Genomic DNA, 57671 nt, shown 5'->3' on the forward strand with positions numbered 1-57671 from the left:
AGGAAGGTGTCCTTGATGGAACGCTCCACCAGCAGGCGCGAGCCGGCGGTGCAGACTTCGCCCTGGTTGAAGGCAATGGCACTGGCGGCGGATTCGGCGGCGGCTTGTAGGTCCGGGGCATCGGCAAACACGATGTTCGGGCTCTTGCCGCCGGCTTCCAGCCAGACGCGCTTCATGTTGGACTCTCCGGAATAGACCATCAGTTGCTTGGCGATCCGGGTCGAGCCGGTGAATACCAGCGTATCGACATCCATGTGCAAGGCCAGCGCCTTGCCAACGGTATGGCCGTAGCCCGGCAGAACGTTCAGCACACCTTTGGGAATACCCGCCTCAATTGCCAGGGCGGCGATACGGATCGCGGTCAGCGGGGATTTTTCCGATGGTTTCAGCACCACGGAGTTACCGGTGGACAACGCAGGGCCGAGCTTCCAGCAAGCCATCATCAGCGGGAAGTTCCACGGCACGATGGCGCCGACCACGCCGACGGGTTCGCGGGTCACCAGGCCTAACTGATCGTGGGGCGTCGCGGCCACTTCGTCGTAGATCTTGTCGATGGCTTCACCGCTCCAGCTCAGCGCCTGGGCGGCCCCGGGCACGTCGATATTCAGCGAATCGCTGATCGGCTTGCCCATGTCCAGGGTTTCCAGCAGGGCCAGCTCCTCGGCGTTCTGCTTGAGCAGCCCGGCGAAGCGAATCATGGCGGCTTTGCGCTTGCTCGGCGCCAGGCGCGACCAGACGCCGGAATCGAACGTGGCGCGAGCATTTTCGACGGCGCGCTGGGCATCGGCCACGTCACAGCTGGCGACCTTGCCCAGCAGGCGGCCATCGACCGGGCTGAGGCAATCGAAGGTTTCGCCGGACACCGCATCGGTGTATTCGCCGTTGATGAAAGCGCGGCCTTCGATCTTCAGGTCGCGGGCACGCTGTTCCCAGTCGGCACGAGTCAGGGTGGTCATGCGAGTGTCCTCCTCTTATTGGGTAGGAACGCCGCGGCACCCGCAGCGCTCAAGAATTCTGCCCGGCCAGCCCGTTTTCGGCGCTGTTATCGGCACGGAACATCCGCCACCCTAAACCAGCCGCCGCTAATGTTTCAATATATTTGACATAACGCTGGCAAACGGCCTTGCGATGTTCGTTTTAATAAACATAGACTCGAGGCCTTCCACGCTATCTCCGGGGATCACTTGCATGCATATCCAGGACATCGTCGATTTCAGCCAGGCCAATACTACCCCCGAACGCTATCGCCCGGACCCCACCAAAATACTCAAGGGTGATCCTGAACAGGCGGTGTTCAATCATTACAACAGCCCATGCGGCCAGATGAATGCCGGGGTCTGGGAAGGTGCGGTCGGCCAGTGGACGGTCAACTATACGGAACACGAATACTGCGAAATCGTTCAGGGCGTATCGGTGCTGCGGGATGCCGAAGGCAATGCCAAGACACTTCGGGCGGGCGATCGCTTCGTGATTCCGGCCGGGTTCAAGGGCACCTGGGAAGTGCTAGAGCCTTGCCGCAAGATTTATGTGGTGTTCGAGCAGAAGGTCTGAGGGTTTTGTGCTGTCTGGGCTTGCTCGCGAGGGCGCCCTGACAGACAAGACACCGTTAACAAAAAAGGCCCGTATCTCGCGATACGGGCCTTTTTCGTAAAGAAGGAAAAATCAATTACTTGATTTTGCCTTCCTTGTAGATCACGTGCTTGCGAACAACCGGATCATATTTCTTGATCTCGATTTTGTCCGGGGTAGTACGCTTGTTCTTGTCGGTAGTGTAGAAGTGACCAGTACCGGCGCTCGAGATCAAACGAATCAATTCACGCATGATTAGCTCCCTTAAACCTTGCCATCGCGACGAAGTTCGGCCAGCACGACACTGATGCCACGCTTGTCGATGATGCGCATGCCCTTGGCAGATACGCGCAGACGTACAAAACGTTTCTCTTCTTCAACCCAGAAGCGGTGATGCTGCAGGTTCGGCAGGAAACGACGACGGGTTTTGTTGTTTGCGTGGGAAATGTTATTCCCAGTCACCGGACCCTTACCGGTAACTTGACAGACTCTCGACATGCCTCAGCCCTCTAAAACCACATGCCCAACCCGGCATGGGTTGGCCGCTTAATCTCTCAGTCATTTGGCGCCAGGCGCCGCGTTTCTTTAAGGGTCTTACCGGCTACACCTACAGTGAAGGAACCGGGCCCCTAGAAAAGAGCGCTGCTTTATACCAGAAAGACCCCAGCACAACAACAGCCGGAGTGATTTGTCTTCGTTGGAAATCATCAATCGGCAGCCCCGGGCGGCTGGGGCAAGGGCCGGCGATGGCCTTACCGCTCGTCGCGGCGCGCAGGTTTTTTTCAATCGATGCCGGGTTCCAACCCAGGGCACCTCCTGCGAAGCGCAGGAAAGAGTGCCGGAAAATGCAAAATGGGGATAGTCATTTGCAGGCGAGCCCACTAGGGTAGACCTTTTCCAGACTGCACTCGCAGATGGGCCTCCGACCTGCACAGGAAATCAAATCATGCGCCTCGCTGCCCTACCACTGATGCTCGCCCCTCTGCTGATCAGCCCGCTGGCCCAGGCCGCCGCCCTGAGCGTATGTACCGAGGCCAGCCCGGAAGGGTTCGATGTCGTTCAATACAACTCGTTGACCACCACCAATGCTTCGGCCGACGTGCTGATGAACCGCCTGGTGGACTTCGATACGGCCAGCGGGAAAGTGGTCCCGAGCCTGGCCGACAGCTGGGAAGTGTCGCCCGATGGACTCACCTATGTGTTCAAGCTGCGTCCACGGGTCAAGTTCCACCACACCGACTATTTCACACCGCACCGCGACTTGACCGCCGAAGACGTCAAGTTCAGCTTCGACCGCATGCTGGATCCCGCCAACCCTTGGCATAAAGTGGCGCAGAGTGGCTTCCCACACGCTCAATCCATGCAATTGCCGTCGCTGATCACAAAAATCGACGCCCTGGACCCGCTAACGGTGCGATTCACACTGGACCATGCCGATTCGACCTTCCTGGCGACGCTGAGCATGGGCTTTGCGTCAATCTATTCAGCCGAATACGCAGACCAGTTGCTGAAGGCCGGCAAGCCGGAACAACTCAACAGCCAGCCCATTGGCACCGGCCCGTTCATTTTCAGCCGTTTCCAGAAAGACGCCTCGATCCGCTACAAGGCCAACAGCGAATACTTTGGCGGCAAGCCTCAGGTCGACCCCCTGATTTTCGCCATCACCCCGGACGCCAATGTTCGCCTGCAGAAACTGCGGCGCAATGAATGCCAGATCGCGTTGTCGCCCAAGCCGTTGGACGTACAGGCCGCCAAGCAAGAGCCTACGTTGAAAGTGGAACAGACTGACGCCTTCATGACCGCCTTCCTGGCGATTAATAGCCAGCATCCCCCCTTGGACAAACCTGAAGTCCGTCAGGCTATCAATCTCGCGTTTGACAAGCCCAGCTACCTCAAGACCGTTTTCGAAGGCACCGCCGAAGCGGCCAACGGTCCTTACCCCCCAAACACCTGGAGCTACGCCAAAAACCTGCCCGGCTATGCCCATGATCCGGCCAAAGCTCGGGACCTGCTGGCCAAGGCCGGGTTGAAAGAGGGCTTCAAGACCACCATCTGGACTCGCCCTTCCGGCAGTCTGCTCAACCCCAACCCGAGCCTTGGCGCCCAACTGCTGCAATCGGACCTGGCGGAAATCGGCATCCAGGCGGAAATCCGCGTGATCGAATGGGGCGAGCTGATCCGCCGCGCCAAGGCTGGCGAGCATGACCTGCTGTTCATGGGCTGGGCCGGTGATAACGGCGATCCGGACAATTTCCTCACGCCGCAATTTTCCTGCGCGGCGGTCAAGTCCGGCACCAACTTTGCCCGTTATTGCAACCCGGACCTGGACAAGCTGATCAGTGCCGGCAAGACCACTGGCGAGCAAGGTGTCCGCACCAAGCTCTACGAACAGGCACAGGCTCAGATCCAGCAGCAGGCCCTTTGGCTGCCGTTGGCGCACCCGACCGCCTTCGCATTGACCCGCAAGGATGTGCAGGGGTATGCGGTGAGCCCGTTTGGGCGCCAGGACTATTCCAAGGTCAGTCTCAAGTAACCCCGCCCACCCCTTGTGGGAGCGAGCCTGCTCGCGAAATCGGTTCGTCAGTCAACTTTGAGTCAACTGAGACACCGCCTTCGCGAGCAGGCTCGCTCCCACAAAAGCTCCATTCAGCCGCTGCCTACATCCACCCATACTCCGCCATGGACAGTGGCTCCCCATCGCCAACGATGAAATGATCGAGCACCCGCACATCGATCAGCTCCAGCGCCTCCTGAAGCCGCTCGGTGAGCATTCGGTCGGCCTGGCTGGGCTCGGTGTTGCCGGAGGGGTGGTTGTGGCACAGGATCACGGCAGCGCAATTGTGGGCCAGGGCCCGCTTGACCACTTGCCGAGGGTGAACGGTGGCCGTGGCGATCGAGCCGCGAAACAGTGCTTCAAACGCCAGCACCTGGTGCCGTGAATCAAGGAACAGACAACCAAAAACCTCATGAGGCTCGTGGCGCAGCATTGACTTCAGATAGTCACGAACGGCCTGCGGATCCTCAAGCATTGATTTTTGCCGCATCCGCTCTGCCAGATGTCGCCGGCCCATTTCAAGAACGGCCCGCAATTGTGCGAATTTCGCCGGGCCCAGGCCCATCTGACCGCTGAACGTAACCTGGTCCGCTTCAAGCAGCGCGCGCAGGCAGCCAAATTGACTCAATAGGTGTCGCGCCAGATCCACCGCGCTTCTGCCCGCCACTCCCGTGCGCAAGAAAATCGCCAGCAACTCGGCGTCCGAAAGACTCTCCGCTCCCGACGCCAGTAACCTTTCCCGCGGCCGCTCGGCCACGGGCCAATCCCGAATACTCATGGCATCTCCCTGATAGTGGGCGCCGCTGTTCCATAGCGGACGCTGTGATATCTTAGCCCATCTTTTTTGCAGGCGATTTTCACCCAGGCAGCTCACGCCAAGGGTTTCGCTCTGCGCTGACCACTGAAATCGAAAGGCAGGCCTATGCAGCGGCTGTATCGGAAACGCATCGTTCTGGGCGTCGGCGGCGGCATTGCCGCCTACAAGAGCGCCGAGCTGGTTCGCAGGCTTATCGACCAGGGCGCGGAAGTGCGGGTCGTCATGACCCGTGGCGGCAGTGAATTCATCACGCCGCTGACCATGCAGGCCCTGTCCGGCCACCCGGTCCACCTGGATCTGCTCGACCCGGCGGCTGAAGCCGCCATGGGCCATATCGAACTGGCCAAGTGGGCCGACCTGGTGTTGATCGCCCCGGCCACGGCCGACCTCATCGCCCGCCTGGCCCAGGGCATCGCCAATGACCTGTTGACCACCCTGGTGCTCGCCACCGACGCGGTGGTCGCCGTGGCACCGGCCATGAACCAGGCCATGTGGCGCGACCCGGCCACCCAGGCCAATCTGGAACTGCTTGAAAGTCGCAACCTGAAAGTCTTCGGTCCAGCTTCCGGCAGCCAGGCCTGCGGCGATGTCGGGATGGGCCGCATGCTAGAAGCCACCGACCTGGCCCAATGCGCCGCCGACTGCTTCAAGCGCGAAGCCCTGACGGGCAAGCACGTATTGATCACCGCCGGGCCGACCCAGGAAAACATCGACCCGGTGCGCTACATCACCAACCACAGCTCAGGGAAAATGGGCTTCGCCCTGGCCGAAGCCGCCGTAGAGGCTGGCGCCCGGGTGACGCTGATTACCGGCCCCGTGCACCTGCCGACCCCAGACCGGGTTACGCGCATCGACGTCGTCAGCGCCCGGGACATGCTTGCCGCCTGCGAAGCCGCCATCCCGTGCGACCTCTTCATCGCCTCGGCGGCAGTGGCGGACTACCGGCCTGAAGTCGTCGCCCCGCAAAAATTGAAGAAAGACCCTACGAGCGGCGACGGCCTGCTCCTGCAAATGGTGCGCAATCCTGACATTCTGGCCACCATTGCCACCCGCCCCGACCGTCCGTTCAGTGTGGGTTTCGCCGCCGAGACCGAACACCTCCTCGATTACGCCGCGCGCAAGCTCAAGGACAAGAATCTGGACCTGATCGTCGCCAACGACGTCGCCAACCCGAGCATTGGGTTCAACAGCGAGGAAAACGCCTGCAGCGTGATCGACCGCCAGTTGCACGCCACGCTTTTCGCCCAGACCAGCAAGGGCAAGATCGCCCGCCAACTGATCACTTTCATCGCCGAACGGCTGAACCAGGTTTAATTTCAATGCACGCTCTACAAGCCAAGATCCTCGACCCACGCATCGGCAACGAATTTCCATTGCCGCAGTACGCCACACCGGGCTCCGCCGGCCTCGACCTGCGGGCCATGCTCAAGCAGGACACCGTCCTGGAGCCGGGCCAGACCCTGCTGATTCCGACCGGCCTGTCGGTCTATATCGGTGACCCGGGCCTTGCCGCGCTGATCCTGCCACGCTCGGGCCTGGGCCATAAGCACGGCATCGTGCTGGGCAACCTGGTCGGGCTGATCGATTCGGACTACCAGGGCGAACTGATGGTGTCCTGCTGGAACCGTGGCCAGACCGCTTTTAACATCGCAGTGGGCGAACGCATCGCTCAGCTTGTGCTGGTGCCAGTGGTCCAGGCCCACTTCGAACTGGTCCAGGAATTCGACGAAAGCCAACGTGGCGCCGGCGGCTTCGGGCATTCCGGCAGTCATTGATACTGCGTTGCAGCCGGGCACCTTGCCTGGCTGCTTTATTAAGCTTCTGTTTCAGGACGAAAAATGCGCAACGGCTGGCGACAAGGTTTCCCACCGGGAATCAAGGTTTTAGACGGTTCAGACCGGGATACCGCTGTCTCATGGCACGCTCCCACCGCGAACTCTCTGCCAAAAACGCCGTCATACCCTTCAGCTTGAGCCTGCCGACGCCCCTGTCGGCGTGTCCAGTCACTTTCCTGATAGAGCGCCCGCCCATGAACACCCCAGCCGCAATCGCCCCGATCTTTCCTGACAGTATCTTCCGCGCCTACGACATCCGTGGCGTCGTGCCGGAAACCCTGACGGCTGAAACCGCTTACTGGATTGGCCGCGCCATTGGTTCCCAGAGCCTGGCCCAGGGCGAACCGAACGTGAACGTCGGCCGCGATGGTCGTTTGTCCGGCCCGGAACTGGTCGAGCAATTGATCAAGGGCATTGCCGACAGTGGTTGCCATGTCAGCGACGTCGGCCTGGTGCCTACACCGGCGCTGTACTACGCCGCCAACGTGCTGGCTGGTAAATCCGGCGTGATGCTCACCGGCAGCCACAACCCGTCGAACTACAACGGCTTCAAGATCGTCATCGCCGGCGACACCCTCGCCAACGAGCAGATCCAGGCCCTGCACACCCGCCTCAAGACCAATGACTTGAGCAGCGGCCAGGGCAGCGTGACCAAGGTCGACATCCTCCCGCGCTACAACGATGAGATCGTCAAGGACGTGAAGCTCGATCGCCGCCTGAAAGTGGTGGTCGATTGCGGCAACGGCGCGGCTGGCGTGATCGCCCCCCAACTGATCGAAGCCCTGAACTGCGAAGTTATCCCGCTGTTCTGCGAAGTCGACGGCAACTTCCCGAACCACCACCCGGACCCGGGCAAGCTGGAAAACCTGCAAGACCTGATCGCCAAGGTCAAGGAAACCAATGCCGACCTCGGCCTGGCCTTCGACGGCGACGGCGACCGCGTGGGCGTGGTGACCGAGACCGGTAGCGTCGTGTTCCCGGACCGCCTGCTGATGCTGTTCGCCAAGGACGTCGTGGCACGCAACCCCGATGCGGAAATCATCTTCGACGTGAAGTGCACCCGTCGCCTGGTGCCGCTGATCAAGGAATACGGCGGCCGTCCGCTGATGTGGAAAACCGGCCATTCGTTGATCAAAAAGAAAATGAAACAGAGCGGTGCCCTGCTGGCCGGCGAAATGAGCGGCCACATCTTCTTCAAGGAGCGTTGGTTCGGTTTTGATGACGGCATCTACAGCGCGGCACGCCTGCTGGAGATTCTGAGCAAGGAAAAATCCACTGCGGAAGAACTGTTCGCAACCTTCCCGAACGATATTTCTACGCCGGAAATCAATATCCATGTGACCGAAGAGAGCAAATTCAGCATCATTGATGCACTGCACGATGCCCAGTGGGGCGAAGGCGCCGAACTGACCACCATCGACGGTGTGCGGGTCGACTACCCACAAGGCTGGGGCCTGGTTCGCGCCTCCAACACCACGCCGGTGCTGGTGCTGCGCTTCGAGGCCGACAACGAGGCCGAACTGCAGCGCATCAAGGACGTGTTCCACACCCAACTCAAACGTGTTGCACCCGATCTCCAACTACCGTTCTGATTTTTGAATCACCACCGGAGCCCTGAATGACCCTCGAACGCGAAGCCGCCGCCAACACCGCCAAGGTCCTGTCCGAAGCGTTGCCTTATATCCGACGCTATGTCGGCAAGACCCTGGTGATCAAGTACGGCGGCAACGCGATGGAAAGCGAGGAGCTGAAAACCGGCTTTGCCCGCGACATCGTGCTGATGAAGGCCGTGGGCATCAACCCGGTGGTGGTGCACGGTGGTGGCCCGCAGATCGGCGACCTGCTCAAGCGCCTCTCCATCGAGAGCCATTTCATCGACGGCATGCGCGTCACTGACGCACAGACCATGGATGTAGTGGAAATGGTGCTCGGCGGCCAGGTAAACAAGGACATCGTCAACCTGATCAACCGTCACGGCGGCAGCGCCATCGGCCTGACCGGCAAGGACGCCGAGCTGATCCGCGCGAAGAAGCTCACCGTTACGCGCCAGACCCCGGAGATGACCCAGCCGGAAATCATCGACATCGGCCAGGTGGGCGAAGTGGTCGGCATCAACACCGACCTGCTGAATTTGCTGGTCAAGGGCGACTTCATCCCGGTCATCGCGCCAATCGGCGTGGGCGCCAACGGTGAGTCGTACAACATCAACGCCGACCTGGTGGCCGGTAAGGTCGCCGAGGCGCTGAAGGCCGAGAAGCTGATGCTGCTCACCAACATTGCCGGCCTGATGGACAAGACCGGCAAGGTCCTGACCGGCTTGTCGACCCAGCAAGTCGACGACTTGATCGCCGACGGCACCATCTACGGCGGCATGCTGCCGAAGATTCGTTGCGCGCTGGAAGCGGTACAGGGCGGTGTTGGCAGCTCGCTGATCATCGACGGTCGCGTGCCGAATGCGATCCTGCTGGAGATCTTCACCGATACCGGCGTGGGTACGTTGATCAGCAATCGCAAGCGTCCTTAAGCGATACCTGCAAAAAAAAGACCCCGCTCAACCTGGTTGAGCGGGGTCTTTTTTTTATGCACCGATTACCTGTGGGAGCGAGCCTGCTCGCGAAGCGGGGAATCAGTCAGCACTAGTTTTGAATGATAAACCGCTTCGCGAGCAGGCTCGCTCCCACAAGGGAATGTGCAAATCTTTAGACGCCGAACTGGGCGCGGTAGGCTTCCACCGCCGGCAGATGCTGCTTGAGCTGCGGATCATCGGCCAAGAATTCCAGCACCTGGTTCAGCGAGACAATGCTGATCACCGGAATGCCGAAGTCGCGCTCAACTTCCTGAATTGCCGAAAGCTCACCATTGCCGCGCTCCTGGCGGTTCAGGGCGATCAGCACGCCGGCGGCCTTGGCGCCTTCTTGCGAGGCGATGATCTGCATCACTTCGCGAATGGCGGTGCCGGCGGTGATGACGTCATCGATGATAAGCACATCGCCGGTCAGCGGCGCGCCGACCAGGCTACCGCCCTCGCCATGGGCCTTGGCTTCCTTGCGGTTGAAGCACCAGGGCAGGTCGCGGCCATGGTGTTCGGCCAGGGCGACGGCGGTGGTGGCGGCCAGCGGGATGCCTTTGTAGGCGGGCCCGAACAATACGTCGAACGGGATGCCGCTCTCGACGATGGCCGCGGCATAGAACCGACCCAACTGCGCCAGGGCGGTGCCGCTGTTGAACAGGCCGGCGTTGAAGAAGTACGGACTGGTGCGCCCGGACTTGAGAGTGAACTCACCGAAGCGCAGAACACCGCGATCGATGGCAAAGCGAATGAAATCGCGCTGATACGCCTGCATGAAAAAAAGCCTCAAATACCGCGGATTTAGCTAAATAGGTACACGGCGTGTATCATACACGCACGTGATTTTTGGGGCCATTTATGCGGATCATCAGTGTGAACGTCAATGGTATTCAGGCTGCAGTGGAGCGTGGTTTGCTCAGTTGGCTGCAAGCACAGAATGCCGACGTCATCTGCCTGCAGGACACCCGCGCCTCCGCCTTTGAACTGGACGATGCAGCCTTCCAACTGGATGGTTACTTCCTTTATGCCTGCGATGCCGAAGTCCCCGCCCAGGGTGGCGTGGCTTTGTACTCGCGGCTGCAACCGAAGGCTGTCATCAACGGTCTCGGTTTCGAGACGGCGGACCGCTACGGGCGCTACCTGCAAGCCGATTTCGACAAGGTCAGCATCGCGACCTTACTGCTCCCTTCGGGGCAGAACGGCGATGAAGATTTGAATCAGAAATTCAAGTTGATGGACGACTTCGCCCGTTACCTTGATAAACAGCGGCGCAAACGTCGCGAGTACATTTATTGTGGCTCGCTGTACGTGGCGCAACAGAAGCTGGATATCAAGAACTGGCGCGACAGCCAGCAATCTCCTGGTTTCCTGGCGCCGGAACGGGCCTGGATGGACGAGATCATTGGCAACATGGGCTATGTCGACGCCCTGCGTGAAGTCAGCCGCGAAGGCGACCAGTACAGCTGGTGGCCGGACAACGAGCAGGCCGAGATGCTCAATCTCGGCTGGCGTTTCGACTACCAGTTGCTGACGCCTGGGCTGCGCCGCTTCGTACGCAGCGCCCGCCTGCCGCGCCAGCCACGGTTCTCGCAGCACGCGCCGCTGATCGTGGACTACGATTGGACGCTGACGGTCTAAGCGTATGGACGAGCTGCTTCAGGCCGACCGGTCATAAAAAATACCCGTATCGCGAGATACGGGTATTTTTTTGGAGCATGTATCCGCTTCAGGCTTCAGTGATGGAATCACATCAAGCAAGAATCCATTTCTACGAAGCGTTATCAGACTTTTCCGATTGTTTTTATACAAACACCAAGTTTCGCACCCCTAATAAAAATGCCCCGACAACCGGGGCATTTTTATATCGCAGCGCTGTTCGCTATTTAACCAACCGCCAGGTAAAGGGATATCGGTACGGCTGCCCCTCATTGGCTTTCACACCGCCAATAATGGTCAGCACCAGCGCACCGATGGCGACCAGGCCAAACAGGAAGAAACCGATCACCACGATCATCAGCAGCAAGCTGATCGCCGCAGCGATCGCCACAGTGATTTGGAAGTTCAGCGCTTCCTTGCCCTGGGCATCGATGAACGGGTCGGACTCACGCTTGAGCTGCCAGATGACCAGCGGCCCGATCAGCGAACCGAACGGAATGAAAATTCCCAACAGTGCAGACAGGTGACAAAACATTGCCCATTGCCGCGCTTCTTTGCTCGGTTGGGGCAACAGGACTTGCTCATCACTCATGACATTCTCCTTGTCTGAAGCGCACAACAATCAGTCGGCCAACGCGGCCTTTTGCAATTCGAAGATTTCGGTCATGCCTTTCTTCGCCAGCTCCAGCATAGCGTTCAACTCTTGCGGCTGGAACGGCGCGCCTTCGGCAGTGCCCTGGACTTCGATGAAGCCGCCAGCGCTGGTCATGACCACGTTCAGGTCGGTTTCGGCGGCGGAGTCTTCGAGGTAGTCCAGGTCCAGCACCGGCTCGCCCTGGTACATGCCCACCGACACCGCGGCGATCATTTGCTTGAGCGGGTCACCGCCCTTGAGGCCACCGCGTTTCTTGATCACTTTCAAGGCGTCGACCAACGCAACCATCGCGCCGGTGATGGAAGCGGTGCGGGTGCCGCCGTCAGCCTGGATCACATCGCAATCGACATACAGCGTCACATCACCAAGCTTGGACATGTCCAGCGCAGCGCGCAGGGAACGGCCGATCAATCGCTGGATCTCCAGGGTCCGGCCGCCCTGCTTGCCACGGCTGGCCTCGCGCTGGTTCCGCTCGCCGGTGGCGCGCGGCAGCATGCCGTATTCGGCGGTCAACCAGCCTTGCCCCTGGCCCTTCAGGAAGCGAGGCACGCCGTTTTCGACGCTGACGGTGCAGATGACCTTGGTATCACCGAATTCGACCAGTACAGATCCCTCGGCGTGTTTGGTGTAGTTGCGGGTAATGCGGATCGAGCGAAGCTGATCGGCAACGCGACCACTTGGACGTTTCATAGGGAACACCTGTACAGGGGACGGAAAACTGCTGGGCATTATAAAGCCGTGCGCTGCCATAAGGCAGGTCTAAAAATCCAACGCGACGGACGAACGCGCTCAAAGCCCCGGCCGACGGGCTGCAGCGCTTTGTTACCGGAGCTGTTTGGGCGCTTGCGTCGCACTGCGCTACAATCCTGCGCCTTTGCTGTCCTTCAGCATCAACCCACAGACCCCAGGCCCCACGACGACCGATTGTGGCCGGCTTGCATTGCGAGGAATCCCCATGGTGCACAGCATGACCGCCTTCGCCCGAGTCGAAAAGGCCGGCGCCCAAGGCACGCTGAGCTGGGAATTGCGCTCGGTCAACAGCCGCTACCTGGAGCCGCATCTGCGCCTGCCCGAATCCTTCCGCGACCTGGAAGGCAGCGTGCGCGAAGCGCTGCGCCAGGGCTTGTCCCGGGGCAAATTGGAATGCACCCTGCGCTTCACCGAAGAAAGCAGTGGCAAGACGCTGCAGGTCGATCGCGAACGCGCCGCGCAACTGGTCGCGGCCGCAGAAACCGTCGCAGGCTTGATCAAGAACCCCGCCGCCCTCAATCCGCTGGAAATACTGGCCTGGCCAGGCGTACTGGTCGGCGATGCGAGCGATCCCCAAGCGCTGAATGCCGAGGCGCTGGCACTCTTCACTCAAGGGCTGAAGGAACTCAAGGCGGGTCGCGAGCGTGAAGGCGCGGAGCTGGCCCGTCTGATCAACGAGCGCCTGACTTCTATTGAAGAAGATGTCGTCACCCTGCGCGAACTGGTCCCGCAAATGCTCGCCACCCAACGCCAGAAAGTCCTCGACCGCTTCGCCGACATGCAGGCCGAGCTGGACCCGCAGCGCCTGGAACAGGAAATGGTCATGCTCGCGCAAAAAAGCGACGTGGCCGAAGAACTGGATCGCCTGAGCACCCACATCATCGAAGTTCGCCGGGTGCTCAAGTCCGGCGGCGCGGCCGGTCGCCGCCTCGACTTCCTGATGCAGGAGCTCAACCGCGAAGCCAATACACTGGGCTCCAAAGCCTTCGACCCGCGCAGCACGCAGGCGGCGGTCAACCTCAAGGTGTTGATCGAGCAAATGCGCGAACAAGTGCAGAACATTGAGTAAGGCTAACCCGACATGACCCACAGCACCGGCACTCTCTACATCATTTCCGCGCCCTCGGGCGCTGGCAAGACCAGCCTGGTCAAGGCATTGATCGATGCCGAGCCGCAGATCCGCGTCTCGGTCTCGCACACAACCCGCGCCATGCGCCCGGGCGAAGTGAATGGCGTGAACTATCACTTCGTTGACCGTGAAGAGTTCGTGAGGATGGCCGAGCACGGCGATTTCCTCGAGCGCGCCGAAGTCTTCGGCAACCTCTACGGCACTTCGCAGAGCTACCTCCAGCAAACCCTCGACGAAGGCCACGACCTGATCCTGGAAATCGACTGGCAAGGCGCCGAACAAGTTCGCAAGCTGATGCCCCAGGCCCGCTCCATCTTCATCCTGCCGCCGAGCCAGCAAGCCTTGCGCCAACGCCTGACCAACCGCGGCCAGGACAGCGATGAAATCATCGAAGGCCGGATGCGTGAAGCGGTCAGCGAAATGAGCCATTACGTCGATTACGATTATCTGATCATCAATGACGATTTTGCCCACGCGCTGGACGACCTGAAGGCGATTTTCCGCGCCAGCCAGCTGCAACAGAAGCGCCAACAGCAACGTTTCGGCAAGCTTTTGGCTGAACTGCTGGGCTGAACAGCCCTTCCCAAAACCGCTGCGACGGCTTTACATTGGTACTCGCAGCGCGCCGAGGGGTTTGATCAAAAAATCAGCGCTTCCCTAAACGCTGGTGTTTTTTTAAACTGTTGAGTCCGCTCGCCCAACCGGGCAGCGCGCATATTGCATTCGCTCCGAGGAATACCATGGCCCGCGTAACCGTTGAAGACTGCCTAGAACACGTGGAAAACCGCTTTGAGCTGGTCATGCTCTCTACCAAGCGTGCCCGTCAACTGGCCACCGGCGGCAAAGAGCCATTGGTCCAGTGGGAAAACGACAAGCCTACCGTGGTAGCGCTGCGTGAAATCGCCGAAGGCCTGATGAGCTACGAGTTCATCGCCAACGCTGAAATCGTTGAAGACGAACCGCTGTTCGCAGCGTTCGAGGACGAGTCCAACGAGGCGGTCTAAGCCTATGCCTGGTCGACGTAGCACGGCGCGGGGTCACAGCACACGGCAGGAGTCACTATCATGCCGAGCATAGACGCCCTCGCCGATCGCTTATCGGCCTACCTCGGCACGGACCAGGTCAACCTGGTCCGCCGAGCCTATTTCTACGCCGAACAAGCCCACGACGGCCAGCGCCGCCGCAGCGGCGAGGCGTACGTCACGCACCCGCTCGCGGTGGCGAATATCCTTGCCGACATGCACATGGACCATCAGAGCCTGATGGCGGCCATGCTCCATGACGTGATCGAAGACACCGGCATTGCCAAGGAAGCGCTGCAAGCGCAGTTCGGCGAAACCGTGGCCGAACTGGTCGACGGGGTCAGCAAGCTGACCCAGATGAACTTCGAAACCAAGGCCGAGGCCCAGGCCGAAAACTTCCAGAAAATGGCCATGGCCATGGCCCGCGATATCCGCGTGATCCTGGTCAAGCTCGCCGACCGCCTGCACAACATGCGCACGCTGGAAGTGCTGTCCGGCGAGAAACGCCGGCGAATCGCCAAGGAAACCCTCGAAATCTACGCACCCATCGCCAATCGCCTGGGCATGCACGCAATTCGCATCGAGTTCGAGGACCTGGGTTTCAAGGCGATGCACCCGATGCGTTCGGCGCGCATCAACCAGGCCGTCAAGCGCGCCCGGGGCAATCGCAAGGAAATCGTCAACAAGATCGAAGAGTCCCTGAGCCACTGTCTGGCCATCGACGGCATCGAAGGCGAAGTCAGCGGGCGGCAGAAACACCTGTACGGCATCTACAAGAAAATGCGCGGCAAGCGCCGGGCCTTCAACGAAATCATGGACGTCTATGCGTTCCGGATCATCGTCGACAAGGTCGATACCTGCTACCGCGTGCTGGGTGCTGTCCATAATTTGTACAAACCGCTGCCTGGGCGCTTCAAGGATTACATCGCGATTCCCAAGGCCAACGGTTACCAGTCGCTGCACACCACGCTGTTCGGCATGCACGGCGTACCGATCGAAATCCAGATCCGCACCCGTGAAATGGAAGAGATGGCCAACAACGGCATCGCCGCCCATTGGTTGTACAAATCCAGTGGCGACGAGCAACCCAAGAGCACTCACGCCCGCGCGCGGCAGTGGGTCAAGGGCGTGCTGGAAATGCAGCAACGGGCCGGCAATTCCCTGGAATTCATCGAGAGCGTGAAGATCGACCTGTTCCCGGACGAGGTCTACGTCTTCACGCCCAAGGGCCGGATCATGGAGCTGCCCAAAGGGTCCACAGCGGTGGATTTCGCCTACGCCGTGCACACCGACGTCGGCAACAGCTGCATTGCCTGTCGCATCAATCGTCGCCTGGCACCGTTGTCCGAACCGCTGCAAAGCGGCTCCACTGTGGAAATCGTCAGCGCCCCCGGCGCGCGCCCCAACCCGGCGTGGCTCAACTTTGTGGTCACCGGCAAGGCCCGCACGCATATCCGCCATGCGCTGAAGCTGCAACGTCGCTCCGAGTCCATCAGCCTGGGCGAACGCCTGCTGAACAAGGTACTGAACGGCTTCGACAGTTCCCTGGACAAGATCCCGGCCGAGCGCGTACAGGTCATGCTCCACGAATACCGTCTCGAATTGATCGAAGATCTGCTCGAGGACATCGGTTTGGGCAATCGCATGGCCTACGTCGTCGCCCGCCGACTGCTCGGCGAAGGCGAACAATTGCCGAGCCCTGAAGGTCCGCTGGCGATTCGCGGCACCGAAGGCCTGGTCCTCAGTTACGCCAAGTGTTGTACGCCGATTCCTGGCGATCCGATTGTCGGCCATCTGTCCGCCGGCAAAGGGATGGTGGTGCACCTGGACAACTGCCGCAATATCAGCGAAATCCGCCACAACCCGGAAAAATGCATCCAGCTTTCGTGGGCCAAGGATGTCACCGGCGAATTCAATGTCGAACTGCGCGTCGAGCTGGAGCACCAGCGCGGCCTGATCGCACTGCTGGCCAGCAGCGTCAACGCCGCCGACGGCAACATCGAGAAAATCAGCATGGACGAACGCGACGGTCGCATCAGCGTCGTCCAACTGGTGGTCAGCGTGCACGACCGCGTACACCTGGCCCGCGTGATCAAGAAACTGCGCGCCCTGACAGGGGTCATCCGCATCACTCGCATGCGCGCATAGCGTCTCACTCGCCCTCGTTACAAGGAGTCATGAATGACCAAGACCGTTATCTCCAGCGACAAGGCCCCGGCCGCCATCGGTACTTATTCCCAGGCGATCAAGGCGGGCAACACCGTTTACATGTCGGGGCAAATCCCGCTGGACCCGAAAACCATGGAGCTGGTCGAGGGCTTCGAAGCCCAGACCGTGCAAGTGTTCGAGAACCTGAAAGCCGTGGCCGAAGCTGCCGGCGGCTCGTTCAAGGACATCGTCAAACTCAACATCTTCCTCACCGACCTGAGCCACTTCGCCAAGGTCAACGAGATCATGGGCAAGTATTTCGACCAGCCTTACCCTGCCCGCGCTGCCATTGGCGTGGCTGCCTTGCCAAAAGGCGCCCAGGTCGAGATGGATGCCATCCTGGTCATCGAGTAAAACGCCCGGCGCAGCCTCTCCCGCTGCGCCGTTTTCGTTCTGAAAGGATTCCATCATGCGCAAAGCGCTTGCTTTCTCCCTGCTCGCCCTGCTCCTGGGCGGCTGCGCCAGCGACCCTGCAGACCGTGACATCAGCGGCACCTGGATCAACCAGGCCGCCATCGACGCTGCCGCCAAAGGCGGCCCGCTTCGCGAAGCATTGCAGGCCTATGGCCCGAACCTGGAATGGGACGTCAACACCCGGGCTGGCCAGGCGCGTTACACCAATGGTTTTGAGAATGTCGAAGGCAAGTTGCTGGGCGAAGAAGACGGCGCCTGGAAAGTCGACTTCTACGGCAGCTCGGCCAGCGAACTCAAGCGCGACGGCGACCAGTTGAGCCAGGCCGCCACCGAAAACGAACCACAGCAAGTGTTCGACCGCGCCCAAGTACAGGTACCGGAAGGCGCGCCGATTGGCGCCAGTTTCGAGCGCGCCCTGTATTCGGCTTATCTCGGCGGCATCTGGAACATTGCCGAAGGTCCTGGCCAGGGCGCCACCGTGCAATTCCAGCCCGATGGTCAAGTCAGCGGCTTGCCGGGCACTGATCGCTACGCCTTGTGCCTGGCTGGCGACTGCGCCTCCATGAGCGGTGGCAACGACAACATCTGGCTGCAACAGAACGGTCAGGGCAACACTTGGATTTTTTCCCGCGACGGCAAGAAACTGGAAATCTTCCAGACCGTGAACGCGGCGCTGGCGGATGAAATGCCGTCATTCACGCCGGGTGATCGCAAATGGGTGCTTGAAAAGCAATAACCCGGTGTGCCCCCTGTGGGAACGAGCTTGCTCGCGATGGCGGTGTAACGGTCAACCTTGATGTTGACTGTTAGGGCCTCATCGCGAGCAAGCTCGCTCACACAGTTGGTTTGGGGCTGTCAGGCGAATCAGCAACGACCTTCCAGAATCGCCGCATACCCCTCGCGAAAGCTCGGATAACGCGGCGTCCAGCCCAACGCCTTGGCCCGGGCGTTGCTGCAGCGCTTGCTGCCGGCGCGGCGCACGCTGGCGTCGTCGGCCCATTCGGTAACGCCCATGTAGTCACGCAACCAACCCACCACCTCGGCCAGCGGCGCGGGGGTGTCATCGACGCCGATGTAGCAGTCTTCCAGCGTCTTGCCCTGATGATCAGCTTTCAGCAGAAACGCCAGCAGGCCGGCGGCATCGTCGGCGTGGATGCGGTTGGCATAGAGCGGCGGGTCGGTCACCACGCGATAACCTTGGCGCACCTGGCTCAGCAGCCATTCCCGCCCCGGTCCGTAGATGCCGGTCAGGCGTATGCGACTGGCCGGGATGCCGCTGTCGAGTGCCACCTGCTCGGCTTCCAGCATCACTCGCCCGGAATAACCGCCCGCCTCGGTGGGCGAGCTTTCGTCCACCCACTCCCCGCCCTGCTGTCCATACACGCTGCTGCTGGACACAAAGAGCAATCGTTTGGGCCGCTGGCCATGCTGTTCCAGCCAGCCCAACACATGCTGTAACCCTTCGACATAAGCGGCACGATAGCCCGCCTCGTCATGATCGGTAGCGGCGGCGCTGTACACCAGATAATCCAACGACCCCACAGGCCAGTCGACGGGACACTGCGCACTGAACAGGTCCCCCGCGACACCGACAACCCCGGCCGGCAGGTTCGAAACCGTACGCCGCAAGCCATGGACCCGCCAATGTTCGGCCACGAGCTGGCTCGCCAGGCGGCCGCCTATATCACCACAACCGGCGATCAAAACAGAAGGCGCGGACATCAAGAACTCCTCTGGGAAAGCCGCAGACTAGCCTTCGCACTGGACGAGCGGCTAGCCATGAAGCAAAAAAAGTTACTGTATTACTTTTGTTAACAAGAATTACTTGCAATAATGCTCGCCACTTTTGTTCTCGGCCTCACGAGGCCTGGAAGAACATCAACCTTCTTTTATTCTCAGGTCCGGCCAGCATGACACGTTCTTTCTCTTCCGCTTCGCCAACCAACCGACCCCGCGCCTGGGGCGCCGTGGCAGCCTTGCTGCTCAGTCTGATGCTGGCGCCGAGCGCCGCCTTCGCTGATGCGCAGACGCCCGCATCGACCCCCGCCACCACGCCTGCTGCCACCCAGGCACCGGCGGACCCGGCCGCACCTGCTGCAACGCCCGTGGCCACCGATCCGAGCCAGGCCGTCGAGGCCGAGGCGCCTCAAGTGCTCGAAGCCGACAATACCCTGGGCATGGCCCACGACCTGTCGCCGTGGGGCATGTACAAAAACGCCGACGTGGTCGTCAAAGCCGTGATGATCGGCCTGGCCATCGCCTCGATCATCACTTGGACGATCTGGATCGCCAAGGGCTTTGAACTGCTTGGCGCCAAGCGTCGCCTGCGGGGTGAAATCGCCGCGCTGAAAAAAGCCACCACTCTCAAGGAAGCCAGTGCCACCGCCGGCAAGGAAGGCACACTCGCCAACCTGCTGGTCCACGATGCGCTCGAAGAAATGCGCCTGTCGGCCAACAGCCGCGAGAAGGAGGGCATCAAGGAGCGCGTGAGCTTCCGCCTCGAGCGCCTGGTCGCGGCCTGCGGTCGCAACATGAGCAGCGGCACCGGCGTACTCGCCACCATCGGTTCCACTGCGCCGTTCGTCGGCCTGTTCGGCACCGTGTGGGGGATCATGAACAGCTTCATCGGCATCGCCAAGACCCAGACCACCAACCTTGCCGTCGTTGCCCCCGGTATCGCCGAGGCCTTGCTGGCGACCGCATTGGGCCTGGTCGCGGCCATCCCGGCGGTGGTTATCTACAACGTCTTCGCCCGCTCCATCGCCGGTTACAAGGCCCAGGTTTCCGACGCTTCGGCCGAAGTCCTGTTGCTGGTCAGTCGCGACCTCGATCACCTGCCGCCCGAGCGTGGCTCGCAACCACACATGGTGAAAGTGGGGTAATCGGCCATGGGCCTGCATTTGAAAGAAGGCGCAGACGACGATCTGGCCGAGAACCACGAAATCAATGTCACGCCGTTCATCGACGTGATGCTGGTGCTGTTGATCATCTTCATGGTGGCCGCCCCGCTCGCCACCGTGGACATCAAGGTTGACCTTCCCGCGTCCACGGCCAAGCCGTCGCCACGACCCGAGAAACCGGTGTTCCTGAGCGTCAAGGCGGACCAGCGCCTGTTCCTGGGCGAAGAGGAAATCAAGGTCGAGAGCCTCGGCCCGACCCTCGATGCCAAGACCCAGGGCAAGAAAGACACGACGATCTTCTTCCAGGCCGACAAAGGCGTGGACTATGGCGACCTGATGAGCGTGATGGACGCCCTGCGCGGCGCCGGTTACTTGAAGGTCGGCCTGGTCGGACTCGAGACGGCGCCGAAGAAATGATCACGACGCGCCAAAAACTGACGCGTTACAGCGGTAGCCTCGCCGTGGTGCTGGGCGTGCACGCGCTTGCCATCGCGCTGGCGCTGAACTGGACGACGCGTCCGCCCCTCGAATTGCCGCCCCAGGCGATGATGGTCGAGCTGGCGCCGGTTCCTGCCCCGCCACCGCCCGCACCGCCGAAAGTCGTCACACCGCCGACGCCTCCGGAGCCGGTGGAAGAGCTGCCATTGCCAAAACTGGCCGAAGCACCGAAGGCGGAAATCGCCGTGCCCAAGCCGGTCAAGCCCAAGCCGAAGCCCCAGCCGCCCAAGCCCAAGCCAGTGGAGAAAAAACCGGAGCCGCCGAAGGAAACGCCGTCGGAGCAAAAGCCCGCCGACACTCAGCCCACCCAGGCGCCGACCGAAAAGTCCGCACAACCGGCCCCAGGCCCGTCGCCCGCGCAAATGGCGGCCAAGGCGAGCTGGCAAGGCACACTGCTGGCGCACCTGGGCAAATACAAGAAGTACCCGGCCAGCGCCCAGGCACGCGGCAAGGAAGGCATGAACCGCCTGCGGTTCGTGGTGGATGCCGAAGGCAACGTGTTGTCCTTCGAACTGGTGGGCAAGTCAGGCAACGCCGATCTGGACCGGGCCACCCTGGACATGATCCGTCGCGCCCAACCGCTGCCCAAGCCACCGGCCGACCTGCTGACCAACGGCACGGTCGAGCTGACGGCGCCGTTCCTGTACTCCATCGACAAGCGACGCCGCTGACCCAAACACCCGATGACAGGGTGAACCTGGTGGCGAGGGAGCTTGCTCCCGCTGGGCCGCGAAGCGGCCCCAAACCGGTGAACGCGATGCATCAGGCTGGTCGCATCCACCGAACCGGGGCCTGCTGCGCAGGCCAGCGGGAGCAAGCTCCCTCGCCACAATCAAACAAAGGCATCGAGAGATGCCTTTTTTCATATCCGGCAACGACCACACAGACATTCGACAGTGTCGCACCGCGCCTCCAGTCTGATAACGTGCGTCTATCGATTGCAGCCGGTATGCTTGGCTCGCAACTTCACGGACGTTTCGCCATGACCCTCACAGAATTACGCTACATCGTGACCCTCGCCCAAGAGCAGCATTTCGGCCATGCGGCCGAGCGTTGCCATGTCAGCCAGCCGACACTGTCGGTGGGTGTGAAAAAGCTTGAAGACGAACTCGGTGTGCTTATTTTCGAGCGCAGCAAAAGCGCGGTGCGCCTGACCCCGGTCGGTGAAGGCATCGTGGCCCAGGCGCAAAAGGTCCTGGAACAGGCCCAGGGCATTCGCGAGCTGGCCCAGGCCGGCAAGAACCAGCTGACCGCCCCATTGAAAGTCGGCGCGATCTACACCGTTGGCCCGTACCTGTTCCCGCACCTGATTCCACAACTGCACCGGGTCGCCCCGCAGATGCCGTTGTACATCGAAGAAAACTTCACCCACGTGCTGCGCGACAAGCTGCGCAACGGCGAGCTGGACGCAATCATCATCGCCCTGCCGTTCAACGAAGCCGATGTCCTGACCCTGCCGCTCTACGACGAGCCGTTCTACGTCCTGATGCCGGCCCAGCACCCCTGGACCCAGAAAAAAACCATCGACGCCGGTCTGCTCAACGACAAGAGCCTGTTGTTGCTGGGCGAAGGCCACTGCTTCCGCGACCAGGTGCTGGAAGCCTGCCCGACGTTGACCAAGGGCAGCGAAGGCGCCAAACACACCACGGTGGAATCCAGCTCTCTGGAAACCATTCGCCACATGGTTGCTTCCGGCCTGGGCATTTCCATCCTGCCGTTGTCGGCGGTGGACAGCCATCATTACTCCCCCGGCGTGATCGAAGTCCGCCCATTGACCGCGCCCGTGCCGTTCCGCACCGTTGCCATTGCCTGGCGCGCCAGCTTCCCGCGACCCAAGGCCATCGAGATCCTCGCCGACTCGATCCGCCTGTGTTCCGTGGCCAAGCCGCCCGCCGCCAAGTAAGCCGCTGCCATGACTGAGCTGTCGAAAGTGCCGGTCACGGCACTCAAGGGTGTCGGTGAAGCCATGGCCGAAAAGTTGGCCAAGGTCGGCCTGGAAACCCTCCAGGACGTGCTGTTCCACCTGCCGCTGCGTTATCAGGATCGCACCCGCGTGGTGCCCATCGGCCATTTGCGGCCTGGGCAGGATGCAGTGGTGGAAGGCACCGTCAGCGGCGCCGACGTGGTCATGGGCCGGCGTCGTAGCCTGGTGGTGCGCCTGCAGGACGGCACCGGCGGGCTCAGTCTGCGTTTCTATCATTTCAGCAATGCGCAAAAGGAAGGCCTCAAGCGTGGCACCCGCGTGCGCTGCTACGGCGAGGCGCGGCCCGGAGCCTCGGGGCTGGAGATCTATCATCCGGAATACCGCGCCATCACCGGCGACGAACCGCCGCCCGTCGCGGAAACCCTGACGCCGGTCTACCCGCTCACCGAAGGCCTGACCCAACAGCGCCTGCGCCAACTCTGCCAGCAGACCCTGACAATGCTCGGCCCCACCAGCCTGCCGGACTGGCTGCCCAAGGAGTTGGCCCGGGACTATCAGCTCGCGCCACTGGCCGACGCGATTCGCTATCTGCATCACCCGCCCGCCGATGCAGATGTGGAAGAGCTCGCTCTCGGACATCACTGGGCCCAGCATCGCCTTGCCTTTGAAGAACTGCTGACCCATCAACTGTCCCAGCAACGCCTGCGCGAAAGCCTGCGCTCGCTGCGCGCCCCGGCCATGCCCAAGGCGACGAAGCTGCCGGCCCGTTACCTGGCCAACCTCGGTTTCACCCCCACCGGCGCGCAGCAGCGGGTCGGCAACGAAATCGCCTACGACCTGAGCCAGCCAGAGCCGATGCTGCGGCTGATCCAGGGCGACGTCGGCGCGGGCAAGACCGTGGTCGCCGCCCTCGCCGCGCTGCAAGCGTTGGAAGCCGGTTATCAAGTGGCCTTGATGGCGCCCACGGAGATCCTGGCCGAGCAACATTTCATCACCTTCCAGCGCTGGCTCGAACCTCTGGGCATCGAAGTCGCCTGGCTGGCCGGCAAGCTCAAGGGCAAGAACCGCGCCGCCGCCCTCGCGCAAATCGCCGAGGGCGCGCCGATGGTGGTCGGCACCCACGCTCTGTTCCAGGACGAAGTGCAGTTCAAGAACCTGGCCCTGGTGATCATCGACGAACAACACCGCTTCGGCGTCCAACAGCGCCTGGCCCTGCGGCAGAAAGGCGTCGGCGGGCGCATGTGCCCGCACCAGTTGATCATGACCGCGACGCCGATCCCACGGACCCTGGCGATGAGCGCCTACGCCGACCTCGACACCTCGATCCTCGACGAACTGCCTCCCGGTCGCACGCCGGTCAATACCGTGCTGGTCACCGACACCCGGCGGGTCGAAGTGATCGAGCGCGTACGCAGCGCCTGCGCCGAAGGCCGGCAAGCCTATTGGGTGTGCACCCTGATCGAAGAGTCGGAAGAGCTGACCTGCCAGGCAGCCGAGACTACTTTTGAAGACCTCACCGCCGCCCTCGGCGAGTTGAAAGTCGGGCTGATCCACGGCCGCATGAAGCCTGCCGAAAAAGCGGCGGTCATGGCCGAGTTCAAGGCCGGCGTCCTGCAACTGCTGGTCGCCACCACCGTGATCGAGGTCGGCGTCGATGTTCCCAACGCCAGCTTGATGATCATCGAAAACCCCGAGCGCCTGGGCCTGGCGCAGTTGCACCAGCTGCGCGGCCGGGTCGGCCGGGGCAGTGCCGCCAGCCATTGCGTGCTGCTTTATCACCCGCCGCTGTCACAGATCGGTCGCCAGCGCTTGGGCATCATGCGCGAAACCAACGACGGTTTCGTGATCGCCGAAAAAGACCTCGAACTGCGCGGCCCAGGCGAAATGCTCGGCACGCGCCAGACCGGTCTGCTTCAATTCAAGGTGGCCGACCTGATGCGCGACGCCGACCTGCTCCCGGCGGTTCGCGACGCCGCCCAGGCGCTGCTGGAGCGCTGGCCCGACCATGTGAGCCCGCTGCTGGATCGCTGGCTGCGCCATGGGCAGCAATACGGCCAAGTGTGAGCACGCGCTCAGTTTTCTGGACGCGCCTTCTGGACAAGCTGGTTATACTGACCCACTTGTAGAATACGGACACCGACCATGACCGAAGCTGCCCTCGTCCCCGTAACCCCGCACGCTCCGTCTGTTATTCGGCAATTGCTCGAAAAACTGGGCATCGCCTTCGACGAAATCATCGAGCGACCGGGCCTGAATCCTGCTCGCAAAGTGCAAGCCGTGCTGCTGCACGATGCCGTCGGCGCGCTCATGGTCCTGTTTCCACAAAATCAGTTGCTGGACCTCAACCGTCTGGCCGAACTCACTGGCCGCAAACTCACGGCGGTGCCGACCGAGCGCCTGGAGCGCATGCTGGGCAAGCACAGCCTAAGCCTGCTGCCGGGCCTACCCGCGCTGACCAGCTCGCCATGCCTGTACGAAGAAGGCTTGCTGCGCGAGCCCAAGCTGCTGATCAACTCAGGCGAGCCGGGGCTGCTGCTGGAAGTCACCAGCGAAGCCTTCAAGACCATGCTCACCAAGGCCAGCGCCGCGACGTTTGGCGAACCCTTGGGCAATATCTCCCCGAACCTGGACCGCCCGGATGACGACCGCAAGGAAATCACCCAAGCCGTTCAGGCATTCACCGCCCGGCGTATCCAGCAACGGCTGGAAGAGACCATCGAGATCCCGCCGCTGGCCGAAACCGCGCAAAAAATCATCAAGCTGCGGGTCGACCCTGACGCCACCATCGACGACATCACCGGCGTGGTCGAAACCGACCCCGCACTGGCCGCCCAAGTGGTGAGCTGGGCCGCATCGCCGTATTACGCATCGCCGGGCAAGATCCGCTCGGTGGAAGACGCCATCGTCCGGGTGCTGGGCTTCGACCTGGTGATCAACCTGGCGCTGGGCCTGGCCCTGGGCAAGACCCTGAGCCTGCCCAAGGACCACCCGCAACACACCACGCCGTACTGGCAGCAATCGATCTACACCGCCGCCGTCATCGAAGGCCTGACCCGCGCCATGCCCCGCGCCCAGCGCCCGGAGGGCGGCCTGACCTACCTGTCGGGCTTGCTGCACAATTTTGGCTACCTGCTGCTGGCCCACGTCTTCCCGCCGCATTTCTCCTTGATCTGCCGGCACCTGGAAGTCAACCCGCACCTGTGCCACAGCTATGTGGAGCAACACCTGCTGGGCATCAGCCGCGAGCAGATCGGCGCCTGGCTGATGCGCTACTGGGACATGCCCGACGAACTGGCCACCGCCCTGCGCTTCCAGCACGACCCCCACTACGACGGCGAATACGCCGCCTACCCGAACCTGGTGTGCCTGGCCGTACGCCTGCTGCGCTCACGCAGCATCGGCTCCGGACCGGATGAGGACATCCCCGATGCCCTGCTCGAACGCGTTGGGCTGACTCGGGAAAAGGCCAATGATGTGGTGAGCAAGGTGCTTGAAGCCGAGGTGCTACTGCGGGAATTGGCTTCGCAGTTCAGCCATTAAACGCAGCGGCACAAGGGCTGTTGTGGCGAGGGAGCTTGCTCCCGTTCGGCTGCGCAGCAGACGCAAAACCTGCCGACGCGATCCGTCAGCGCAAACGCACTAGCCTATTTGGGGCTGCTTCGCAGCCCAGCGGGAGCAAGCTCCCTCGCCACGGGGTTCTCGACTAGACCTTCTTGGCCTTCCTCGGCTTCAAATACTTCATCAACCCCTGAAACCAGATCACCAGCGCCGGATTACCCTTGATCTGGATCGACTTGTCCTGGATCCCGGTCATGAACGCCAGTTGCTTGTTCTTCGCCTGCATCGTGGCGAAGCCATAGCCTGCATCCTTGAACGCGATGGCGAAGGCCGGCGTTGGATAAACACCCGACTGGCTGGTGATGCGCTGGTTCTTCACGGTGAAATACCGAGCGACCTTGCCGTCCAGGGTTTGCAGTTGAAACACCAGCTCCTTGTCGCCCAGCTGCTGCTGGAAAGCCGGATTGGTGCGGCTGGCCTTGCCCATCAACCACCCCAGCATCCACAGCAAGAAACGAAATTTCATTGGCACAGCCTCGTGAGAAAAATGAACGGCTGGCGCAGTTTATCGCTTCTCCAGCGGAACGCCATCATCGAATCCGGTTTAAGGAAGATCGGCTATCTTTTGCGCATGATGACTGCCAAGTCATGTTTAGAAGCGGCATTCCATGGCCTTCAGACCCGTCGGAGATTTCCTTCAAAACGCCGGGCTGTTCATGAACTAGGCAGGGCAACCGAGCGCGGCTAACCTCTATTCGTCATCGCAAAAATCGCCGCCGACCTGGCCGACGACATCGACGAATCACGCCGCTGTGTAGCCCTGGCGATCAGTCGAATGGCTGATGGGGTTCAGTTGTTGGTTGAGCGCGCGCTGGATCATTTGGAGACGAAGGGGGTGGCGGCGTCTGCAGCCAAGGGATAGGACGGACATAGTGGCAAGCTGAACCGACGCCTTCGCGAGCAGGCTCGCTCCCACAAGGGATCGGGGTTGTCGCAAATATTTCAGTCACCACAAAACAAATGTGGGAGCGAGCTTGCTCGCGAAAGCGGTCGATCAGTCGCTATCGATGCAAGCTGAACGGCCGCCTTCGCAAGCAAGCTCGCTCCCACAGGGGAAACGCGGTCCCACCGAGAGCCAGGTCGGCTTCAAGGCCGCCTCGGCTCGGCTTTTGATCTGTCAGGCCCCGTTAACCACGATGGCTGAACGCAGGCATTGTGGAGTGGGCAACCCGGCATGGATGCCGGGTTAGCCGCGCTGGGTCATGGATGACCCTTCGCGGCGGGCCCACGGAGCAATGCCGGAGTGAGGGCATGCCGAGCCTAGGCGAGGCACCGAGTGGTGGGGCCAAGCTTTTTTGCTCACTTTTTTTGGCGTCTGAAAAAAAGTGAGTCGCCGTAAGGGCGAAACCCTAAGCAGCCGTTACCGCAGCAACGGATATGCCCCCGATCAAACATTCGGGCAAGGCACCGGTGCCCAATCGCCCAGGTCCGGGTTTTTGCACATGCTGTTCACCTGCGTAGTACCCGCGCTGGCAACCTGTTTGCTTTCATCCTGCTTGGCCTTGGCGGTCTGCAGGGTCTTCTCGGTAGCGACCGCTTCTTTCGGCACGGCTGGCAGTTCTTTCTTCTTCGCCGGCGTCACTTTCTTCTTGGTCTTGGTGCTGGTCTGCGCCGCCACAACCTGCGTGGTGTCGGCAGTGGCCACGGTCACCACGTCAGTACGCTGCACACCCACTTGCTGCAGGTCCTTCTCGTAGGCCTGGGTGTAGTTGTTCAGGTCTTCGGAAGCCTTGCCGTTCACCGCGACGATCAGGTCATTGGATTCTTTCAGGCCGGCAACGATTTCTGCCAGGCGCTTGCGGCCTTCGGTGTCGTTGACGGTCTTGGCCTTGCGGTCGGCGACCAGTTTGCTGAACGCGTTCTGGTAGCACTGTTGCGACGCCTTGGCGTAGGCGGTGCTGCGGTCGATGTCCGAAGCGCTCTTGCTGACGTCGGCGGCGTAGGAGGCGATGCGCATGTTGTCATCGGCGATCTGCTTCTGGCGCTCGGTGTAGTAACCGGTAGCGCCACCGGCCAAGGCGCCGCCCGCGGCACCGATGGCGGCGTTACGGCCACGGTCTTCCTTGTCGGCGGTCAAGGCGCCCAGCAGCGCACCACCGACGGCACCGACGGCTGCGCCGGTGACGACCGACTTGGTCATGTTCCCTTCGGTGGAGCGCAGGTGCTGCACCGGCTCGTAGCAGTTGGGGTAGTACTCGACCTTGGTGCTCGAGGCGACCTTGGACGTCGGCGACGAAGCGCAGCCAGTCAGTACGGTGCTGAAGCCCACAGCAACCATCAGCAAATGACGCTTGGAAACCGAAGCAAAAGGTTTACGGGAGAAAAGCATAGTTGTGTTCTCGTTTAAGTTTTGACCAGCTCAGCACGGCCCCATCGCCGCCTGAGTCCCTTCCAAGCTCGCTGACAACGAACACTCAAGACCGCTGAGCGCTCGATGCGAGCAATTGCTTCAATATCGCCGCCGGGTCGGCTCGTTTCTGCTGACGATAATCCCCGACATGGCGAACGAATAACGTTGCACGCGCCACCAGGCTCTTGCCCAGTACCGGTTTGCGCTCAAGCTCTTCCTTGATGCGCTGCAATTGCGCCTGGATCACGGCATCGGTGTAGCGCGTGCCGGTCGCCAGGTTGTCGATGTAGATCGCCACCGCGCCGTCCAGCGCACTGCGACCATTTTCAATGGCCGTGGCAAACAGCGTGGCGCTGGCGTCGTCCTTGGCATCCAGGGCCGCCTGCCGACTGTTCTGCAGGTTGGTCAGGCGAATGTTGTAGTTGTTGATGGTCTCGGCCACCAGGGCCGAAGACTGGATCAGGTTGCCCGCCGCTTCCTCGCGCTGTTGGGCGATGAGCGAGACGTTGCGCTTGAGCTCTTCGTTGACCAGGCCCAACTCCGCTTGAAGGCGCGGGTCGACGCTGGCGGCGATGATGCTGTCCAGACGCTTGGTCGGGTCTTCGGCGTCGTCGATGGCGTCGGTCAGGGACGCGAGCCGGCCCTCTTTCTGCCACTGGGCGAACAGTTCCTTGTAGCGCGAACGCGGCGCCGACAACGCGCCGACAGCCACACGGAAACCGGTGGTTTCGTTGTTTTGCTCGGTGCCGTCCGCGGCGAACAACGGGTACTCGCGGCGCATGCCGGTGAACAACGTGCCCTCGCCTTCCAGGTAGTTGCCGCCCTTGACCACGAAGCCGCCATAGGCGCCCTGACGGCGACCGGCGTGCACCAGCTGGAATGATTCCTGGACCATTTCGGCGGCGTTGCCCACCACGTCGAACAGGCCGATGGGGTTCGGCAACTTGGTGCCGATGGGCATCAAACGCGCCGCTTGGCCCGTGCCGCCGGCGACTTGGTTGAACACTGCCCAATCGGCCAGCGGCCCGTCGCTTTCACTGCCTTCAAGGCGCCGGGGGAACAAGCGCCCTTCCAGGTCCTGACGGCTCACAGCTTGCCCACCTCGGGCGGCGAACTCCCACTCCACTTCGGTGGGCAGGCGCACGAAGCCCAGGCCGCCGTCTTCGGCGGATGCGCCGCGACCGCTCACTGGCAGCAGGTCCTTGTGGTATTTCATCAGCCAGGCGCTGTACACCGCCGCAAAGCGCTCGGCCTCGAATTTCGACAGTTTCACCTTCGGCAAGCGCCCGGCCATACCCTGGGGCAACTCGGCTTGCAAGGCTTCGCAGGCCGGCGCCGGCTCGCCGCTGGCCAGGGATTGCGCCTGGGCCATGACCTGAGCGTACTGGCGAGCGGTGACTTCGTATTTGCCGATGAAGTACAGCATCGGCTTGAGCGGCGTCTTGGCGTCGGTCTTGGGCATCAACGGCGTGATGGTCTTGTTCCAATCCTTGGGCAAATCCTTGAGGGTGAACTGGCCATTGATGAAGTCACGCCGGTAGCCGGAAATGAACGACTGCTGGTAGCCGGCCTCGCCTTCGCTGAACGGGTAGCCGAGGCTGATCTCGCGGTCGTCCAGGGTCCCTTGGGCAAGAATGTAGACGTAGCGAAACACCATTTGCCCTTCACACGGCAGCGGCAGGCTGACGTCGTCGGGCAACGGCTTGGGGTTGTCCAGCTTGTCCGTGCCTTCATCGGCACAGACCAGACCGGCCAGGCTCAGCGCCACGGCGGCGCCCAATAACTTATACATCGCGAATTCCTTCACATGCCTGGATGCGCGCCACCCGCCAGCCGCCACACGCCGCCGCGACGGCGCTGATGCCGAGCACGGCCACCAGGGCCAAGGTGTAATGACGCACCAGCAGATGGCTGGCGTACTCGCCGGGCATCTGCGCAAATAAATAATTGAGGCCCGACTGCGCCAGGCCATACAGCCCGGCGCTCAGCAGGGCCGCAAACGTGGCGCTGTAGAGCGCCTGCAACACCACGAACAACAACAGCGCCGCCGTGGACACGCCCAGCAGGCGCAGCACCGACAGCTCCCGACGCTTGCGCTCCACCGCTGCCAGGGCCCCGGCAAAAATCGCTGCGAACGCGCCGGCCAACGCCAACCCGGCGATGATCCAGAACACGATCGACAGGTTGCGGCTCAACGATTGCACCTGTGCGATGGTCTGGGCCTGGGTCGACACCAACAGGTTCTGCCTGGCGAAGTACTGGCGCAGCGGCTCGACATCACCAAGGTTGCGCGCGTACAGGCGGAACGCCGGATAGACCCGCTGCCCAACCTCGCCCACTGCATCGCCCGGCCAGCCGAACGCGGGCACGGCACGGCCGTCGCGGTAATCCTCGGCGGCCTCCAGCAACGCCAGCGGGGCAAACAGGCCGTCCCGGGCGAAGGCTTCCAGTGGCAGCACATGCATCACCTGCACGCGAGCGCGCTGCGCCTCGCTGCGACCGGCCACTTGCCGGCCGAAACCGGCCTGCAACCAATCACCAGCCTTGGCGCCGAGTTTCTCGGCGGCGGTCTGGCTGAGCACCACTTGATCCAAGCCCTGCGGCACCGGCAGGCGATCGAACAAAGGGTCGCCAGCGGCCGTGGGAATCATCTCGACCGTGACGGCGGCAGCCTCGCTGCTCAGATCCGCCGTGGCCGCGATCTGTCGGGTGCGCGGCAAGGCGAAGGCGACGTCGCTGCGCTGTCCCAATTGCTCGACGAAGGCGGCACTGAAACGGCCACCGCCCAACGGGATGATTTCCCGGGTAGCCGGGTCACGTTCCAGACGCTCGGTCAGGCTGCTGACCAGGCCGAACTTCAGGCCAAACAGCACCAGCAACGGCGCCACCACGGCCACCAACGCCAGCACCGAACACGCCGACAGCCAAGCGTCGTTGCGGTAATCCTGCCAGGCCAGGGAAGCCACCAGCGCGCCGCGCATCAGCAGGCCTCCCCGAGCGTAGCGGTGACGCCGCCGTCGGCATCGCGGCGGCAACTGATGCGCAGCACTTGCAAGCCGCTGGCGCGGGCCAGCGCCTCGTCATGGGTGGCGACCACACAGCAGACACCCTGCTCGCGGGCCTGGGTGACCAACAACTGCATGACGCGCTCGGCGTTCAGCGGGTCGAGGGCGGCGGTCGGTTCGTCGGCCAGCAGCAGGCGCGGGCCATGGGCCAAGGCGCGGGCGCAACTGACCCGCTGGCGCTGGCCGACGGAAAGATCCGCGGGTTTCTTGTCCAGTTGATCGGCAATGTCCAATTGTCCGGCCAGGCGCTTCACGCTGCCGTCATCCTTCAAGCCCAGCAGTTTGCGCGACAACGCGATGTTGCCGCGTACGTCCAGGAAGCCCAGCAGGCCACCGGTTTGCAGAACATAGCCCAGGTGGCGGCCGCGCAACTCAGCCAAGGTGCCTTGTTGCGACGTGCGCCACAGTTTGGCGATGTCCAGCGGCGCGTTGGCCGGCGTGAAGTCGAACTGCCCCGCCTGATCCGGCGCCAGCACCAGCGCCAGCAAGTCCAGCAAGGTGCTCTTGCCGCAGCCGCTGGGACCGACCACCGCCAGCTGTTCACCGGCGCGCAGTTGCAGCCGTGGAATCACCAGGCTGTAGCGTTGGCCACCGGCGCCCCGGCTCTTGTGCACTGCGCTCAGGTTCAGCATCACGGCAGCGTCGACAACGGAACGCGGTACAAGGCGTCGCCCGGCTCGGCATCGCCGAAGCGCACCCAATTGGCGAGGTCGTTGTGGAAGGTTTCGTAGAGGCGGATCTTCGATTCCAGCTCGTCGATGAAATCCTCCTGCTCGGCCACGCTCAACGACAGCCACAAATCCTGGGTCATGTTCAGCGATTTGCTGCGGTACGGCAGCCCTTCCAGGTACTCGCCGAGAATCCCACCCGTGGCGAGGTTGCCCCCTTTGCGCAGGGCCGATGGGTCGCGGCTCATATAGGCGCTCGCGCTGGCGATTTCCTGGAAGAAATCCTTGGGCGAGCTCTGGGTTTTGCGGGCCGCGTCGACGATGAGTTTCAGCGATTGCTGCAGGTCGTTGAGTTGCAGCTTGGTCAGCATTACGCAGACCTGGAATGCCGGCAGCGCCGGGTTGGTCAGGTCGCGGTCGGCGGTCCAGGCGCTGACCAATTGCGGCGCCTGGCTGGCGGCTTTGCGCCCCAGGAAGTCCATGTGCATCGCGTAGCCGACCGCTGCCGATTTGTCGGCCAGGCTCGGCGCGGCGCTGAGCAGCGGCACGCTTTGCGGCTTGTTGCTGCGCACCTGGTGGACGAGGTCGGCGAACACCGAGCCGATTTCGTCGACCCGCTCGCCGAACTTACGTACGTCGGCACCCGGCACCGCAATGTACAGGTCACCGATTTGCGGGTTGGCGTCGGCAGTCAGTGTGCGGTACTGGGACTGTGCGCCGGCGTGGGTTTTCTTGCCGGCGTCGCTGAGCAGGTGCAGGGCGTATATCTTGATTTGCTTGCCCAACGCCGCCTGGCGCACTTCGGCCTCGTTCATTTGCGTGGCGGCAAATGGGTCGTTCTTGCGCAGCGCACCGGCGTCGGTGACGAGCAGGATCAGCCGGCCGCCGTAGCCGGACCAGTCCATCCCTTCCACCGCCTCCATGACACCGGCAAACGCATCTTCATTGAACGAATGGCTCGACACGGTAGATGCCTTGACCTGCCGCGCCATCTCCAGGAAGCGTTGCGGGTCGCGGCCCTGTTCCAGGGTGATCAAGGTCTTGGCGGTGTATTCCAGGCCTGGGGTTTTCTTGATGCTGCTGCGAAAACCCACCATGCCGAAACTGACGCTATCAAGCTCGCCACGTTCGCCGATGCGAGTCTGCAATTGATGCACCACGTCACGGACCTGATCGATGTAGGGCTGCATGGACACGGTGGTGTCCACCACCAGCACCACGGCGGTACGGAACGCGTCGGCGTTGGCGGCAGTGACCGGCGTGTTGGTCGCAGCCTTTTGGGCGGTGCCAGGGTCGATGGACGCCACGTTCAGCAACTGCACCGGCTGTCCGTTATCGTCGAAGCTCTCGCGGGAATCGAAGATTGGCAGCAGATAGAACTGATTCTGCGGCACGGCGCTGGCGGCCGGCTCCAGAGCCAGCACTTGCTGATCGTCCTGGGGGTTCTGCTGAGCTTTGAGCAACGCGTTTTTGGCGGCGGCCGGGTTGGCCAGTAGCTTCTCCACTTCGCCGGGCTGACGCAGGAACATCACCGGCGCACGGCCGGAGCGCTCGGTGAACTTGAGCACCAGGCTCTGTTTCCAATCGCTGACCTGAGCGGCGGGCAACCAGCCGTCGCTGCGCCCGTCGGTGGCGGCGCCGACGCGCACCCAGGCGCTGCCGTCCACGTCCTTGCGCTGGTAGACGTACAGCACGGAGAACGCCGGCAACGCCTTGCCCGGCGCAGCGCCAGGCTCGGCGGCCAACTTGGCCCCCGGTTTGCTGAGCACGCGCTGGAACAGGGTTTTCTTGCCAGCCATCAGCAGCGGACGCTGGCCGCCATCGGCATCGGTCGCCACGGGCGGCTTGACCGCAGGTACGTCAGGGGCTTTCGGCGGGGTGACTTCCGGGGGCTTGGCCGAGGTCGTCTTGGCAATCGGCGTTTTCATCTCTTTGCCGTCATTGCCAGACAACCACCAATAACCCGCGCCACCCAGCGCCAACGCCACGGCCACCGCAACAGCCGCGAGGGCAAACACCGGACCCTTGCGTTGCTCCGAAACCGTGGATTGCGCTGTTGGCTTGAGCGGCGGTGGCACAGGCTTGGGTTGTGGCGGCGAGTAAGCCGGGCCGCTGGGAATGTCGATGGACATGGGCGTCAAGCCCGCCAAGTCATCCACCGCAGGCGGCACGACCGGCAGTTCAAACGACAACGGCCGGATCAGCGTCGCTTCCGACGATTGCTCCGGCAAGTTATCCAGCACCCGCAGCAGCGCCGCCGCATCCGGGAAACGCTCCGCCGGATCCTTCGCCAGCAACTTGCGCAGCACGTCCTGGTAACGGCCATGGTGCACCGGCAGTTCCGGCAAGGGCTCGGTCAGGTGCGCCAGGGCCGTGGACAGTGCATCGTTGCCGGTGTACGGCAACTTGCCGACGAGGATTTCATAGAGCACCACGCCCAAGGCGTACAGGTCGGCGCGACCGTCGATGTCTTGCCCACGGGCCTGTTCCGGGCTCATGTAGCTCGGTGTGCCAACGGCGAAACCGGCTTGGGTGAACTGGGTGCGGTCGTCCAGGGATTTGGCGATGCCGAAGTCCGACAGCACCGCCGTGCCGTCGGCGCGAAAGAGGATGTTGGCCGGCTTCACGTCGCGGTGGACCAACCCCAAGCCGTGGGCATACCCAAGGGCCGAGGCGATTTGGCGAATGTAGGTCAGGCCCTGCTCCGGCGTCAGGCCCGCGGCGATGCGTTCCTTGAGCGTGCCGTTGGGCAGGTATTCCATCGCCATGTAATACAGCTCACCGACGTTGCCGATGTCATGGATGGTGACCGTGTGCGGGTGGGACAAGCGCGCCAGGGTCTTGCCTTCGCGCAGGAAACGCTCGCAAAACGTCGGGTCAGCGGCCAGGGCTGCCGCCATGACTTTCAATGCCACCTTGCGCTCCAGCGAACGCTGGGTCGCCAGGTACACGCTGGCCATCGCGCCTTCGCCGATCTCGCCGTCGATGTCGTAACCGGGGATGACAAGGTTAAGGGTCAAGCTCATGACGGCACCTTCACGACGACCACGGTGATGTTGTCCGGCGCGCCGCGCATCAGGCCCAGGGACACCAGGCTACTGGCGATCTCGCCGGGCTCGTCGTGGCTCAATACTTCACGGATTTCCTCGTCCTCGACGGTCTTGGTCAGGCCGTCGCTGCACAGTAGGTAGCTGTCGCCGGGCACCAGCAGCAATTCGGCCAGCGCCAGGTTCAGTTGCGCCTCGACGCCGATGGCGCGGGTGACGATGTTGGCGCGTGGATGCACGCGGGCTTCGGCTTCGCTGAGCAGGCCGCTGTCTTGCAAGTCCTGGACGTAGCTGTGGTCCCGGGAAATGCTTTCGAGCACGCCATCGCGCAGGCGATACAACCGGCTGTCACCGGCCCACAGGCACATGCCGCGCAGGTCGCGGGCGGCCAGTACCACCACGGTGCTGCCCATCATGGTCACGCCACGGTTGGCGGTTTCTTCGCGCACGGCGGCGTTCACCCGCAACAGGTCGCTTTGCAGTGCCGCGATGTATTCATCCAGGGAACGGCCCACGGCAATGCTGCGCAGGCTGTCGATGATCAGGCTGCTGACGTAGTCGCCCGCCGCGTGCCCGCCCATGCCATCGGCGACCACCCACAGGCCGTTTTCAGGCATGTCCAGGCAGGCATCTTCGTTGACCTGGCGGACCATGCCGACGTGGCTCTTGCTTGCAGACTTGATTGCTTTTCCGGCACTTGGACGCATCTACACAACACCTTCTTGGCCGAGCAAAAATTGCGCAAAATCAGCCGCCGCCGGTAATCCCTGGCAGCGCATCAAACCGGGCGCGATGCGCTCCGAACCCAGGCCCCACCACAGGCTTGCGCCTTCACAGGCCGACTCGGCCAGGGCGCTCATCCTTCGCTGCGGATCGGTGGCATCGAAACGATGCAGGCTGGCGAAGCGACTGCTCAAGGTGCGCGGCAGGCACATTGGGCTGCCAAGGGTTTCAAGCTCTTCGCTGAACGCTTCGAAACTGGCTTCCACGCTCAATGTGCTCAGCAACAGGTTCTCCACTCGCCCGAACCAGTCGTCCGCGCCACCGACCACCGAGGCTGGGTCCGCCTCCGCGTCCATCAATACCGCGACGGTCAGCGGGAAATAGCGCCCGACCCGGTCGATGCTGGGCATCACCACCCCGACGGCAGCGTCCGGGCCGCACACGCCGGGCGCGACCATGAAGCGCCATAGCGGGCTGACCAGATAGGCGTCCAACCAACGCTCGCCGAGGCTGCTCTGGCTGGCGAGCAAACCCGCCGCCAGCCAGGAGTCCCACGGTTTGATAAAACTCTGGGGCAAGCCTCGGCTGACGAAATCCCCGCGGCTGGCCAACTTTCCATAGAAGCCCGGCGTACTCATAGACGCTCCGGCAGGCTGAAGCCGCTGAGCACGCGGCTCTTGAACGGGTTGAAAGCACTGTTGGCCCGCAGCTCATAAGAGGCGCTTGCGCCATCGACCCGCAGGCGCAGGTTGAAGCGATCCGGCGAGTTGCCGGCGGTCAGGTCCGATTGTTCCAGCAGGCGGAACCAGGCCCATGGCCCATCCAGGGTGATACCGGAACGACCGCTGGAGGAAGGTGGCATGATCGAAATCCGCACCACGCCGATGCTGCCGGGGTTCGGCCACTGCAACGCGGTCGGGCGGCTCGGGCCGTGGTCGTAGCTCAGCTGCTGACCGTCGAGGTCGAGCAGGAACTGGGTGATGGTCGAATCCATCGCCACCGGCTTGAGCTCGAAGCGCACCATCGGCTGGGTGCCGCCGGAGCGGAAAAACGCATCGCGGATGGTCGCCGCGCGCTGGAAGGTCTGCAACACGCCAGGAGAAATCCCGAGCTTCTGCGCCGCGCCCGGCTGCCAGCGCCAGGTTTGCGCCGAGGTATCCACGTACGGTTGCAGGTACTTGCGGAAGTAGTTGTCCATCACCCCGCCGACGCCGAAGAACTGGCCGAAGTCATCCAGGGTCGCGTCCCGCGCACTGCCTGGCGACATCGGGTAACGCCCGGCCAGGGACTGGCGGTAGATGTTCACCACTTCGCTGGTCCAGGCCGCGTTCAGTTGATTGCGCACCCCGCCCATCATGGTGTTGGTGGTGGAATTGACCACTGACTTGACCAAGCCCTGCACAAGTGGCGGCTGGCGTTCGGCGTTGAGGCTCACCCGGGTAGCGGCGGCCGACGCCTGGTTCTTGGCCTCGCCGAGCAAGGCATCGCCGCTGGCGCCGACCATGGCGCTGACTTGCACGTACAGCGCGTTCATGTCGGACAACAGGCCGTCGATGGCCGCCGGTTCGCCTTCGTTCTTGTTGACGATGCTGTTGAGCTCGGCGAAATGCGCGGTGATCGGATCATCGCTCGCCGTCGGCGCGTTCGACGTCGCCTGTTCCTGGCCGAGCAGGCTGCCGAGGCGCTCCTTGAGCTTGTCCACGCTGCCCTCCACCGGCGCACCTTGGGCGGCCAGCAGGCGCTCATCCTGTTGCAGGTCGGTTTCCTTCGCCACTGCCACCAGCAGTTTTTTCAGCGGCGAGGTCGGGCCGGAAATCACCCGCAGCACATCGGCGGCCTGGGCCACGCTGGTGATCGGCACGAAGTCGATGTCGGCCAGCAAGGCGTCCCATTGGCGCATGTAGTCCTGGAAATACAGGCGACGCACATCGGCGGCCAGGCTGGCGACGTTCTGTTGGTCGGCCTCTTCATGGCCCAGCACCCATTGCTCTTCAGCCAAGGTGCCAGTCTGGCTCAGGCTGCTGAGCAAAAAGCCCTGGCGATACCCTTTGACCGTGAAGAACCCACTCAACGGTTCGCCCAACGGCTTGCCGCTCTTGCGGCTGAACACCAGCGCAGCGTCACGCCCGGCGGCTTCGTTGATGCGGAAGTCCGGAATGCCTTCTGGCAGCTTCTGGCGCTTGATGCGGTCGTAGACGCGCTGGGCCACCGGCAACTGTTGCAACTGGCGGCGCAGGTCTTCGATCAGCCGTGGGTCCAGGCGCGCGGTCGGCGGACGCCGTTCGAACAGTGCCTGCAAATGTCCGGTCAGGGCTTGGCGCTGCTCGGCTGGCAAGTCCCGTGGCAAGCTGCGATCCCAATCCAAAGCGATCCAGGCCTTGATGAAGTCGGCGTCGTAATGCTCGTTATCGGCGAGCATCAGATAGGCCTTCAAGCCTTCGTAGAGGAAGTCCGAATTGCCGCCGCTGTGCAGTTGCTCTTCGATGCGCGTCAGCAGGCGTGGCGCGAACACCGCGATCAACAGCTTGCGGTAGACGCTACCGGACTCGGCTTCCAGCATGTCGCCCTGATAGAGGCCCAAACCTTCAGCCCAATCGGGGGCGTCGTCGGCCAGGTGTTTCACGGCGTTGAGCAGCGGCAACACCGCAAGCACGTCGCGCTGGGCCGGGCTGAGGTTCTGCACGGTCTGGCCCAGCGGCGCGACCTTCTGGTCGACCTGGGCGATGTAGGCCTGGTTGGCGCGATAGCTGACCCACCACAACGTACTGACCACCAACACCAGCACGACGGTTGACGCGAGCACGCCACGAGCGATCCACTTGCGCCGGCGCTCGACTTTCGGGTCCACCCCCACCAGCCCGCGCTCGGCAAACGCCACGGCGCTGAACAGTTTTTCGATGAAGTAGCTGCGTCCGGTGCCGGTCTGGCGCGCCAGGTGCTGGCGGTCCAGGTTCATGCTCTGGGCCATGGAGCCGATCAGACGATCGATCGGGCTGCCTTCCTGGGTGCCGCTGGTGAAGTACACACCGCGCAGCAATACCCGCTCTTCAAAGGCGTTGGGTTTGAACACGCCGTCGAGGAAGCTTTGCAGGCAATCCTTCAACGCACCGAACTGCTGCGCGAAGCCGTAGATCAGGTCGCGCCGCGCCGGGTCGCGCTCTTGTTGCAAGCGCTCGACCAAGCGGTCGTTCAGGCGCTGTTCCAACAGGGCGAATTCGCTTTGCAGGTGCGCCAACGGACTGTCGTTGCTCTTGCCATCGTCCAGGGCGAAGGTCATGCCCCAGACCTGGGCGCGTTCTTCCTTGCTGAGGCTATCGAAGTACTCCATGAAGCCTGGCACCAGGTCGAGCTTGGTGAGCATGAGGTAGACCGGGAAACGCACGCCCAGTTGGGTGTACAACTCCTGGATGCGCAAGCGAATCGCCGCGGCGTGGGCCGCGCGTTCGGCGTCGCTGCCCAGCAGCAGGTCCGAGAGGCTGATGGCGATGAACGCGCCGTCGATGGGGCGACGTGCCCGTTGTTTTTTCAGCAGGCCGAGGAAGCCCAGCCATGCTGCCTTGTCGACGGCCGCGTCACTGTCCTGGGTGGTGTAGCGGCCAGCGGTGTCGAGCAGCACGGCCTGGTCGGTGAACCACCAGTCGCAATTGCGCGTACCGCCGACGCCGCGCACCGCACCGGCGCCGAGCTGCGCGGCCAACGGGAAATGCAGGCCGGAGTTGACCAGCGCGGTGGTCTTGCCGGAACCGGGCGGGCCGATGATCACGTACCACGGCAGCTCGTAGAGGTTGCGCCGCTCGTCACCGCCGAGCTTGGCTTTCTTGAGCAACGCCAAGGCTTCGTCCATGCGCTGGCGCAGGGTTTCGAGTTCCTCGGCGGTGGCGATGCTGGTGGGGTCCGGCGGCGTCTGCGCGGCCAGGCTGCGCATCACTTCGGCGGCTTGGCGCCGAGCCTGGATAATGCGCAACACCCGGTAGGCGATCCACACTGCGAACACCAGAATGATCAACGCCCAGCGGCGGCCTTCAGGCACCAGCCAATCGAGCAGCGGGCCAACGAACCAGATGATCAGGCTGAGGGCGATCAGGCCCAGCAATGGAATGACCCAGCGGATCATGAAACTGAAAAACGCCTTCACTCGACCCCCTCCGCCAACACTGTGATTTCAACCCGTCGATTGCGCGCGCGCCCCTCGGTCGTGGCGTTGGACGCCAGCGGCTCGGTGTCGCTGCGGCCCTCGGCGCTGAAGCGCTCGGGTTGGCCGGTCTTGGCCGAAAGAATGTCCAGCACCGACCGGGCCCGCGCCTCGGACAAGGCCCAGTTGGACGGGAATCTCAGGGTGGCGATCGGGCGATTGTCGCTGTGGCCAGTCACCAGCACCTGGCCCTTGACCTTGCGCACCGCGTCGGCGATGCGCAGCATCAGCGGTTGGAAATCGTCTTTGATGCTGGCGCTGCCGGAGGCGAACAGTTCATCGCCACGGATGGTCACCACCGAGCGGTCGACGGCGTCTTCCACGGCCACCTTGCCGGAGCGGATTTCATCGGCGAGGAAACCGGCCAGGCGTGGGCGCTCGATCAATTTGGGCTGAACCACTGGACGGTCGATGGTCTGCACCGGGATTTCACCGAGGAAGTGGATGTTCTTGAACACCGGCTCGGCGTCGGAGGCCAGCTTCATGCGCAGGCCGAACAGCAGCGCCAGCAGCAGCGCCGCGCCGATGGCCACGGCGATCCACGGCGGCATGAATTGCGCCAGGCGATCACGGGCCACGGTGACACCGCGCCAGTGCGGCGACAGCTCGCGCTCGTAGTCGCCACGAGCGCTGCGAATGACGCCCGCGGTACGCTCGCGCAACGCCTCCAATTGACTGCGGCCGTCGTTCATTACCCGATAACGGCCTTCGAACCCGAGGCACATGCACAGGTACAAAAGCTCCAGCAGATACAAGCGCTCGCGCGGGCTTTGCAGGCAGTGCTCCAGCAACTGGAACACCTTCTCGCCGCCCCAGGCTTCGTTATGCACGGTGATCAAAAGGCTTTGCTTGCCCCAATCGCTGGTGCCACCCCATGGGGTGCTCAACACCGCTTCATCCAGGGCGGTACACAAGGCGTAGCGGGCCAGCAACACGTCGTTGCGCACCACGCCGGCGGCCTCGGCGCGCTCTTCGAACTGGCGCAGGTAGGCCAACAGTTGCGCGCGCAAGCTGGCCGGCGCCGGGTGGGCGATGGTGTTGCGCAAGCGCGTCAGCAGGGCCAGCAACGGGCCGGCGGCGCCTTCCAACGGGTTGAGGCCCTGGGCCTTGCCGGTCAGGACCGGCGCGGCCGGCATCGACAACGGCGCGGGCGTCGGCTGTTGGCGTGCCGGGTCCGGACGGAACGGATCCGCGCCGCGGCCACCGGGCGTCGGCATGAACTGGGTACGATCGTCGTTGCTCATCGCGGTTTATCCTCGGATCGCCCAGAACGCCAGGTTCAGCCCCGGGAACTGGCCGGCGATGTGGAACGCAAAGCCGCCGGAGTTGCTCAACTGCTGCCAGTGATCGCTGCCCCGGTCGAGCTCGTAATAGGTGGAACCGGCGTGGTACGGCAGTTGGCGTGGCGCTACCGGCAACGGCAGCAGGCCGATGCCCGGCAATTGCAAGTTGACCAGGTCGCGGATGTGCTCCACCGAGCCGACCTTGCTCTGCTGGCCGAACCGGCCGCGCAGGGTTTCGGCGGGCACGTCGGCGCGTACCACCAGGATGAAACTGGCGCTGTCGAGCAGGGTTTTGTCGGCCAGCATCGCCACGTGAATGCCGTAGGCTTTTTCAACAATCGGGATCGGCGTGGCCTTGCTGTCGATCAACATCGACAGGGCCTCACGCAAGGCCTGCATCACCGGCGCGTAGCTGAGCGCCAGGTCATCGTGCTGGTACTGCGGATAGGGCTGCGGCCGCCGTGCTGACGCGGTAAAGGTCGAGAATTCTCCCGCCAGGCTGACGAGTTCGCTGTAGAAGCGCTCGGGGTGCAGCGGCGTCAACTGGCTCAGGTGCTGGATCAGCGGCTGGGCGCGGTTGACCAGTTGCAGCAGCATGAAATCAGCGATCTCCGAGGCGCCACCGGCCCCCGAGGCCACCACCCGCCCGGCCAAGGCTTCACCGCGTTGATGCAGCAGGCCCAGCAGTTCGCTGCGAAACGCCGCCAGTGGCTTGGAAGCCGCCACATCCAGCAGCGGTGGAATGTAGCTGTCGTCGAGGACCAGGGCCCGGTCGGCGCGTTTTTCCTTGATGCGCACCACGCCAATCGCGGCGTAGTCGCCGATGCCATCCTGTTCGGTCAACAAGCGCAACGCCCGGGAACCCACGGCCACCGGCGCGCGGTTTTCGAACGGCGCGTTGTCGTCGCGCACTTCACACACCTGGCTGACATAACGCGCAGCACCGAGGTCTTCACCTTCGTCCACGGTGTCGCGGGCACCGGCGCGCTTGAGCGGCAACGCCAGGTACACCACGCCATCGCGCAGGTTGTCGTCGATGTTCAGTGGGGTCGGCGCCAAATCATCCTGGGGAATGTTGAACGGCGTGCCGTCCGGCAGCAGGCCCCGCGCCGAGAGGATGGCCAGCTTGCCCTGGGCCAGCAGGCCCTGGTCGATCAGCAATTCGGAAAAACCCCAGGCACCGGCCGACAAGGGGCGGCTGCGGGCGTCGATGAGGTTTTCCAGGTAACGGTCATGCTGCTGGAAGTGCTGCGTTCCAATGAACATGCCTTCCGACCAGACCACGCGATTGTTCCAGGACATGGGGGCTCCGATTCCTTATTGGGCAGGGCTGGATGGGGGAACGACGACGGCGCTGCGCACGGCGCGCACGTCGAGGCTGATCTGGTATTCGGTGTATTCGCGCGCCGGTACATTCATCACCGTGCGCCATAGCGACTGGTCCAACTCGCGATAGCCCACCAGTATTCCGATGTGCCGAGTGGCCGGGTCGAGCTCACGTTTCAGGCTCAATTGCTGGTCCGGCTGGATCAGCACTTCGTCCTGGTCGATCAGGTCCGCACCGAGCGTCGCCTGGGCCCGCTCGGCCAAGGCGAAATAATCGGCGCGGCCAAAAGTGGCCGCATTCTTCAGTTCAAAAATACGCACCCGCACCGGCGCTGGCTGGCCGGAGGCACCGGGGTTGAGCCCGGCGATGGAATGGAAGTGCAGCTCGACGGCGGCGGTGTCGGCCTCAGCTTCTTCGGGCTGGGGTTGGGCCGCATCCTTGGCGCACGCCGTCAGCAGAAGCGCTACGGCGACTGCGAGTAAAAACCTGGGGATCATCCTGCGTCCTCAATGACGTTTGAGCTATCCGTTGTTGTCTTGATCAGTATCGTTAAGGCGGCGCCGCTCAACGGCGTCGCTGTCGTGTGCTGTGCTCTTCGTAAGCGCGGCTGAACTCACGACCGAACAGGTCCTGGAAATCCTCTTGGGCTTCCCGGGAAATGTTGCTGTAGAGCTCGGTGAATTGCTGCCAGTACTGGGCCTGTCGCGAGCCGCTGAAAATGCCTGAAAGTCCACCAGGCTTGGCCATGCGTTCTTCCAGTTGCGCCGGCTCGAAGCGCGCCAGCAAATGCTTGATCGCCGCTTCCACGCCGGCCATGACCGCCAACTGGTGGGCGCGCAGATCATCGAAACTGTCACGCACCGCCACGTCCGGGGCCATGAATGCCTGGTTGCCATGGCGCAACAGCAACAGCAGGGCTTCATCGACATTGGGGGCGAACTTCAGCGGGTTGTTTTCCACCGGCTGGATCATCGTCTGCTGGATGCGGAATTCACCCTTGAGGCTGCTGCGGGCGCGCAGTACATCGATCAGCCCTTCGACCATCAAGCGATAACTGCGCCCGATGCTCTCCATCTGCGCCTCGGCGTTGGCCTTGTCCAGGCGCAACTGATCCAGCCCGGCGCCGCGCAGGAAAGCCTGGAGCAGGTCGGGTTGAGAGGTTTGCACCGGGGAGGTCGTCGGTTCGACGCGGCTGACGGGCGCTTCTGGTCGCGGCGCGGGTTCAATCGGCGCAACGACCTCAACCACAGGGATTGCCGGTACGGGAACCGGCTCGGGCAGCGGCGCAACGGGAATCGGCGCCACGGGCGCTGGCTTGTCGCTGAACAGATCCCAGTCTGCCGGAATGACCGGGGCCGGCGTTCCCGCCACTGGCTCGAACACCGGCTCAGCCACCTGCGGGGGGGTCGGGCGGGGGATCGGCGTAGGCGCACGGAAATCGTGCTGCTCGGCCGGCACATGATCCGGCTGGGTGGCCGGCGGGACGCTGGGCGGGGTGAGGAAGTCGAACAGGTCCGGCAGTGTGTCCATGGACGATACGCCCTGGAAGTGGGCCGGCATGGCGACGGGCATCGGCGAAGGCGTATTCACGGATGCGCTCTGACGGCCCATCAAGGCTTCGAAACTGCTGGGGGCTTCGGCGAACGGATTGCTGTCGGTCATCGGCAGGTCGAAGTCGACCCGCGCCTGGATCTCATAATCGCCAATGCGGATGATCTCGCCGTCCTGCAACGGCTCGCTATTGCCTTTGCGCAGGCGAATACCGGCCTTGACCAACTCCACACCGTTAGTGCTGTTATCGGTCAAGTAATAACGCCCGTCCTTGTATTGGATAACGCAATGCTTGCCCGAGACCAGGCGTTCCGGATCCGGCAGAACCCAATCATTATCGGAACTACGGCCAATTGCCATCACACCCTGACCCAAGGTCTTTTCAGAACATTGTCCGGGGGTAATCTTGTGATAACTAGTGATAGTCAAACACAGCGGCATCTCGCCTCCTTGCTGAATACTTCTTGTCGCCGGCGATACATAAGAACGGGGCCCCGTCGATGCGACATGGGATCCTTGCCTGCGACCGGAACGGCTTTTTGCCAGCATGATCGCTGATCTTAACCGGCCTGCGTGACAAAAAAACCTGTTCCAGTGCCTGCTTCGACCTACGAGTCGCGCGGGTTGTTAAGCACCTCACAACTGTCACATCGGCGAAATAGCTTACCTTGACAACGGATAAGTACTACACCAAAAATGCACAACTTCTTGAATATACATGATGGCACTTTAAGATCACCTCGCTCTTATAGCGCCATTATCGTCAAGGAACATGTGAAGTTTCATCCGAAACTTGCGTGTGCACTGCCCGACTTCTTCAGCGGGTGATAGGGAGATCGATCCAAGTGGATGTGCCTTTGTTGCTCGCCGCCGTTTCCGCGAATTCGCCTTGCGGTGAAGACCTGGAATATGACGCGGATTTCTTGCGCCTGGAGCGTGATTCCCGAGGCCAGCCCGAACGCAGCATGGGCGATTCGATCCTGCCCGCCGAACCCCCTGAATGGCGCAGCATCCAGCAGCAGAGCCTGGACCTGTTGCAGCGCAGCAAAGACCTGCGCATCACTCATTTCCTGTTGCAGAGCTCCCTGGCCCTGGAAGGTATTCCCGGCCTCGCCCGCGCATTGACGCTGATCAGCGAGTTGCTCAAGCAATACTGGGCCGACCTGCACCCGCGCCTGGACGCCGATGACGACAACGACCCCACCGTGCGCATCAATGCCCTCGCCGGCCTGACGTCGGACGTCACCATTCGCCTGTTGCGCGAGAGCATCCTGGCCCGCTCGCGAACGTTCGGCGCCGTCAGCCTGCGCGCCGCCGCCAATGCCAGCGGCTTGCAAAGTTTCCCCGATGAAAGTCTCGGCGCCGAACAGCTCGCCGGCGCCCTGCTCGACAGCGACCCCGAGCAGCTGGAAGTCATCCGTGCCGCCCTGCTGGAAGCCCGCAGCGCCGCCGAAGCCATCGAACAGCAGGTCAGCGACCAGGTCGGTTCCGCCCAAGGCGTGGACCTCGGCCCGTTGAAGCAGCCGCTGAAAATGGCGTTGCAGATACTCGGTCAGTTCGCCCCGCAGAGCGGCGACAGCGACCTTGCCGATCCTGTCGAAACCGACGACACCGCACCCGTCGAATACACCAGCTCACCAGGCGCGCCCCGCAGTACCGTCCCGGGGGAAATCAACAACCGTGACGACGTGCTGCGCAGCCTGGACCGGATCCTGGCGTACTACACCCGCCATGAGCCCTCCAGCCCGCTGCCGGTGCTGTTGAATCGGGCGAAGAATCTGGTGCACGCCGACTTCGCGGCGATCGTGCGCAATCTGATTCCCGACGGCATGAGTCAATTTGAAAACCTGCGCGGCCCGGAAAGCGAATAAAAAGCGAGCGGATCACGCAGTCACGTCATAGGTACCTCCCGATGACGCCAACACCGTCGCTCAAGCGACCAGGAGCAGCAACGTGGCGAAGCAAAGTTCTCAGAAATTCATCGCGCGCAACCGCGCGCCTCGAGTGCAGATCGAGTACGACGTCGAGCTCTACGGCGCCGAGAAAAAGGTCCAGTTGCCCTTCGTCATGGGGGTAATGGCCGACCTCGCCGGCAAGCCCGCCGAGCCTCTGGCACCGGTGGCCGATCGCAAGTTCCTCGAGATCGACGTCGACAATTTCGACTCGCGCCTCAAGGCCATGCAGCCGCGCGTGGCGTTCCATGTGCCTAACGAATTGACCGGCGAAGGCAACCTGAGCCTGGACCTGACCTTCGAAAGCATGGACGACTTCAGCCCGGCAGCCGTGGCGCGCAAGATCGACTCGCTGAACAAGCTGCTCGAAGCGCGTACCCAATTGGCCAACCTGCTGACCTACATGGACGGCAAGACCGGCGCCGAGGAAATCATCATGAAGGCGATCAAGGACCCAGCGCTGTTGCAGGCCCTGGCGAGCGCGCCGAAGCCCGCCGACGCAGAGCCCAAGGCTTAAGGACTAACGATCATGAACGATTTGGTACGCGACAATCAGCCCCAGAACCTGGGCGCCACCGAAGAAACCAGCGAGTTCGCCTCGCTGCTGCTGCAAGAATTCAAACCCAAGACCGAACGTGCCCGCGAAGCCGTCGAGACCGCCGTGCGCACCCTGGCCGAACAGGCCCTGGCGCAGACCGACCTGGTGTCCAACGACGCCATCAAGTCGATCGAGTCGATCATCGCCGCCATCGACGCCAAGCTCACCGCCCAGGTCAACCAGGTCATCCACCACCCGGATTTCCAGCAATTGGAAAGCGCCTGGCGTGGCCTGCACTACCTGGTCAACAACACCGAGACCGATGAGCAGCTCAAGATCCGCGTGCTCAACATCTCCAAGCCTGACCTGCACAAGACCCTGAAGAAATTCAAGGGCACCGCGTGGGACCAGAGCCCGATCTTCAAGAAGATGTACGAAGAAGAATACGGCCAGTTCGGCGGCGAGCCTTACGGCTGCCTGGTGGGCGACTACTACTTCGACCAGTCGCCACCGGACGTGGAACTGCTGGGCGAACTGTCGAAAGTCTGCGCCGCGATGCACGCGCCGTTCATTGCCGCTGCCTCGCCAACCGTGATGGGCATGGGCTCCTGGCAGGAACTGTCGAACCCGCGCGACCTGACCAAGATCTTTACCACGCCGGAATACGCCGGCTGGCGTTCGCTGCGTGAGTCGGAAGACTCGCGCTACATCGGCCTGACCATGCCGCGCTTCCTGGCGCGCTTGCCGTACGGCGCCAAGACCGACCCGGTGGAAGCCTTCGCCTTCGAAGAAAACACCGACGGCGCCGACAGCTCCAAGTACACCTGGGCCAACGCTGCCTACGCGATGGCGGTGAACATCAACCGTTCCTTCAAACACTTCGGCTGGTGCTCGCGCATCCGTGGCGTGGAGTCGGGCGGTGAAGTGGAAAACCTGCCGGCCCACACGTTCCCGACCGACGACGGTGGCGTGGACATGAAGTGCCCGACTGAAATCGCTATCTCGGACCGCCGTGAAGCGGAACTGGCGAAGAACGGTTTCATGCCGCTGCTGCACAAGAAAAACACCGACTTCGCCGCGTTCATCGGCGCCCAGTCCCTGCAGAAACCGGCCGAATACGACGACCCGGACGCCACCGCCAACGCCAACCTGGCCGCGCGCCTGCCGTACCTGTTCGCCACCTGCCGTTTCGCCCACTACCTCAAGTGCATCGTGCGCGACAAGATCGGCTCCTTCAAAGAGAAGGACGAAATGCAGCGCTGGTTGCAGGACTGGATCCTGAACTACGTCGACGGTGATCCGGCGCACTCCACCGAGACCACCAAGGCCCAGCACCCGCTTGCTGCCGCCGAAGTGATCGTCGAAGAAGTCGAAGGCAACCCGGGGTACTACAACTCCAAGTTCTACCTGCGTCCGCACTACCAGCTCGAAGGGCTGACCGTGTCGCTGCGCCTGGTATCGAAACTGCCTTCGGCCAAGGGCGCTTAAAAACCCACTGAACGTACGCAATAGAACATGTGGGAGCGAGCCTGCTCGCGATGGCAGTGGATCAGTCGCCACCTGCGTTGCCTGACCCGCCGCCATCGCGAGCAGGCTCGCTCCCACAAGGGATCTTCAGCAGTTTGGAGATCACCTTAGTTCCGCTCGGCAAAACAGATTTCGCAAGGTCAGCGTCAACCAAACAACGTGGTAGAGACCACACAGGGAGAAAACATGGCTGTTGATATTTTCATCAAGATCGGCGACATCAAGGGCGAGTCCATGGACAAGGTCCACAAGGACGAGATCGACGTCCTGAACTGGAGCTGGGGCATGTCCCAGACCGGCAACATGCACGTGGGCAGTGGCGGTGGCGCGGGCAAGGTGAGCATCCAGGACCTGTCTCTGACCAAGTACGTCGACAAGGCTTCACCGAACCTGATGATGCACTGCGCCAGCGGCAAGCACGTCGACAAGGTCAAGCTGACCGTGCGCAAGGCCGGCGGCGAAAACCAGGTCGAGTACATGATCATCAACCTGGAAGAAGTGCTGATCACTTCCCTGAGCACCGGCGGCTCGGGTGGCGATGATCGCCTGACCGAAAACGTCACCCTGAACTTCGCCAAGGTGCTGGTGGACTACCAGCCGCAGAAAGCCGACGGCACCAAGGAAGGCGGCCCGGTCAAGTTCGGCTGGAACATCCGTCAGAACGTCAAGGTGTAATCGAACACGCCCCTGGCGCCACGCGCCGGGGGTGTTTGGTGCTTGCTCGCATCCCATCCTTTCCTGCCCGGTGTCTGAGTCATGGCCAAGCCTGCGTTTATCAATTTGTGGAAAGCGTATTCCGATTTGCGGATAACCCATCCCGATGCAAAGCCTTGCGACGGTCCGTGGGCCAACCAGTGCGCCATACGCATGAGCGTGACGCTCAATGCCGAGAAGACTATCAAAGTCAATAAATTCACCTACACCGAACCCAAGTGTGCCCATGAACACGCCAGGGGCGCCGAATCGTTGGCGAACTGGTTGTGGAAGCACCATCTGGGGCGTCCTACCATCCTCAGCAATAGCGCCGCCGACCGGCAGAAGTTGATGAGCAAGACCGGGTTGATATTCTTCAAAGACTGTTATCGGCAACAGGGCCAGACCGAGGAAAACCGCACCGGCGATCACATCGATCTATGGAACCGGGGCGTGACTCAAACCGGTGATCTTTTCTACAGGTCCAAGGCTGTCTGGTTCTGGGAGCTGACATGATGAAAAAGCACCTGCTCGCTGCTTGCCTGGCGATGAATCTGGTTTGCCTGAGCGCATGTGCCGAACATACCGAGACGACGGCAACCCGAGCTGTTTTCGCTGGGCAAGCACTTAGCCTGATTGACGATCAAGGCCAGTGCGCACTGCTCAAATCCGACCAGAGCCGCATGCAATTGGATATGGAATGGCCCTGCAGCTTTATGTTGGACAAGCAGCAGCTGCGCGTGGAGAAGTTCAACGAAGTACCGATATTTGCGGTTTGGCGTAGCGAGCACATGCCCGCGCCCAGTCGCGATTGCATCACCAAGATGCAGGCTATCCGTCAGATGCCGCAGGGCTTTGAAGCAGCTCCGGTAAGCATCTATGCATTCTGCGGCCCGGGAGCGGACCAGAAAATGTACGTAGCGCCATTCACGTGGTAACCGAAATCGCCACCCGCGATCGCTTGCAACCGTCCCTGCTGGACCGGCTGACCGACGACGATCCGACCAACCCCAAGGAAAGCGCCGACAAGCGCGTGCTTTCCCTGACGCAATTGAAAGCCTCGGTGCTGCGTGACCTGGCGTGGCTGCTCAACACCACCTCGCTGCTCGACGGCGATGCCACGCTGCACACGCCGGCGGGCACGTCGGTGGTGAATTTCGGCCTGCCGGCGCTGGCGGGCAACAGCGCGTCGAACGTCGACGTCGCCGCCCTGGAGACCTTGATCCATCAGGCCATCGCCACGTTCGAACCGCGCATCCTGCGTCACACGTTGCGCGTGCGAGCCCGGGCGACGGCCGAGATGAACCACAACGCCCTGAGCTTCGAGATCGAAGGCGACCTCTGGGCGCAGCCGGTGCCGCTGCGCCTGATGCTGCAAACCGACCTGGACCTGGAAACCGGCCACGTGCGCGTCGTCAACGCCGACCAGCGGAGACGCCCATGAACCCGCGCCTGCTGGAGCTGTACAACCAGGAATTGCACCACGTGCGCGAAAGCGCCGCGGAGTTCGCCAAGGAATACCCCAAGATCGCCAGCCGGCTGACCTTGGCCGGGATGGACTGCGCCGACCCGTATGTCGAGCGCCTGCTGGAAGGCTTCGCCTATCTGACGGCGCGGGTACAACTCAAGCTCGACGCCGAGTACCCGACCTTCACCCACAACCTGCTGGAAATCGCCTACCCGCACTACCTGGCGCCGACGCCGTCGATGACCGTGGTGCAAATGCAGGCCGACCCGGACGAAGGCTCGCTGAGCAGCGGTTTCCCGCTGCCCCGCGATACCGTACTGCGCGCCGCCCTGGGTCGCGAATCCCAGACTTGCTGCGAGTACCGCACCGCTCACCCGGTGACGTTGTGGCCGTTGCAGGTCAGCCAGGCCGAATATTTCGGCAACCCGTCCGCCGTGCTCGGGCGCCTGGCCGCCAGCGAACCGAAAGCCAAGGCCGGCCTGCGCCTGACCCTGCGCACCGGCGCCGAGCTGCCGTTCAACAGCCTGGCCCTGGACAACCTGCCGCTGTACCTCAGCGGCGCCGACGAACAGCCCTTCCGCCTTTACGAACAGCTGCTGGGCAACGCCTGCGCGGTGTTCGCGCGCCAGCCCGGCGGCAATTGGGTCGAACGGTTGCCCCAAGATGCATTGCGTTCCCAAGGCTTCGATGACGCCGAGGCCGCATTGCCGGTGGTGTCGCGGGCTTTCCAGGGCTATCGGCTGCTGCAGGAATATTTCGCCCTGCCCCATCGCTTCCTGTTCGTCGACTTCACCCAGCTCAGCCGCGCGGTCAAGCGCTGCGAAGGCCAGGAGCTGGAATTGATCGTGCTGTTCGACCGTCACGATCCGAGCCTGGAAGGCAGCGTTGGCGCTTCGCAGTTCCTGCCGTTCTGCACCCCGGCGATCAACCTGTTTCCCAAGCGCCTGGACCGCATTCACTTGTCGGACCGCGTCAACGAACATCACGTGATCGCCGACCGCACCCGGCCGATGGATTTCGAAGTGCATTCGCTGACGGGGCTGACCGGCCACGGCACCGGGCCGGAGCAACCGTTCCTGCCGTTCTACGCCGTGCGCGATCCGTCCCGCTATGGCCGCGACAAAGCCTATTACACGGTACGCCGTGAGCCGCGCGTGCTGTCCAGCGACCAGCGCCGCAACGGCCCGCGCTCGACCTACGTCGGCAGCGAGACCTTTGTCAGCCTGGTGGACAGCCAGCAAGCGCCCTATCGCCACGACTTGCGCCAGCTGGGGGTGACCGCGCTGTGCACCAACCGCGATCTTCCGCTGTTCATGAGCGTGGGCAACGGCAAGACCGATTTCACCCTGGCCGACAGTGCGCCGGTGGGCGCGGTGCGTTGCGTGGCAGGTCCCAGTCGTCCACGGGCCAGCCATGCCCATGACGCCAAGGCCTGGCGATTGATCAGCCAGTTGTCCCTGAACTACCTGTCGTTGAGCGAACAGGGCCAAGGCGCCGCCGCCCTGCGTGAGCTGCTGCGACTGTACGGCGACAGCAACGACGCCGCGCTGCAATTGCAGATCGAAGGCTTACGGGAGGTCAGCAGCAAGGCGTGCACCCGACGCCTGCCGATGCCCGGCCCGATCGTCTTTGGGCGTGGCCTGGAGATCATCCTGGAATTCGATGAAAACGCGTTTCGCGGCACCGGGGTGTTCCTGCTCGGCGCGGTACTGGAGCGCTTCCTGGCACGCTACGTGTCGATCAACAGTTTTACCGAGACGGTGATCCGTACCACCGAACGCGGCGAGATCATGCGATGGAAAGCCAAGCCCGGACGTCGTCCGACCCTTTGAGTACCCTGGAGGCGATGCACCAGGAACCCTGGGAATACGACTTTTTCCAGGCGTTGCGGCGCATCGAATGTGAAACCCCCGAACTGCCGCGCCTGGGCCATTCCCTGCGCCTGGCCGATGACCCGTTGCGCCTCGGGCAACAGGCCGACTGTACCTTCGCCCCGGCGACCCTGGCCTCGGTGCAACCGGGCGTGGACGGCGCGCCGGCGCGCCTGGAACAGTTCTTCTTCGGCCTCGGCGGCCCCAACGGCCCGATGCCGCTGCACATCACCGAATACGTGCGCGAACGCCAGCGCAACAATGGCGACAGCACCAGCAAGCGCTTCCTCGACGTGTTCCACCATCGCCTGCTCAGCCTGTTCTACCGGGCCTGGGCCGAAGCGCGGCCGACCGTCAGCCACGATCGCCCGGACGATGACTATTGGTCGGCGCGCCTGGCGGCACTCAGCGGCCGGGGCATGCCGAGCCTGCTCAACCAAGGGTTGATCCCCGACACGGCGAAGCTGCACTACAGTGGCCACCTCTCGGCGCAAACCCGTTATCCGGACGGCCTGAAGGCGATCCTCAGCGAGTATTTCGGCCTGCCGGTGGAAATCGAAGAATACGTCGGCCAGTGGCTGGAACTGCCGGAGCGCAGCCGCGTCGGTGTCAGCGCCCATCAGTTGGGCGTGGACTTCTGCCTGGGCCGTTTCGTGTGGGACCGCCAGCACAAATTTCGCATTCGCCTGGGCCCGCTCAAGCTCGATGACTACATGGGCATGCTGCCCGGCAGCCAACCGTTCAACGAGCTGGTGGCCTGGGTCGCCGAATACCTGGGACACGAGCTGGACTGGGACCTGAACCTGGTGCTGGAACAGCCCGAAGTGCCCGCACTACAACTCAATGGCCGTTTCCGCCTGGGCTTCAACACCTGGCTGGGACGACCTGAAAAAGATGCCAACGATCTAATACTGGCCCGGCACTACGCCGAACAGGCCAACACCTCACAGACCTCAAGGAGCCATGAGCATGGGTGAAATCAGTCGCGCCGCGTTGTTCGGCAAACTCAACAGCGTGGCCTACAAAGCCATCGAAGCCGCCACCGTGTTCTGCAAATTGCGCGGTAACCCTTATGTGGAGCTGGCCCACTGGTTTCATCAATTGCTGCAACTGCAGGACTCGGACCTGCACCGCATCATCCGCCAGTTCAACATCGAGCCGGCGCGCCTGGCCCGTGACCTGACCGAGGCACTGGATCGTTTGCCACGCGGTTCGACATCGATCACCGACCTGTCCTCCCACGTTGAAGAAGCCGTGGAACGTGGCTGGGTCTACGGCAGCCTGATGTTCGGCGAAAGCCAGGTGCGCACCGGTTATTTGGTGCTGGGCATCCTCAAGACGCCGAGCCTGCGCCACGCGCTGCTGGGCCTGTCGTCGGAGTTCGACAAAGTCAAGGTTGAAGCCTTGAGCGAACGCTTCGATGAATACGTTGGCGACTCGCCGGAAAACGCCCTGGCCGCCAGCGACGGTTTCAACGCCGGCGCGGTGCCGGGCGAGGCCAGCGGCGCGATGGCCCCTAGCGCCATGGGCAAGCAGGAAGCGCTCAAGCGCTTTACCGTCGACCTCACCGAGCAGGCCCGCAGCGGCAAGCTCGACCCCATCGTCGGCCGTGACGAAGAGATCCGCCAACTGGTGGACATCCTCATGCGCCGTCGGCAGAACAACCCGATCCTCACCGGTGAAGCCGGCGTGGGCAAGACCGCCGTGGTCGAAGGCTTTGCCTTGCGCATCGTCGCCGGCGACGTGCCGCCGTCCCTCAAGGACGTGGAGCTGCGCAGCCTCGACGTGGGCCTGTTGCAGGCCGGCGCGAGCATGAAAGGCGAATTCGAACAACGCTTGCGCCAGGTCATCGAAGACGTCCAGGCCTCGCCCAAGCCGATCATCCTGTTCATCGACGAAGCCCACACCCTGGTGGGTGCCGGTGGCGCCGCCGGCACGGGCGACGCGGCCAACCTGCTCAAGCCGGCCCTGGCCCGCGGCACCTTGCGCACCGTGGCCGCCACGACCTGGGCCGAGTACAAGAAGCACATCGAAAAAGACCCCGCCCTGACCCGCCGCTTCCAAGTGGTGCAAGTCGCCGAACCGTCTGAAGACAAAGCCCTGCTGATGATGCGGGGCGTGGCCTCGACCATGGAAAAACACCATCAGGTGCAGATCCTCGACGAAGCCCTGGAAGCCTCGGTCAAGTTGTCCCACCGCTACATTCCCGCGCGCCAGTTGCCGGATAAATCCGTGAGCCTGCTGGACACCGCCTGCGCCCGCGTCGCCATCAGCCTGCACGCCGTGCCCGCCGAAGTGGACGACAGCCGCCGCCGTATCGAAGCGCTGGAAACCGAGCTGCAAATCATTGCCCGCGAGCACGCCATCGGCGTGGCCATCGGCAGCCGCCAGACCCAGAGCGAAAGCCTGCTGGGCGCCGAACGTGAGCGTCTGGCGGAGCTGGAAAGCCGCTGGGCCGGAGAGAAAACCCTGGTGGACCAATTGCTGGAAACCCGCGCCACCCTGCGCGAGCGCGTCGGCGCGGTGGACAGCGAAGACCGCAGCGAAGCTTCTGACAACGAAAGCCACGCCCTGCGCGAGAAACTGGTGGACCTGCAACAGCGCCTGACCGCCCTGCAAGGTGAAAACCCATTGATCCTGCCGACCGTGGATTATCAGGCCGTGGCCTCGGTGGTTGCCGATTGGACCGGTATCCCGGTGGGCCGCATGGCCCGCAACGAGCTGGAAACCGTGCTCAACCTCGACCAGCACCTGAAAAAACGCATCATCGGCCAGGACCATGCCTTGCAGATGATCGCCAAGCGCATCCAGACCTCCCGCGCCGGCCTCGACAACCCGAGCAAGCCGATTGGCGTGTTCATGCTCGCCGGCACCTCCGGCGTGGGCAAGACCGAAACCGCTCTGGCCCTGGCCGAAGCCATGTACGGCGGCGAGCAGAACGTCATCACCATCAACATGAGCGAGTTCCAGGAAGCCCACACCGTGTCCACCCTCAAGGGCGCGCCACCGGGCTACATCGGCTACGGCGAAGGCGGCGTGCTGACCGAAGCCGTGCGGCGCAAACCGTACAGCGTGGTGCTGCTGGACGAGGTTGAAAAAGCCCACCCGGACGTACATGAGATCTTTTTCCAGGTATTCGACAAGGGCGTGATGGAAGACGGCGAAGGCCGGGTGATCGACTTCAAGAACACCCTGATCCTGCTGACCACCAACGCCGGCACCGAGCTGATCGCCCAGGTCTGCAAGGACCCGCAAAACGTGCCCGAGCCGGAAGAGATCGCCAAGGCCCTGCGTCAACCGCTGCTGGAAATTTTCCCGCCGGCGCTGCTGGGTCGCCTGGTGACGATCCCGTATTACCCGCTCAGCGATGAGATGCTCAAGGCCATTACCCGCCTGCAACTCAACCGCATCAAGAAGCGCGTGGAGAGCACCCATAAAGTGGCCTTCGACTACGACGACGCGGTGATCGACCTGATCGTCTCGCGGTGCACCGAAACCGAAAGCGGCGGGCGCATGATCGACACCATCCTGACCAACAGCCTGCTGCCGGACATGAGCCGCGAGTTCCTCACCCGCATGCTCGAAGGCAAGGCCATGGCCGGCGTGCGGATCAGCGCGGTGGACAATGAACTGAAGTACGATTTCAGCGATGCGGCCTGACTTCAGGTAACACCGCACGACCCTGTGGGAGCGAGCCTGCTCGCGAATGCAATCTGTCAGTGACATCCTTGTTGACTGACACACCGCTTTCGCGAGCAGGCTCGCTCCCACAAGGGCTATTCGGTTCCGTCAGTTATTACCATTTACATGAGATCACCGATGCTATTCAACCAAGCCTCACGCCTGGCCAAGATCACCAGCCCGCTGGGGCCCGAGGTGTTGTTGCTCAAGGACATGGGCGGCGGCGAAGAGCTGGGGCGGCTGTTCAACTATGAGTTGCAGCTGCACTCGCTGGACAACGCCATCGACCTCAATCAGGTGCTCGGCAAACCGATGTGCGTGAGCGTTCAGCTGGACGGTGGCGGCGAACGGCATTTCCACGGCATCGTTGCGCGCTTCAGCCAGAACGTCGACCAGGGCCAGTTCGCCAGTTACCAGGCCACGCTGCGCCCTTGGTTGTGGTTGCTGACACGCACCTCCGACTGCCGGATTTTCCAGAACCTGACCATCCCGCAGATCATCAAGCAGGTGTTTCGCGACCTGGGTTTTTCCGACTTCGAAGACACCCTCAGCCGCCCGTATCGCGAGTGGGAATACTGCGTCCAGTACCGCGAGACCAGCTTCGATTTCGTCAGTCGACTGATGGAACAGGAAGGCATCTATTACTTTTTCCGCCATGAACAGGGCCGTCATGTGCTGGTGCTGGCCGACGCCTACGGCGCCCACACCACGGCGCCCGGCTATGGATCGGTGCCTTACTACCCGAAGAACGAGCAGCAGCGCGAGCGCGACCATATCCACGACTGGCACCTGGCCCAGGAAGTCCAGCCGGGTTCGCTGGAGCTTAACGACTATGATTTCCAGCGCCCCAGCGCGCGCATCGACGTGCGCTCGGCCATGCCCCGCCCGCACGCTGCCGGCGACTATCCGCTGTTCGATTACCCGGGCACCTACGTGCAAAGCGAAGACGGCGAGCACTACGCCCGCACCCGAATCGAAGCCTTGCAGACCCAGCACGAGCAGGTCGAGCTGGCGGGCAACGCCCGGGGCCTGGGGTCGGGGCATCTGTTCAGCCTCACCGGCTTCACCCGACAGGACCAGAACCGCGAATACCTGATCGTCGGCGCGCGCTATTACATCTCCCAGGAAAGCGGCGAGAGCGGCGTCGGCGCGCCTTCGGCACAGTTCGAAAGCAGCCTGACCTGTATCGACGCCCAACAGAGCTTCCGGCCGATGGCGATCACCCACCGGCCCATCGTCAAGGGACCGCAGACCGCGTTGGTGGTCGGCCCCAAGGGCGAGGAAATCTGGACCGATCAGTTCGGCCGGGTGAAGGTGCACTTCTATTGGGACCGGCACGACCAATCCAACGAAAACAGCTCGTGCTGGATTCGCGTGTCGCAGTCCTGGGCTGGCAAGAACTGGGGCTCGATGCAGATTCCACGCATCGGCCAGGAAGTCATCGTGAGCTTCCTCGAGGGCGACCCTGACCGGCCGATCATCACCGGTCGTGTCTACAACGCCGAGCAGACCGTGCCCTACGACCTGCCTGAAAATGCCACCCAGAGCGGCATGAAGAGCCGTTCGAGCAAAGGCGGCACGCCGGCGAACTTCAACGAAATCCGCATGGAAGACAAG

At 62.6% G+C, this 57671-nt stretch carries 50 protein-coding genes and 2 pseudogenes (2 of these 52 only partly in view); 31 read left to right on the top strand and 21 right to left on the bottom strand.

The features are described 5' to 3' along the window. A protein-coding gene (locus J3P76_RS24810; protein WP_420767162.1) for an aldehyde dehydrogenase crosses the window boundary here: on the bottom strand, positions 1-956 show its 5' portion. The gene continues 538 nt to the left of window position 1, outside the view; only the first 956 of its 1494 coding nucleotides appear in the window; it begins with the start codon at positions 954-956; its stop codon lies beyond the left edge, outside the window. 232 nt (positions 957-1188) lie between these two features. On the opposite strand from J3P76_RS24810, the gene J3P76_RS24815 reads away from it, so the two are divergent. Next, positions 1189-1551, top strand: coding sequence for a cupin domain-containing protein (locus J3P76_RS24815; RefSeq protein ID WP_434701348.1), 363 nt, complete (start codon positions 1189-1191; stop codon positions 1549-1551). A gap of 115 nt (positions 1552-1666) precedes the next feature. On the opposite strand, the gene rpmG is transcribed toward J3P76_RS24815, so the two are convergent. Then, complete coding sequence (gene rpmG / locus J3P76_RS24820; protein WP_003177274.1) at positions 1667-1822, bottom strand: 50S ribosomal protein L33; 156 nt, start codon at positions 1820-1822, stop codon at positions 1667-1669. Positions 1823-1833: 11 nt separating this feature from the next. After that, complete coding sequence (rpmB, locus tag J3P76_RS24825; RefSeq protein ID WP_003177273.1) at positions 1834-2067, bottom strand: 50S ribosomal protein L28; 234 nt, start codon at positions 2065-2067, stop codon at positions 1834-1836. Between the two features lie 448 nt (positions 2068-2515). On the opposite strand from rpmB, the gene J3P76_RS24830 reads away from it, so the two are divergent. Then, on the top strand, positions 2516-4102 hold the full coding sequence (locus J3P76_RS24830; RefSeq protein WP_434608864.1) for an ABC transporter substrate-binding protein: 1587 nt from the start codon (positions 2516-2518) through the stop codon (positions 4100-4102). Positions 4103-4226: 124 nt separating this feature from the next. On the opposite strand, the gene radC is transcribed toward J3P76_RS24830, so the two are convergent. Continuing rightward, entirely contained in the window at positions 4227-4901 is a 675-nt protein-coding gene (gene radC, locus J3P76_RS24835) for a RadC family protein (protein WP_434608862.1), read from the bottom strand. A gap of 144 nt (positions 4902-5045) precedes the next feature. Here radC and coaBC point away from each other — a divergent pair, with 144 nt between their 5' ends. The 4 genes and pseudogenes from coaBC (at position 5046) to argB (ending at position 9299) form a co-directional block, all read left to right on the top strand. Then, complete coding sequence (gene coaBC / locus J3P76_RS24840; RefSeq protein WP_420767159.1) at positions 5046-6254, top strand: bifunctional phosphopantothenoylcysteine decarboxylase/phosphopantothenate--cysteine ligase CoaBC; 1209 nt, start codon at positions 5046-5048, stop codon at positions 6252-6254. Between the two features lie 5 nt (positions 6255-6259). After that, positions 6260-6715, top strand: coding sequence for a dUTP diphosphatase (gene dut, locus J3P76_RS24845; protein ID WP_030138214.1), 456 nt, complete (start codon positions 6260-6262; stop codon positions 6713-6715). Positions 6716-6951: 236 nt separating this feature from the next. Beyond that, positions 6952-8367: pseudogene (locus tag J3P76_RS24850) on the top strand (phosphomannomutase/phosphoglucomutase); the annotation flags it as partial. Positions 8368-8393: 26 nt separating this feature from the next. Further along, complete coding sequence (gene argB / locus J3P76_RS24855) at positions 8394-9299, top strand: acetylglutamate kinase (RefSeq protein ID WP_030138216.1); 906 nt, start codon at positions 8394-8396, stop codon at positions 9297-9299. A gap of 175 nt (positions 9300-9474) precedes the next feature. On the opposite strand, the gene pyrE is transcribed toward argB, so the two are convergent. Continuing rightward, positions 9475-10119, bottom strand: coding sequence for an orotate phosphoribosyltransferase (gene pyrE, locus J3P76_RS24860; protein WP_060740059.1), 645 nt, complete (start codon positions 10117-10119; stop codon positions 9475-9477). Positions 10120-10202: 83 nt separating this feature from the next. Here pyrE and J3P76_RS24865 point away from each other — a divergent pair, with 83 nt between their 5' ends. Further along, the gene (locus J3P76_RS24865) at positions 10203-10982 is read left to right on the top strand and encodes an exodeoxyribonuclease III (RefSeq protein ID WP_434608858.1); all 780 of its coding nucleotides are present in this window, start codon (positions 10203-10205) and stop codon (positions 10980-10982) included. Between the two features lie 241 nt (positions 10983-11223). Here J3P76_RS24865 and J3P76_RS24870 read toward each other — a convergent pair whose 3' ends face one another. Continuing rightward, entirely contained in the window at positions 11224-11592 is a 369-nt protein-coding gene (locus J3P76_RS24870; protein WP_186615200.1) for a DUF4870 domain-containing protein, read from the bottom strand. Positions 11593-11622: 30 nt separating this feature from the next. Further along, positions 11623-12345 carry a ribonuclease PH gene (rph, locus tag J3P76_RS24875; RefSeq protein ID WP_420767157.1) on the bottom strand — a complete coding sequence of 241 codons (723 nt, stop codon included), beginning with the start codon at positions 12343-12345 and terminating at the stop codon, positions 11623-11625. A 265-nt stretch (positions 12346-12610) separates the two neighbouring features. On the opposite strand from rph, the gene J3P76_RS24880 reads away from it, so the two are divergent. The 6 genes from J3P76_RS24880 to J3P76_RS24905 all read left to right on the top strand — a co-directional run bounded on the left by J3P76_RS24880 (position 12611) and on the right by J3P76_RS24905 (position 17914). Continuing rightward, positions 12611-13474, top strand: coding sequence for a YicC/YloC family endoribonuclease (locus J3P76_RS24880; protein WP_420767156.1), 864 nt, complete (start codon positions 12611-12613; stop codon positions 13472-13474). A 12-nt stretch (positions 13475-13486) separates the two neighbouring features. Beyond that, a complete protein-coding gene (gmk, locus tag J3P76_RS24885) occupies positions 13487-14107 on the top strand; it encodes a guanylate kinase (protein WP_047735756.1) in 621 nt (206 codons plus the stop codon). Positions 14108-14274: 167 nt separating this feature from the next. Beyond that, a complete protein-coding gene (rpoZ, locus tag J3P76_RS24890; RefSeq protein ID WP_003177259.1) occupies positions 14275-14538 on the top strand; it encodes a DNA-directed RNA polymerase subunit omega in 264 nt (87 codons plus the stop codon). A gap of 60 nt (positions 14539-14598) precedes the next feature. Further along, positions 14599-16704 (top strand): bifunctional GTP diphosphokinase/guanosine-3',5'-bis pyrophosphate 3'-pyrophosphohydrolase, encoded by a 2106-nt coding sequence (gene spoT / locus J3P76_RS24895; RefSeq protein ID WP_030142176.1) that lies wholly within the window; start codon positions 14599-14601, stop codon positions 16702-16704. Between the two features lie 33 nt (positions 16705-16737). Further along, a complete protein-coding gene (locus J3P76_RS24900; protein WP_030142177.1) occupies positions 16738-17118 on the top strand; it encodes a RidA family protein in 381 nt (126 codons plus the stop codon). A gap of 55 nt (positions 17119-17173) precedes the next feature. Beyond that, positions 17174-17914: a hypothetical protein gene (locus J3P76_RS24905; protein WP_434561625.1), complete on the top strand. Its 741-nt coding sequence runs from the start codon at positions 17174-17176 to the stop codon at positions 17912-17914. 128 nt (positions 17915-18042) lie between these two features. Here J3P76_RS24905 and J3P76_RS24910 read toward each other — a convergent pair whose 3' ends face one another. Continuing rightward, positions 18043-18900, bottom strand: coding sequence for an SDR family oxidoreductase (locus J3P76_RS24910; RefSeq protein WP_434608853.1), 858 nt, complete (start codon positions 18898-18900; stop codon positions 18043-18045). A gap of 188 nt (positions 18901-19088) precedes the next feature. Between J3P76_RS24910 and exbB the strand changes: the two genes are divergently transcribed. The 6 genes from exbB (at position 19089) to J3P76_RS24940 (ending at position 26040) form a co-directional block, all read left to right on the top strand. After that, positions 19089-20060: a tonB-system energizer ExbB gene (gene exbB, locus J3P76_RS24915; RefSeq protein WP_434608851.1), complete on the top strand. Its 972-nt coding sequence runs from the start codon at positions 19089-19091 to the stop codon at positions 20058-20060. A gap of 6 nt (positions 20061-20066) precedes the next feature. Next, positions 20067-20495, top strand: coding sequence for a TonB system transport protein ExbD (exbD, locus tag J3P76_RS24920; protein WP_030142181.1), 429 nt, complete (start codon positions 20067-20069; stop codon positions 20493-20495). After that, positions 20492-21247, top strand: a complete 756-nt coding sequence (locus J3P76_RS24925; RefSeq protein WP_434561619.1) for an energy transducer TonB family protein — start codon at positions 20492-20494, stop codon at positions 21245-21247. Before exbD ends, J3P76_RS24925 begins: the two co-directional genes overlap by 4 nt. A 311-nt stretch (positions 21248-21558) precedes the next feature. Further along, entirely contained in the window at positions 21559-22479 is a 921-nt protein-coding gene (locus tag J3P76_RS24930) for a hydrogen peroxide-inducible genes activator (RefSeq protein WP_039593629.1), read from the top strand. Positions 22480-22488: 9 nt separating this feature from the next. Beyond that, positions 22489-24564: an ATP-dependent DNA helicase RecG gene (gene recG / locus J3P76_RS24935; RefSeq protein WP_420767151.1), complete on the top strand. Its 2076-nt coding sequence runs from the start codon at positions 22489-22491 to the stop codon at positions 24562-24564. 78 nt (positions 24565-24642) lie between these two features. Then, on the top strand, positions 24643-26040 hold the full coding sequence (locus J3P76_RS24940) for an aminoacyl-tRNA deacylase and HDOD domain-containing protein (RefSeq protein ID WP_420767150.1): 1398 nt from the start codon (positions 24643-24645) through the stop codon (positions 26038-26040). 163 nt (positions 26041-26203) lie between these two features. On the opposite strand, the gene J3P76_RS24945 is transcribed toward J3P76_RS24940, so the two are convergent. After that, positions 26204-26584, bottom strand: coding sequence for a helicase (locus J3P76_RS24945; RefSeq protein ID WP_434608847.1), 381 nt, complete (start codon positions 26582-26584; stop codon positions 26204-26206). 225 nt (positions 26585-26809) lie between these two features. Between J3P76_RS24945 and J3P76_RS24950 the strand changes: the two are divergent. After that, positions 26810-26980, top strand: a pseudogene (locus J3P76_RS24950) (DUF6124 family protein); the annotation flags it as partial. A 525-nt stretch (positions 26981-27505) separates the two neighbouring features. On the opposite strand, the gene tagQ reads toward J3P76_RS24950, so the two are convergent. The 12 genes from tagQ to tagH all read right to left on the bottom strand — a co-directional run bounded on the left by tagQ (position 27506) and on the right by tagH (position 44765). Further along, on the bottom strand, positions 27506-28447 hold the full coding sequence (tagQ, locus tag J3P76_RS24955; protein ID WP_420767147.1) for a type VI secretion system-associated lipoprotein TagQ: 942 nt from the start codon (positions 28445-28447) through the stop codon (positions 27506-27508). Positions 28448-28532: 85 nt separating this feature from the next. Next, on the bottom strand, positions 28533-30260 hold the full coding sequence (locus tag J3P76_RS24960) for a formylglycine-generating enzyme family protein (RefSeq protein WP_434701349.1): 1728 nt from the start codon (positions 30258-30260) through the stop codon (positions 28533-28535). Beyond that, the gene (locus J3P76_RS24965; RefSeq protein ID WP_434608843.1) at positions 30253-31449 is read right to left on the bottom strand and encodes an ABC transporter permease; all 1197 of its coding nucleotides are present in this window, start codon (positions 31447-31449) and stop codon (positions 30253-30255) included. Before J3P76_RS24965 ends, J3P76_RS24960 begins: the two co-directional genes overlap by 8 nt. Then, the gene (locus tag J3P76_RS24970) at positions 31449-32165 is read right to left on the bottom strand and encodes an ABC transporter ATP-binding protein (protein WP_420767175.1); all 717 of its coding nucleotides are present in this window, start codon (positions 32163-32165) and stop codon (positions 31449-31451) included. The genes J3P76_RS24965 and J3P76_RS24970 overlap by 1 nt, the downstream gene beginning before the upstream one ends. Continuing rightward, complete coding sequence (locus J3P76_RS24975) at positions 32165-35227, bottom strand: serine/threonine-protein kinase (protein ID WP_434701350.1); 3063 nt, start codon at positions 35225-35227, stop codon at positions 32165-32167. Before J3P76_RS24975 ends, J3P76_RS24970 begins: the two co-directional genes overlap by 1 nt. After that, positions 35224-35955 carry a PP2C family protein-serine/threonine phosphatase gene (locus tag J3P76_RS24980; RefSeq protein ID WP_434561609.1) on the bottom strand — a complete coding sequence of 244 codons (732 nt, stop codon included), beginning with the start codon at positions 35953-35955 and terminating at the stop codon, positions 35224-35226. Before J3P76_RS24980 ends, J3P76_RS24975 begins: the two co-directional genes overlap by 4 nt. After that, positions 35956-36609, bottom strand: coding sequence for a type VI secretion system-associated protein TagF (gene tagF / locus J3P76_RS24985; protein ID WP_434608839.1), 654 nt, complete (start codon positions 36607-36609; stop codon positions 35956-35958). Then, on the bottom strand, positions 36606-40106 hold the full coding sequence (gene tssM / locus J3P76_RS24990) for a type VI secretion system membrane subunit TssM (protein WP_434701351.1): 3501 nt from the start codon (positions 40104-40106) through the stop codon (positions 36606-36608). Before tssM ends, tagF begins: the two co-directional genes overlap by 4 nt. Next, positions 40103-41407 carry a DotU family type VI secretion system protein gene (locus tag J3P76_RS24995; RefSeq protein WP_434701352.1) on the bottom strand — a complete coding sequence of 435 codons (1305 nt, stop codon included), beginning with the start codon at positions 41405-41407 and terminating at the stop codon, positions 40103-40105. The genes tssM and J3P76_RS24995 overlap by 4 nt, the downstream gene beginning before the upstream one ends. A 6-nt stretch (positions 41408-41413) precedes the next feature. Further along, positions 41414-42748, bottom strand: coding sequence for a type VI secretion system baseplate subunit TssK (gene tssK, locus J3P76_RS25000; protein ID WP_420767139.1), 1335 nt, complete (start codon positions 42746-42748; stop codon positions 41414-41416). Between the two features lie 15 nt (positions 42749-42763). After that, the gene (gene tssJ, locus J3P76_RS25005; protein WP_434608831.1) at positions 42764-43270 is read right to left on the bottom strand and encodes a type VI secretion system lipoprotein TssJ; all 507 of its coding nucleotides are present in this window, start codon (positions 43268-43270) and stop codon (positions 42764-42766) included. Between the two features lie 67 nt (positions 43271-43337). Next, positions 43338-44765, bottom strand: coding sequence for a type VI secretion system-associated FHA domain protein TagH (tagH, locus tag J3P76_RS25010; RefSeq protein WP_434701353.1), 1428 nt, complete (start codon positions 44763-44765; stop codon positions 43338-43340). Positions 44766-45169: 404 nt separating this feature from the next. Here tagH and tssA point away from each other — a divergent pair, with 404 nt between their 5' ends. From tssA to tssI, 11 genes are all read left to right on the top strand, one after another. Then, positions 45170-46195, top strand: a complete 1026-nt coding sequence (gene tssA, locus J3P76_RS25015) for a type VI secretion system protein TssA (protein ID WP_420767136.1) — start codon at positions 45170-45172, stop codon at positions 46193-46195. An 82-nt stretch (positions 46196-46277) separates the two neighbouring features. Continuing rightward, positions 46278-46793, top strand: a complete 516-nt coding sequence (gene tssB / locus J3P76_RS25020) for a type VI secretion system contractile sheath small subunit (protein WP_186633609.1) — start codon at positions 46278-46280, stop codon at positions 46791-46793. Positions 46794-46805: 12 nt separating this feature from the next. Further along, on the top strand, positions 46806-48302 hold the full coding sequence (gene tssC, locus J3P76_RS25025; RefSeq protein ID WP_030138240.1) for a type VI secretion system contractile sheath large subunit: 1497 nt from the start codon (positions 46806-46808) through the stop codon (positions 48300-48302). A 225-nt stretch (positions 48303-48527) separates the two neighbouring features. Further along, positions 48528-49016 carry an Hcp family type VI secretion system effector gene (locus J3P76_RS25030; RefSeq protein WP_420767135.1) on the top strand — a complete coding sequence of 163 codons (489 nt, stop codon included), beginning with the start codon at positions 48528-48530 and terminating at the stop codon, positions 49014-49016. 81 nt (positions 49017-49097) lie between these two features. After that, positions 49098-49550, top strand: a complete 453-nt coding sequence (locus tag J3P76_RS25035; RefSeq protein ID WP_420767134.1) for a T6SS effector amidase Tae4 family protein — start codon at positions 49098-49100, stop codon at positions 49548-49550. Beyond that, positions 49547-49972: a hypothetical protein gene (locus tag J3P76_RS25040; RefSeq protein ID WP_434608825.1), complete on the top strand. Its 426-nt coding sequence runs from the start codon at positions 49547-49549 to the stop codon at positions 49970-49972. The genes J3P76_RS25035 and J3P76_RS25040 overlap by 4 nt, the downstream gene beginning before the upstream one ends. Next, a complete protein-coding gene (gene tssE, locus J3P76_RS25045; RefSeq protein WP_420767132.1) occupies positions 49966-50478 on the top strand; it encodes a type VI secretion system baseplate subunit TssE in 513 nt (170 codons plus the stop codon). The genes J3P76_RS25040 and tssE overlap by 7 nt, the downstream gene beginning before the upstream one ends. Beyond that, positions 50475-52334, top strand: a complete 1860-nt coding sequence (gene tssF, locus J3P76_RS25050; RefSeq protein WP_434608822.1) for a type VI secretion system baseplate subunit TssF — start codon at positions 50475-50477, stop codon at positions 52332-52334. The genes tssE and tssF overlap by 4 nt, the downstream gene beginning before the upstream one ends. Beyond that, positions 52298-53350: a type VI secretion system baseplate subunit TssG gene (gene tssG, locus J3P76_RS25055; protein WP_434608820.1), complete on the top strand. Its 1053-nt coding sequence runs from the start codon at positions 52298-52300 to the stop codon at positions 53348-53350. The genes tssF and tssG overlap by 37 nt, the downstream gene beginning before the upstream one ends. Further along, positions 53343-56033, top strand: a complete 2691-nt coding sequence (gene tssH, locus J3P76_RS25060; RefSeq protein ID WP_434608818.1) for a type VI secretion system ATPase TssH — start codon at positions 53343-53345, stop codon at positions 56031-56033. Before tssG ends, tssH begins: the two co-directional genes overlap by 8 nt. A gap of 159 nt (positions 56034-56192) precedes the next feature. Then, positions 56193-57671 carry the 5' portion of a type VI secretion system tip protein TssI/VgrG gene (gene tssI / locus J3P76_RS25065; protein ID WP_420767128.1) on the top strand. The gene runs 459 nt beyond the window's last position, so 1479 of the gene's 1938 nt are visible here — the first part of the coding sequence; the start codon lies at positions 56193-56195; its stop codon lies beyond the right edge, outside the window.

Source organism: Pseudomonas sp. D1-36, assembly GCF_051132205.1.
GTDB lineage: Bacteria > Pseudomonadota > Gammaproteobacteria > Pseudomonadales > Pseudomonadaceae > Aquipseudomonas.

Bases quoted from the DNA above. Each gene is read 5' to 3' on its own strand.
- J3P76_RS24975 (WP_434701350.1), bottom strand. From the start codon at position 35,227: ATGAGCTTGACCCTTAACCTTGTCATCCCCGGTTACGACATCGACGGC.
- rpoZ (WP_003177259.1), top strand. From the start codon at position 14,275: ATGGCCCGCGTAACCGTTGAAGACTGCCTAGAACACGTGGAAAACCGC.
- rpmG (WP_003177274.1), bottom strand. From the start codon at position 1,822: ATGCGTGAATTGATTCGTTTGATCTCGAGCGCCGGTACTGGTCACTTC.
- rpmB (WP_003177273.1), bottom strand. From the start codon at position 2,067: ATGTCGAGAGTCTGTCAAGTTACCGGTAAGGGTCCGGTGACTGGGAAT.
- tagH (WP_434701353.1), bottom strand. From the start codon at position 44,765: ATGCCGCTGTGTTTGACTATCACTAGTTATCACAAGATTACCCCCGGA.
- tssH (WP_434608818.1), top strand. From the start codon at position 53,343: ATGGGTGAAATCAGTCGCGCCGCGTTGTTCGGCAAACTCAACAGCGTG.
- J3P76_RS24870 (WP_186615200.1), bottom strand. From the start codon at position 11,592: ATGAGTGATGAGCAAGTCCTGTTGCCCCAACCGAGCAAAGAAGCGCGG.
- J3P76_RS24980 (WP_434561609.1), bottom strand. From the start codon at position 35,955: ATGCGTCCAAGTGCCGGAAAAGCAATCAAGTCTGCAAGCAAGAGCCAC.
- J3P76_RS25030 (WP_420767135.1), top strand. From the start codon at position 48,528: ATGGCTGTTGATATTTTCATCAAGATCGGCGACATCAAGGGCGAGTCC.
- tagQ (WP_420767147.1), bottom strand. From the start codon at position 28,447: ATGCTTTTCTCCCGTAAACCTTTTGCTTCGGTTTCCAAGCGTCATTTG.
- J3P76_RS24995 (WP_434701352.1), bottom strand. From the start codon at position 41,407: ATGAGCAACGACGATCGTACCCAGTTCATGCCGACGCCCGGTGGCCGC.
- gmk (WP_047735756.1), top strand. From the start codon at position 13,487: ATGACCCACAGCACCGGCACTCTCTACATCATTTCCGCGCCCTCGGGC.
- spoT (WP_030142176.1), top strand. From the start codon at position 14,599: ATGCCGAGCATAGACGCCCTCGCCGATCGCTTATCGGCCTACCTCGGC.
- exbD (WP_030142181.1), top strand. From the start codon at position 20,067: ATGGGCCTGCATTTGAAAGAAGGCGCAGACGACGATCTGGCCGAGAAC.
- J3P76_RS24830 (WP_434608864.1), top strand. From the start codon at position 2,516: ATGCGCCTCGCTGCCCTACCACTGATGCTCGCCCCTCTGCTGATCAGC.
- J3P76_RS24945 (WP_434608847.1), bottom strand. From the start codon at position 26,584: ATGAAATTTCGTTTCTTGCTGTGGATGCTGGGGTGGTTGATGGGCAAG.
- radC (WP_434608862.1), bottom strand. From the start codon at position 4,901: ATGAGTATTCGGGATTGGCCCGTGGCCGAGCGGCCGCGGGAAAGGTTA.
- J3P76_RS24930 (WP_039593629.1), top strand. From the start codon at position 21,559: ATGACCCTCACAGAATTACGCTACATCGTGACCCTCGCCCAAGAGCAG.
- J3P76_RS24940 (WP_420767150.1), top strand. From the start codon at position 24,643: ATGACCGAAGCTGCCCTCGTCCCCGTAACCCCGCACGCTCCGTCTGTT.
- rph (WP_420767157.1), bottom strand. From the start codon at position 12,345: ATGAAACGTCCAAGTGGTCGCGTTGCCGATCAGCTTCGCTCGATCCGC.
- tssK (WP_420767139.1), bottom strand. From the start codon at position 42,748: ATGTCCTGGAACAATCGCGTGGTCTGGTCGGAAGGCATGTTCATTGGA.
- argB (WP_030138216.1), top strand. From the start codon at position 8,394: ATGACCCTCGAACGCGAAGCCGCCGCCAACACCGCCAAGGTCCTGTCC.
- J3P76_RS24815 (WP_434701348.1), top strand. From the start codon at position 1,189: ATGCATATCCAGGACATCGTCGATTTCAGCCAGGCCAATACTACCCCC.
- tagF (WP_434608839.1), bottom strand. From the start codon at position 36,609: ATGAGTACGCCGGGCTTCTATGGAAAGTTGGCCAGCCGCGGGGATTTC.
- exbB (WP_434608851.1), top strand. From the start codon at position 19,089: ATGACACGTTCTTTCTCTTCCGCTTCGCCAACCAACCGACCCCGCGCC.
- J3P76_RS24865 (WP_434608858.1), top strand. From the start codon at position 10,203: ATGCGGATCATCAGTGTGAACGTCAATGGTATTCAGGCTGCAGTGGAG.
- J3P76_RS24960 (WP_434701349.1), bottom strand. From the start codon at position 30,260: ATGTATAAGTTATTGGGCGCCGCCGTGGCGCTGAGCCTGGCCGGTCTG.
- dut (WP_030138214.1), top strand. From the start codon at position 6,260: ATGCACGCTCTACAAGCCAAGATCCTCGACCCACGCATCGGCAACGAA.
- J3P76_RS24900 (WP_030142177.1), top strand. From the start codon at position 16,738: ATGACCAAGACCGTTATCTCCAGCGACAAGGCCCCGGCCGCCATCGGT.
- J3P76_RS24910 (WP_434608853.1), bottom strand. From the start codon at position 18,900: ATGTCCGCGCCTTCTGTTTTGATCGCCGGTTGTGGTGATATAGGCGGC.
- J3P76_RS24970 (WP_420767175.1), bottom strand. From the start codon at position 32,165: ATGCTGAACCTGAGCGCAGTGCACAAGAGCCGGGGCGCCGGTGGCCAA.
- coaBC (WP_420767159.1), top strand. From the start codon at position 5,046: ATGCAGCGGCTGTATCGGAAACGCATCGTTCTGGGCGTCGGCGGCGGC.
- tssJ (WP_434608831.1), bottom strand. From the start codon at position 43,270: ATGATCCCCAGGTTTTTACTCGCAGTCGCCGTAGCGCTTCTGCTGACG.
- tssF (WP_434608822.1), top strand. From the start codon at position 50,475: ATGAACCCGCGCCTGCTGGAGCTGTACAACCAGGAATTGCACCACGTG.
- J3P76_RS24965 (WP_434608843.1), bottom strand. From the start codon at position 31,449: ATGCGCGGCGCGCTGGTGGCTTCCCTGGCCTGGCAGGATTACCGCAAC.
- J3P76_RS24925 (WP_434561619.1), top strand. From the start codon at position 20,492: ATGATCACGACGCGCCAAAAACTGACGCGTTACAGCGGTAGCCTCGCC.
- pyrE (WP_060740059.1), bottom strand. From the start codon at position 10,119: ATGCAGGCGTATCAGCGCGATTTCATTCGCTTTGCCATCGATCGCGGT.
- tssG (WP_434608820.1), top strand. From the start codon at position 52,298: ATGGAAAGCCAAGCCCGGACGTCGTCCGACCCTTTGAGTACCCTGGAG.
- J3P76_RS24880 (WP_420767156.1), top strand. From the start codon at position 12,611: ATGGTGCACAGCATGACCGCCTTCGCCCGAGTCGAAAAGGCCGGCGCC.
- J3P76_RS25040 (WP_434608825.1), top strand. From the start codon at position 49,547: ATGATGAAAAAGCACCTGCTCGCTGCTTGCCTGGCGATGAATCTGGTT.
- J3P76_RS24905 (WP_434561625.1), top strand. From the start codon at position 17,174: ATGCGCAAAGCGCTTGCTTTCTCCCTGCTCGCCCTGCTCCTGGGCGGC.
- recG (WP_420767151.1), top strand. From the start codon at position 22,489: ATGACTGAGCTGTCGAAAGTGCCGGTCACGGCACTCAAGGGTGTCGGT.
- tssC (WP_030138240.1), top strand. From the start codon at position 46,806: ATGAACGATTTGGTACGCGACAATCAGCCCCAGAACCTGGGCGCCACC.
- J3P76_RS25035 (WP_420767134.1), top strand. From the start codon at position 49,098: ATGGCCAAGCCTGCGTTTATCAATTTGTGGAAAGCGTATTCCGATTTG.